Origin of the sequence: Buttiauxella sp. BIGb0471, assembly GCF_024807715.1 — a bacterium.
Lineage (GTDB): Bacteria > Pseudomonadota > Gammaproteobacteria > Enterobacterales > Enterobacteriaceae > Buttiauxella > Buttiauxella agrestis.
Genome location: NZ_JANUEU010000002.1, coordinates 403,701 through 459,738, shown reverse-complemented (window position 1 = coordinate 459,738; position 56,038 = coordinate 403,701). Strand labels below are relative to the sequence as shown.

Sequence of the window (56,038 nt, the reverse complement as noted above, 5' to 3'; positions counted from 1 at the left end):
CAGACAACCAATGTGGGGTGCCTGGGAGGCGATAAATACGTAATCCAACAGTGTCGGGTGGTTCGCAACAATCAAACATCCGCGATCGTTTGTGAGCTGTTCGAAACCCTCAAAACGGTAATCGAATACGCCAAGCCCGCGTCCGATGCGTAAAAATAACCGGAAACTGGCAGCAATGCTACGACGCGCAATCTCGCGGCGTTTGGGTTTATCGCGCACACACAGCAACAGAAAATTAAACCAGACGAGCGTAAGTAGCAGACCACCGCTACCAAATAGCACGAATAACCAGCCGGTCATCAGCACGCGCCAGTACCATTTAATGCGCAGCCACATTAATGACGACTCCAGCGCCAGTCCATACGCTCACCCGGAAGAGTGAATGCAGCCTTTTTACTCAGCCAGCCATGCAAAAACGCCAGACCCTGCGGCAAATTTTGTGGTTCGCTCATTCGACATGGTGTCGCTTCACAGCAAATTTGCGTGCCTGCTTCCAGTAACAACGCGACGGAGAACGGGATATTTACCGCTTCTCCGGCAAGGTGCGGGTGGTAAAATTCGGGTATAAGTCCGTCAAAATCCACCAGCAATACCCGTTTGTAACCCGCATGATGCAGAGCAGCCACTTCGACTAATGCTTGCGCAAAGCTGTCGTATCCCGCAGAAACCGAAGAGGAAACCAGTGCCTGGCGGGCTGCAATGGTGGTATTACCCACCGCTGAGTTATGAACTGACATGGCAAAATCTGTGGGCGACAGGCTTTCACCTTCGGCAAGAGCCGTCAAAATTCGAAAGTTGCGTTCCAGTTCACCATGGCGACTGGAGAAAACCAGGGCATCAACCTGATGGCGAGACAGTATTGCCAGCGCACAATCCACCGCAAGGCGGCTGCCCGAAGCCAGGCGACGCGCGGTCATCATCGGTAAATGGCGACATTTAGCCACCGGCGCGTCCGATGCGATGACCGCCGGGCCGTTGCTCCACGCCTGCCACTGTTCGTTTTCAGATAAACCAGGGGCACTAGCCTGCCAGTCGACAATATTAAACGCTAACTTCATGCTCAGTACCATTTCCCGTCTTCGACGACCAGCCAGATATATCCCGCGCGAAGCATCAAGACAACGATAAGAATCTTAATTTATAAAGATTTTTCTCAAGGCGCTTATATTTCGAGCTTTATTAATTAACAAGCGGCGGGAATAGTAACAAAAATAGCCATAAAATAAATACTGCTAAGATAAATCTAAAGGCCCATAGCTTCCGGGCCTTTAGTTTTAACGATAGGTAACTTCCAGAATAGCCAATTTTCGTGCGGAATCGAGATAGCGAATGTTGGTAGAAACCGGGGTATCCGCGCCCACAGAGAAATCATTGAGTTTATTAAATGCAACAGTTTGCACGACTGGCTTTCCATTTTGCGAACAAGAGAACTGAACAGATTGTTCCTGCGGCGATAAACGACATCCATCTTCGACTATTGAGCCCTGAAAGTGAATCACACCGCCGTCTGCGTGTGCGTTAAATAACGGGAATGCAAATATGGCTAATGGCAAGAGCATTGAACGTCTAAGGCTTGATGTTTTCACACTATGGACTCCTCAACTAAGTGGTATGAGGGTTATCGGCAAAAAACTGGCGAACTACAGATAAAACCTGGTTCAAATAAGAAATAAATGCCACATATGCGCAACAATAATTTAACTTAAGGGAGGAAAAGTTAAACATGCCCCGGCGGGGCCCATTGTTTTTCCAGATGAATATCTTTTCCGTCGGTCACTGTCACCGTGATGGTGACGTTGTCTCCAGGCGAAATATTGAGACTCAAACGGGATAATTTGGCGGGTTCGTTGGCTTTGATAAAGACCTGGCTGCTTTGGCTACTGTTACTTTGTCCGGCGGTACCCGAACGTTGTGCCGTGAGCTTGAATTGGCACTGACAGTCCTGAGTTAATGTCGCGACGGGTACAATGGTATAGATATTTCCCTGCTGCTGAGTGTCAAAACTCAGCTGATTACCGAGGGCCGCAAGCAATAATAAAGTGTGCATTTATATTCCCCTCCCATATAAAAAAACAGGGCATAAGCCCTGTTTTTATATAGTGCAAAATCTCAATTAATGCTGTTGAAGATTTGCACCGTTGCGGTAGCCAACCTGGGTCAACTCAATGGAAGAGCCAGCGGCTGTTTGGTTAACAGTTGCACCGTTTCTTGAACCATATTGGCTAACATCAATGGTTGAGCCTTTAGCTTCCCATTGATCAATTGTTGCGTTGTTATTAGAACCTTTTTGCAGCAGGTCAATAGAGGCGTTATCAGCACCCTGGCCAACATCAGCACCGTTGCCTACACCATATTGTTTAATATCTACAGTAGATTTTTTCGCATCAGCTTGCAGCGCAGTTACGTTGTTATTTGCACCGTGTTGGTACACTTTCATTTCTGATTCTGGGCCATTGTTATTACCACCACCGTGACCTGGATTCCAAGGGAATTGAAGGCCTGATGCCATTGCACTGCTTGAAACCACCACTACTGCGATTGCTGCGATTTTGAAAAAGTTCATGGTGAAACCCCCATTGTATTGAGAATGTTAGTCTAAATAGTCATGTATTAGCGTTGAATTACGCGTACCGCCATTTGAGACTGTTTCTGTACAACAACTGCTGATTTTTGCGTGCCCTGTTGAATAATGCTTGCCCTATTAGCAGTACCTTTCTGAATAATAAGTGCGGCATTACCCGACGATTGTTGCTGAATATCCGCGTCATTGCCGTAGCCTGTTTGCGCAATATAAGCAACGTTGTAACTCCCTGATTGATCGACGTTCGCGCGGTTTCCAGCACCTGTCTGATTTACCACCGCTAACTGCCGGGTTCCATTTTGGTCAACATGTGAATTATTATTGTTCCCATATTGACCGACTATTGCTGCCTGATTGAATGAACTTTTGCTTAATTCATTTCTAGCAAAGTTATATTCCGATTTTGCGAGGTCAGGATTATTCGCAAATACATAACCAGGCGCACCCAGCAATGCTAACATCATAAATAACGATCTGTTTTTCATGTTGTCACCCTGAGTCTGGATGCAGCCATTGAAATACTTCTTCCAATTTAAACTGCTGCCTACTTGTTAACGCTAACGATGAAAGGTTATTGCTGCGTTACGGAAATGAGTATGTCTGTCGAAACATTTAAAATACCTCACCCGCACGTTGTATTTTGATATTTCCACTCATTACAAAGCATGAGATAAATAAAAAACACCAAACACAACAAAGGCTTCCTGAAAGATAATTTTCATTAGCCTGCAACCATTTAAAATACCCTCTCTAATCAAGCCTGACTTTGCCGCCTGGCTGAGTTTCCAGAGTCAACCCTGGCAATTTTTAGCTGCCTCTGTCACGAAGATGAGTTTTCTTAAGATAGTGTTCAACGGAGAGTGTAACCTTCACTATTTACATATGTTAAGTTTCAACATGCAGATAATAAAAATCAATTATTTGATATAAATCAACATATTACAATCATTTGTATGATTTTTAAAACTGTGCAATTTATAATATGTGTACAACTTTAGTATTAAAACTAAATAGTAAAAACATTCAGTTGCAACATTTTAATATCTACAGTTACATTCTGTAACAGCTTTAACACTTGCTTTAAGATTAGTAACCGCTAGATTGAAATCAGCAGTAACATTTTGTTTAACACAATAAGTCAGGGCGCAACTTAGCGTTATTTGACAGTGTTACATTAATTTCAAACACAGCAGTGCAGCACCTATCAGTACTTCTGGTGGATTAACTTTCTGTTAATCCAGCTGATTGATGCGCAAACTCGGATGGAGTTTCATCATGTTTAATGAAGTCCATACAATGAATAGTCAGGCGTTAAATGCTCAAACTTTATTGTTGATCACTAAACCCTCGCTACAGGCGACTGCGTTATTACAGCATCTAAAGTCTTCACTCTCTATTAATGGGAAACTTCATAACATTCAACGCTCTCTTGAAGATGTCGTCGGTAATGTTGTGGTGCTTTTCGATATGGTTGAAGCCGATAAAAAGCTGATTAACTATTGGCAGGATAACTTAGGTCGCAAACATAACAGCATTAAGTTGTTGTTATTAAACACCCCTGAAGAGTATCAATTCCGTGACATAGAAAACTGGCCGCATATTAATGGTGTGTTTTATATGTCTGAGGAAGAACCGCGTGTGGTAGAAGGAATTCGTGGTGTGATGGCCGGAGAGTGCTACTTCTCGCAAAAGTTAGCAAGCTACCTTATTAATCACTCAGGGAATTATCGTTTCAATAATGTCGAGTCCTCTCTATTGACTCACCGTGAAAAGGAAATACTTAATAAATTGCGTATTGGCGCTTCGAATATTGAAATCGCTCAGTCGTTATTTATAAGTGAAAACACGGTAAAAACTCATCTCTATAATCTTTTCAAGAAAATATCTGTAAAAAACCGCACTCAGGCGGTTTCCTGGGCAAACGACAACCTCAGGCGATAAGGCGATGAAATTATCTGCTGCTTTACTGCTGGCGTCAGCTTTACTCTGCGCCTCCGGGGGCGTTCGCGCCGTGGAAGTTGAAATCCCCGGATTGTTAACGGATCACACCGTTTCTTCCGTGGGCCATGACTTTTATCGAGCCTTCAGTGACAGGTGGGAAAGCAGTTTTACCGGGAATTTAACTATAAATGAGCGACCCAGTGCCCGTTGGGGAAGCTGGATTACCATTACAGTCGATCAGGACGTTATTTTTCAGTCCTTTTTATTCCCCTCAAAACGTGATTTTGACCGCAACGTCACTATCGCACTGGTTCAAACCGAAGAAGCGATTAATCGCCGGCAAATTGACAAGACATTGTTGAGCACCGGCGATTTAACCACCGACGAATTTTAGGAGGCTGCCATGCGTATCACTCATGCAGTTTTGTCTTTACTGCTAATATCGCCCCTGTCGTGGGCGGGAAGTATGACGTTCCAATTTACGAACCCAAATTTTGGCGGGAACCCTAATAACGGGTCGTTTTTACTTAATTCTGCACAAGCACAAAACTCTTACAAAGACCCCAGTTTCGATGACAACTTTGGTATTGAAACTCCGTCTGCACTGGATAACTTTACTCAGGCCATTCAGTCACAGTTATTGGGCGGTTTGCTTAGCAATATTAATACGGGCAAACCAGGGCGCATGGTAACCAATGATTTTATCGTTGATATCGCCAACTCTGATGGGCAGCTGCAATTAAACGTGACTGACCGTAAAACAGGGAAGACATCAACTATTCAGGTTGCTGGCTTACAGAACTCATCTACTGATTTCTAGTGGCTCTTAAATAATGAAAAAGTATTTAAGGATAAACATCATGCAGCGTTTACTTCTCATCGTAGCGGTGTGTTTATTAAGTGGTTGTTTGACAGCGCCACCAAAAGAAGCTGCGAAACCTACACTTATGCCTCGGGCGCAAAGTTATCGTGATTTAACCCATTTGCCGGAATCAAAAGGGAAACTGTTTGTCTCGGTTTATAATATTCAGGATGAAACCGGGCAATTTAAACCTTATCCAGCAAGTAACTTCTCAACTGCTGTTCCACAGAGTGCGACTTCAATGCTGGTAACAGCGCTGAAAGATTCACGCTGGTTTGTTCCATTGGAGCGTCAGGGCCTGCAAAACCTGTTAAACGAACGTAAGATCATTCGTGCAGCACAGGAAAATGGCACGGTTGCCGAGAATAACCGCAGACCTCTTGATTCTCTTATTGCCGCAAACGTGATGGTTGAAGGTTCAATTATTGGGTATGAAAGTAACGTGAAATCTGGTGGTGTGGGCGCACGCTATTTTGGTATCGGCGGCGAAACACAATATCAGCTGGATCAAATTGCAGTTAACTTGCGTGTTGTTAACGTCAGTACCGGTGAAGTCTTGTCGTCGGTAAACACCAGTAAAACGATTTTGTCTTATGAAGTTCAGGCCGGGGTATTCCGCTTCGTAGATTACCAACGGTTGCTGGAAGGTGAAATCGGCTATACGACTAACGAACCTGTGATGATGTGTCTGATGTCGGCCATTGAAACAGGCGTTATTTATCTGGTGAATGATGGTATTAATCGCGGCTTGTGGGATCTACAAAATCCGCAAGACATTAATAATCCGATACTCGCTAAATACCGAGAAATGTCGGTCCCTCCTGAATCCTGATATTCAGCAGATAGAAAAAAACCAGCCGCGGCTGGTTTTTTTATTTATGCGTCTAACTCTATTCGGCAATAACTTGAGATTCAGGTTTGGCTTTTCGCGCTGCCAGCCAAAGGCCGCTGTTCTTCATGGCAAACCCAAAGACCAGTCCAAGCAGCAATGAAGGCACCACAATTCGCCATTCGCCCTGGTTTGCAAAGGTGGCGCAAGCCCCGATAAACGTTCCTGGCACAAACGATAGCAACATATGTTTTGCCTGCACGCACATCAGAAACGCCACCACACCTGTGACCATGTATCCCAGAATTTCCAGATGCGGAGCCAGCGCGCTACCGTGAATAATCACCTGCGCCCAAAGAACACCGCTGCATAAAGTGCATGCAGAAATGAAAAGCCCTTTGAGACCACCCTGAGGACACGCGAAATACGCGGTACAACCGAGGAAACCTGCCCAACTGAGTAGACCGAGACTCACCGCAACCCAACCCCAGAGGCCTGAGAGAATACCGGTGGTCAATGCCAGAGAAATAAGTATGTTCATAGCGGCGTATCATAGCAGAGCCTTATGGTTCGACCACGATCTACCGCACATTTTTTGTAGATCCCACTGATACGTTGCAGTCTAAATGCGACTTAAATCACATATAGCTACTCTTCGTTTTCTTCTTCTAACTCATCACGCATCGCCTGAATAGCTTCACGGCTCAGCAGGGCCAGGGTGCGATAGAACGGGGTTGTAGAGTGAGCTTCAACTTTGCCCAGGAACGTCCCCGCCCATGGCAACAGGTAATCGTCAAATAAGCGAACCTGCGCTTCAAACTCATCTTCTTGTGACTGATCTTCCAGCCACGAAGCCGCTAACAATAAGGTGCCAAAATGATCGGCTGGGGTGTCGGCCAGCGGCATACCGCGCTGTTTGAGGAACTCACGCACTTCACCTTCGTTGCTGCCCGCTTCCCATGCTGAACGGTACGGCGGCACGCTGCACTCTTCGCCAACAAACAGCGCATTATAATCAGCAGCCAATAGTTGAGGATCGCAGCTTTGTTGCAGGCGAGCCAGCAACTCGTCTTGCTCCAGCGGCCAGTGCTCAGCCAGTTTGCCATCGCGGATCATCGTCAGCAGCGGAACCAACAGAGGATCCTGAGGCTGGCGGTAATACAGTGATCCTAAAATGCGACAAATAATTGAAAACTCATTCATGCTAACGGTCCATTTAGTAGAAATTCAGTCAGTGATAATCACAGTGTGGCGAATTCGTCGATAGGTTCCATACCGCGGGATTCAAGAAACCCGAGCATACGGCGAACGGAAACATTCAGTATACGATCTTCCGGGAACTCAACTTCTGCCAAAATTTTGCGGCATTCATCGAAATCCCCAAGCGTAAAGGCGGTATGAGAGTCAGAACCCAACGATAGCCAGCCCCCGGCGTCTCGCACTGCGGCGGCAATGGCCCGGCAGTTAGGGCCACTGCCCTTGCGCGAATGTGTAAATGAGGAGTTATTCAGCTCCAGCGCCACGTTGTATTTGGCTGCCGCCTGCGCAATGGCTTCGATATCAACCGGGAATTTTGGATTGCCCGGATGGCTGATAATGTGGACATTCCCACTCGCCATCGCTGCAATCATGGCTTCGGTGTGCGTGGCACTATCTTGTGGCGGGAAAACAGGCTCATGAAAACCGGCGATAATCAGGTCGAGTGAGTCCAGCATCGGGCCGGTGCAGTCGATGTCCCCGGCGGTATTTTTAATGTTGGCTTCAATGCCACGCAAGATGCCTACGCCATCGACCACTCTTGGCCAGATGCGCATATTCACAAAATGCCAGTAATGCGGTGCATCAGCCATATCCGGGCCGTGGTCGGTAATCGCAAACAGTTTGATGCCTTTGCTTTTAGCAATCGCGATGTAGTCATGAAGGGTGCTATAGGCATGGGTGCTGGCGACGGTGTGCATGTGCAGGTCAACGGGATACATGGCTCTCTCCTTTTATCTCTTTCCCGCAAGGATAGCAGTTATCGCCGTTGTTTTTTAGCCCGGACCAGGCCGGGCATTGGTTTAGTAGCCGTTGTCCAAAGAAACCTGTCCGCTCGGAGATTCCTTGTTTTCAATTTGGCGAATCGTTTTCGCGATATACGTCATCGCTTCTTCAGGACGCGTAACCGCCGCAAGGTGCGGGGTAATCGCAATGCGAGGATGTTTCCACAACAGACTGTTATGAGGAAGTGGCTCTTTGGCAAACACATCGAGCATCGCACCTTTTACTTTACCGCTATCAAGCGCCGCCAGCAGATCGTCTTCAACCAAATGCACGCCACGCGCAAGGTTCATCACGTAAGAATTGTCAGCAAGTTTATTAAGCAACTCGCTGTTGATGATGCCCACGGTTTGCGGTGTGTTTGGTAACAGGTTAATCAGCACGCGAGTGCCGGAGAGGAATTGACCCAGTTGTTCTGCGCCCGCGTAACTTGTGATACCCAGATAATCTTTTTTACTGCGGCTCCAGCAGCGCACCGGGAAGCCCCAGGCAGCAAGGCTTTCGGCGACTTTTCCACCCAAAACCCCCGCACCGAGCACACCAATGGTGAAATCTTCGCGGCGATAATCTTCCAGCGGCTCCCATTTCGCCTGCTGTTTTAATGCCTGGTAATCGTCAAAGCGGCGGAACCAGTGCAACGCCTGGCTGACGGCATATTCCTGCATTTGAAGCGCCATACCGGTATCTTCAAGGCGAAATAGCGGTACACCTTTTGGCAGCATCTCAGGGTGCTTCTGGAGTTGACTCAGAATGGAGTCCACACCCGCCCCCAACGCAAATACGCCTTTCAGTGTCGAACGGCCGCTGAGCATTTCCACCGGGGGATGCCAGACCAGCGCATAATCCGCAGGCTGGTTATCGCCAGGCAACCACTGGCGAACCGTTGCTTCTGGAAGTTTTTGATGTAGGCCTTCAATCCACTGTTGAGCATTAAAGGTCGGATGGTGAAAAATAATATCCATGCTTTCTCCGTTATTTCTTAGACTTATCAGCAAGTACTTAACAATACATAAGATGAATGTAATAAAAAACCATCACGTTCTGGCGCTTTAAGAAACAAGTTGTTTGAAGTTTGGCTAAACGCACCAGAATAACTAAAAAGTGGATTGACGCCGACAATTGTTTTCCCTACATTAGCGCCCGTTCCAGCAGTCAAGGAACAACAAAACGGTGAGGTGTCCGAGTGGCTGAAGGAGCACGCCTGGAAAGTGTGTATACGGCAACGTATCGAGGGTTCGAACCCCTCTCTCACCGCCATATTTAAAGAGAAAGTCTGAATTCACGTTCAGACTTTTTTTTCGCCCGTAACCCGTAGAGAGACGGGTGAGAACCCTCGACCCGAGGTTTGACAAATGCTTTAGCATTTGGACGTCAGGGGCGTTCACGACCATGACGCCCGCAGGGCAAGCGCAGCGCAGTCAGCCCCTCTCTCACCGCCATATTTAAAGAGAAAGTCTGAATTCACGTTCAGACTTTTTTTTGCCTTAAATCTGGCATCGTTCATAGCTTGACCAAACGGTACGCAAACAGAAGATTAAACTTGACCGAATGCGGTTCAATCCCTATAGTAGCGCCCCGTTGCCCCCTGAAGTTGGCAACAAAAACAATACGGTGAGGTGTCCGAGTGGCTGAAGGAGCACGCCTGGAAAGTGTGTATACGGCAACGTATCGAGGGTTCGAACCCCTCTCTCACCGCCATATTTAAAGAGAAAGTCTGAACTCACGTTCAGACTTTTTTTTCGTCTGTAATTTGTGTACTTCTTGTCGAATGACGCTGCGCTTATCCGACCTACTCGGTTCCAGACTGTTTTGTAGGGTGGATAAGCGATAGCGTCATCCACCATTTGTACCCACGATCTGCAAAAAAAACCCGAACCTAAGTTCGGGCATGTCAGATTTATTCTGGCTTACGTTTGCTAAATCGCTCTCGTATCACCACAAAGAAGACCGGCACAAAGAAGATGGCGAGTAAGGTTGCCGAGAGCATCCCGCCCATTACACCGGTTCCCACTGCGTTCTGCGCGCCACTGCCTGCCCCACTGCTTAAAACCAGCGGCATGACACCCAGAATAAATGCCAGTGAAGTCATCAGTATTGGACGCAAACGCATACGCACCGCATCGAGCGTGGCTTCAATCAAGCCTTTGCCTTCTTTCTCCATCAGATCTTTGGCAAATTCGACGATCAGTATCGCGTTTTTAGCCGATAAGCCGATGGTCGTCAGCAGCCCCACCTGGAAGTAAACGTCATTGTTCATTCCACGCATCGCCGCCGCTAATAGCGCTCCCACCACACCGAGCGGCACCACCAGCATGACCGAGAACGGTATCGACCAGCTTTCATAAAGCGCTGCCAGACACAAGAACACCACAACTAAAGAGATAGCGTACAGTGCAGGCGCCTGGTTCCCGGAAAGCCGTTCCTGATAGGACATTCCCGTCCAGTCGTAACCAATCCCGGACGGCAGTTTCGACGCCAGCTGTTCCATCAGCACCATCGCCTCACCGGTACTTTTCCCCGGCGCCGCTTCGCCCAACAGTTCCATAGAAGGCAAACCGTTATAGCGTTCAAGACGTGGCGAACCGTACATCCAGTGTGACGATGAAAATGCTGAAAGCGGTGCCATTTGCCCGTTGCTACCGCGAACGAACAGATTATCAATATCCTGCGGCAGCATGCGGAAACGCGCATCCGCCTGGACATACACTTTCTTCACGCGGCCGTGGTCGATAAAGTCGTTCACGTAAGTGCCGCCCAATGCGCTGGCAATCGTCTGGTTGATATCAGCAAGGCTAATGCCAAGAGATTGCGCTTTTTCCTGGTCGATTTCGAGCTTGTACTGCGGCGTGTCTTCCAGACCATTCGGGCGCACACGCGTCAACATATCTGGGTGTTTTGCCACCATCCCCATCAGTTGATTACGTGCGAGAGTCAATTGTTGATGCCCCAGGTTTGCCTGGTCGATCAATTCAAAGTCGAAGCCAGTAGCCGTCCCTAACTCGATAATCGCCGGTAAGTTAAACGGGAATATCAGCCCATCGCGAATTTTACCGAAAGCTTTAGTTGCTCGCTCAACAATGACACCGACGCCATTCTCCTTGCCTGCGCGCTCTTCCCACGGTTTCAAGCTAATAAAGGCAATCCCGGAGTTTTGCCCCTGCCCGCTATAACTAAAGCCGTTAACCGTAAATACCGATTCGACATTCGCTTTTTCAGTGTTGAGATAGTAATGCGATATCTCGTCGAGCACTTTTTGCGTCCGTTCCTGCGTCGCCCCCGCAGGCAATTGCACCATGGTCATAAACACACCCTGATCTTCTTCGGGCAGGAATGAGGTCGGTAAACGCAAAAATAGCACCGCCATTCCGACCACAATGATCAGATACAGCAGCAAGTAACGCCCGGTACTACGCAAAATATTGCTGACACTATCTGTATAGTGATGCGCGCTTTGGTTGAATTTTTTGTTAAACCAGCCAAAGAAACCCGTTTTTTCATGCGCCTGCGGATCGACAGGTTTTAGCAACGTCGCGCACAGCGCGGGAGTCAGGATCAACGCCACCAGCACCGAGAGCGCCATCGCCGAAACGATGGTTATCGAGAATTGGCGGTAAATGGCCCCTGTCGAGCCGCCAAAGAAAGCCATCGGTATAAATACCGCCGAGAGCACCATGGCGATACCCACTAAGGCTCCCTGAATTTGGCCCATTGATTTTTTGGTGGCTTCTTTTGGCGAGAGATGGTCTTCGGCCATCACACGTTCAACGTTTTCCACCACCACAATCGCATCATCAACCAGCAGGCCTATCGCCAGCACCATGCCAAACATGGTTAATGTGTTGATCGAATAGCCAAACGCAGAAAGTACGGCAAAGGTTCCAAGCAAAACCACCGGCACCGCAATAGTCGGGATCAGCGTCGCACGGAAATTCTGCAAGAACAGGTACATCACCAGGAACACCAGGATGATGGCCTCAAACAGCGTTTTCACCACTTCATGAATCGATATTTTGACAAACGGCGTGGTGTCGTATGGGTAAACCACCTTCATTCCCTGCGGGAAATAAGGTTGCAGTGAAGCCAATTTTGCCTTGATACCTGCTGCGGTATCCAGCGCGTTTGCGCCAGTGGCAAGCTTAATCCCCAGACCTGCTGCGGCCTGACCATTAATTTTCGCCACCGTATTGTAGTTTTCCCCTCCTAACTCAATACGCGCCACGTCGCTTAAATGCACCACGGAGCCATCTGGGTTCACTTTCAGCGTCACTTTGCCAAATTCTGCGGGGTCGCGTAAACGCGTCTGGGCAATGATCGAAGCGTTAAGCTGCTGGTTTTTAACCGCTGGCGTACCGCCGAGTTGGCCAGCAGCGACCTGGTCGTTCTGCATTTTTAGCTGCGTAATGACATCGCCCGGATTAAGTTGATACTTGTTCAACGCATCCGCATTCAACCATATACGCATGGCGTACTGCGCACCGAACAGTTGAACATCCCCCACGCCGTTGGTACGGCTAATGGAATCTTTAATATTTGATGCCACGTAATCGGAAATATCATCCTGCGTCAGCGCCGGGTTATCGGAGATGAATCCGGCAACCAGTAAGAAACTACTGGAGGATTTTTCAACGCTAATCCCCTGCTGCTGCACCTCTTGCGGTAATAGCGGCATCGCTAGTTGCAGTTTGTTCTGCACCTGAACCTGTGCAATATCCGGGCTGGTGCCTGATTTAAAGGTCAAAGTGATGGTCACGCCGCCGGCGGAATCACTGGTGGAAGACATATACATCAGGTTATCGATGCCGTTCATGTTCTGTTCGATAACCTGCGTCACGGTGTCCTGAACCGTCTGCGCATCAGCACCAGGATACGTTGCCGTCACTGCGACGGCAGGAGGTGCAATAGTCGGATACTGTGCGACAGGAAGTTGCAGGATTGCCAGCGCACCGGCAATCATCAGGATGATCGCCAACACCCAGGCAAAGATAGGTCTTTCAATAAAGAACTTAGCCATTATCCAGGATACCTTAGCGGGTTTGAGCGGCAGCGCTATCCGGCACTATCTGTACAGCAACCCCAGGACGAACGCGCTGAAGCCCGCTGACAATCACTTTGTCACCCGGTTTAACGCCTTTCGTCACCAGCCATTTATCGCCAATCGCCTGCGGTGCAGTCACTTCACGGACTTCGGCTTTGTTGTTTTGATCAACCACCATCACCGTTGCATCTCCACGTGGGTTACGCGTCACACCTTGCTGCGGCACTAAAATCGCTTCAGGTTGAATGCCCTCGTCAATTTTCGCGCGCACATACATCCCCGGCAGCAACTGGTGCTGCGGGTTGGGGAACACGGCACGCAAAGTGATAGAACCGGTTGTCTGATCGACCGTCACATCAGAAAACTCCAGCTCACCGTTTAATGCGTAAGGCTGGCCATCTTCCATCATCAGTTGCACTGCGGTTTTGCCATTCGCCTTTTTCAGACTTCCCTGCTCAACCGACTGTTTGAGTTGCATAAAATCATTGCTGGATTGGGTGACATCGACGTAAATCGGGTCGAGCTGTTGCACCGTTGCCATTGATGAAGTCTGGCCGTTAGTCACTAACGCCCCTTCGGTGACATTCGATTTACCGATGCGCCCGTCGATTGGCGAACTGACTTTGGTGTAGGCCAAATTAATGCGCGCATTTTCCACTTCAGCTTTTGCCGCAGTGACTTCTGCATCGGCCTGCTGGGCATTCGCAACGGCCTGGTCGTATTCTTGTTTGCTGATGTAATTTGTCCCGAGCAGCGGTACGTAACGTTTCACCGTTAAATGCGCGATATTCGCAGCCGCTTTAGCTTTAGCCAGCGCGCCTTGCGCACTGTTCCATGCGGCCTGATAAGGTGCCGGGTCAATTTGATAGAGCGAACTTCCCGCTTGAATATCGCTGCCTTCAACAAAATTGCGCTTCAGAATAATACCGCTGACCTGTGGGCGAACTTCTGCCACACGGAAGGCATCGGTGCGTCCTGGAAGTTCAGTCGTCACCGCTAACGGCGCGGCTGTAACGGTATACACATTGACCTGAGGCGCAGGCAATGCTGCCTTTTCGTCGCCTTTATCATTACAACCCGTTAATACACCCGCCGCTAACAACAGCACGGAAGGCAGCAGGATGAACTCACCATATTTCTTCATTACTATTCCTTAAAGCTTGATTCTTAAAGTAAAGATTTGTCGCCGTCAGACGCATTCCACCGGCGGCGAATTCCTGTTATTTCGATTTTCCAAAACGGCGGCTGATGACCACAAAGAACACCGGAACAAAAAAGACCGCCAGGAGCGTGGCGGAAACCATCCCGCCCATCACGCCCGTACCCACGGCATTTTGCGCGCCACTCCCCGCTCCGCTGCTGATGACTAACGGCATTACGCCGAGAATAAAGGCCAGGGACGTCATCAGAATCGGACGCAAACGCATGCGCACCGCATCGAGCGTTGCCTCGATTAATCCTTTGTCTTCTTTGTCCATCAGGTCTTTGGCGAACTCGACAATCAAAATGGCGTTTTTGGCCGACAGGCCAATGGTGGTCAGGAGTCCAACCTGGAAATAAACGTCGTTATTTAATCCGCGCAATGTGGCGGCAAGCAGCGCTCCGATGACGCCAAGCGGCACCACCAGCATGACCGAGAAAGGAATGGACCAGCTTTCATAAAGGGCCGCCAGACATAAGAAAACGACCAGCAAAGAGATGGCGTAAAGGGCTGGGGCCTGGTTGCCGGATAAACGCTCCTGATAAGACATGCCTGTCCAGTCGAAACCAATTCCGCTCGGCAATTTCGTCGCCAGATCTTCCATTAGCAACATGGCTTCACCGGTACTTTTACCCGGCGTCGCTTCACCGAGGATTTCCATGGACGGCAGGCCGTTATAACGCTCCAGGCGCGGGGAACCGTAAATCCAACGAGCACTGGCAAAGGATGAAAACGGCACCATTTGCCCGCTACTGCCGCGCACATACCAACTGTTAATATCCTGCGGCAACATGCGGCTGGACGCCCGGCCCTGCAGATAGACTTTTTTCACTCGTCCGTGGTCAATGAAGTCGTTGACGTAGGTGCTACCCAGGCCGGTAGCAATAGTCTGGTTAATATCAGAAATGCTCACGCCCAGTGACTGCGCTTTTTCCTGATCCACTTCCAGCTTGAATTGCGGTGTGTCTTCGAGGCCGTTCGGACGCACCCGCACCAGCATATCCGGGCGTTTTGAAATCATCCCCAGTAACTGATTTCTCGCCTTTGTCAGGGCATTGTGCCCAAGGCTCGCCTGGTCGATTAACTCAAAATCAAAGCCCGTTGCCGTGCCCAGCTCGGTAATGGCAGGCAGGTTGAACGCGAAGACCATGCCATCGTGAATTTTGCTAAACGCGCGGGTGGCACGCCCTACAATCGCGGTCACTTCATTCTCTTTCCCCGGACGCTTGTCCCAGTCTTTCAGACGCACAAACGCCAGGCCGTTATTCTGGCCCTTGCCGCTAAAGCTAAAGCCGTTAACGGTAAACACGGATTCGACGTTTGCCGATTCATGGGTCAGATAGTAATCGGTAATCTGGTCCATGATTTTTTCAGTTCTGGCCTGAGTCGCTCCCGCAGGGAGCGTGACCATCGTCAGGAACACGCCCTGATCTTCTTCCGGTAAAAATGAGGTGGGTAAATGAAGGAATAGCGCCACCATTCCGCCCACAATCAGCACATAAAGCACCATATAACGGCCAGTGCGACGCAGAATTTGCTTCACGCTGTCGGTGTAATGTTGGGTACTTTGTTCAAAACGCGCGTTAAACCAGCCGAACAGCCCGATGGTTTTCCCGTGGCTGCCTTTGGCCACCGGTTTGAGCAAGGTCGCGCAAAGTGCAGGCGTCAGAATCAGCGCAACCAGCACCGAAAGCGCCATCGCAGAAACGATAGTTATCGAGAACTGGCGGTAGATTACGCCGGTAGAACCGCCAAAAAATGCCATCGGAATAAACACCGCCGACAGCACCATCGCAATCCCGACTAATGCCCCCTGAATTTGACCCATTGATTTTTGCGTGGCTTCTTTCGGCGACAACCCCTCTTCCACCATCACGCGCTCAACGTTTTCCACCACCACAATGGCATCGTCCACCAGCAAGCCTATCGCCAGCACCATGCCGAACATCGTGAGCGTGTTGATGGAATAGCCGAAGGCGGCGAGGATCGAGAAAGTGCCCAGTAACACTACCGGTACGGCAATCGTCGGAATTAACGTAGCGCGGAAGTTCTGTAAAAACAGATACATCACCAGGAAAACCAGCACGATGGCCTCAAGCAAGGTTTTGAAGACTTCGCGAATAGAGATTTTGACAAACGGCGTGGTGTCGTAGGTATAAACCACGGTCAATCCGTGTGGGAAATAGGGTTCGAGTTTGGCCATCTGAGCCTGCACCGCTTTGGCGGTATCCAGCGCATTCGCACCGGTGGCTAATTTAATCCCCAGGCCAGCAGCGGGTTTACCGTTGTAGCGCGCAATAACGTTGTAGTTTTCACCGCCCAATTCGATTCGCCCGACATCGCGCAATTCGACTTTCGCACCGTCTGGTTTCACTTTTAGCTGGATGTGACCAAACTGCTCGGGGTCACGCAAGCGCGTCTGGGCAATAATAGATGCATTGAGTTGCTGGCCAGGAATGGCTGGAGTACCGCCAAGTTGCCCGGCGGCGACCTGCGCGTTCTGGGTTTTAATCTGGTTAATGACATCAAGCGTTGTGAGCTGATATTTGTTCAGTTGGATCGGATCAAGCCAGATACGCATTGAATACTGTGCACCAAAAAGCTGCACATCACCTACGCCAGCCGTCCGGCTGATAGGATCTTTGATATTCGAGGAAATATAGTCGGCAATATCCTCCTGGCTCATGCTGCCATCTTGCGAGATAAACCCGGCGACCATCAGGAAACTGCTGGAGGATTTCTTAACACTGATCCCCTGCTGCTGGACTTCCTGCGGCAATAAAGGCATCGCGAGCTGAAGTTTATTTTGCACCTGAACCTGAGCAATATCCGGATCGGTGCCGGATTTAAAGGTCAGCGTGACCGTCACACTACCTGAGGCATCGCTTGTAGAGGACATGTACATCAAGTTATCAAGGCCATTCATATTTTGCTCGATAACCTGCGTCACCGTATCCTGGACGGTACTGGCATCCGCACCGGGATAGGTTGCGTTAATAGCTACCGCTGGCGGGGCTATTGTTGGGTACTGCGCCACTGGCAAATTGATGATGGACAGAACCCCCGCCAACATCAAAATGATGGCCAGCACCCAGGCAAATATGGGGCGCTCGATAAAAAACTTCGCCATGGAGAAATTTCCCTGTTAAAGGTCTAGCTCTGTAAAGGATATAAGGATATAGAGAAGAGGAGCTTAACAGAGGCTTTATCGATTAATGATTCATGCTTGTATGTATAATCTTATATTCCAGGACTGGACATCAAAAAATTTAAAGCACACAATAATTCTCGGTTTTATTAATTGAACCAAGAATAGAAAAATAATATTTAAACCTGTTAATTCTTGTAACTAATATCCATAAAGAGTTAATTACCTATGGCCCGAAAAACAAAAGCCGATGCGTTAAAAACGCGTCAGCATCTTATTGATGTCGCAATCACACTATTTGCTAAAAATGGCGTCTCCACGACCACCCTTGCCGACATCGCTGATGCAGCGGGCATGACCCGCGGTGCGATTTACTGGCACTTTGACAGCAAGGTTTCACTGTTTAATGAAATCTGGAATATTCAGTCGTGTATCACTTTGGAAATAAGGCGAAAACTCAAAATCCAGAACCCGGATAATGATTTAAAACTATTGCGTGAAATCATAATCGAGACATTAAAATTCATTTCGACAGATCGCCGACAACATGAACTTCTACAAATTCTTTACCATACGTGCGAATTCAATGGGGAAATGTATTCTGAGAGGGAAATAAGAGAGCGTTACTGGTTTAATCGGGAAAGAATGAAAAAATTATTGCGCAATTGTATTTCAAAAGGGCAAATCCCTGTTAATACCAATGTCGAATTGACGATAACCATTATTCACGGTTACCTGAGTGGGATAGTCAAAAACTGGCTGATGCAGCCAGAAAATCTCAATCTTTACGAGCAGGCTCCTGAAGTGGTGGATAATCTTATTTTGATGCTGAAAAAATCCGCGTAAGGGTGATGAATGTCGGATGGCGCTTCTGTACGACCAACTTTTTAGGTTTTGTAGGGTGGATAAGCCGCAGGCGTCATCCACCCTACAAATATTACAAATCTTTGAACGTTCCCAGGCGATATCCACGCTCTGCAATCGCGTATTTAAGCGAAGGCGAGGTCAGCACATCCAGTTCCGCCAGACGCGGGTAACAGTACTTGCTGGCGAGTATCGTGTTATCAATAAATGACGGGTGACACATAATCTCGAGTGACTGCTCGCCGCGCGCTGTTGACCTTTCCAGGGTTTCGAGGAAAAGCGCTTCGGAAATGGCATCGCCATAAAAGCCGCTATCGAAACCTTCGGCTGTCTTCACACCAACACATTCAAGCTCAGCTGGTAACGCGGCATCGTAGTCGAAACGAATCGCCACGCCCTTCTCTTTGGCAAACGCTTCAACGATAGGGTAAATCTGCGGGATCATATGCACGTGGTGATGGCTGTCGAGATGGGTTGGCATACGGCCAAACAACTCGATAAATCTCGCAAACTGGCATTCCAGCTCATGCTCAATTTCTGCCAGCACCAGGGAGCCTTCTTCGGCGCGCTGCCAAATCCATTTACCCAGTTCACCCTTATCATCCACCAGACCTGGCATAGCAGATAAAGGCCGACCCAGCGTCAACACAAAGTGCATGCCAATCGCCAAACCTGGATGTTTCGCGCTCAGCGCCACCGCATGCTCAATACCTGAGGCGTTAACCATAGCGGTGGTCGAAGTCACAACCCCGTGGGTAAATGCGTCAATAATCCCGTAATTCTGTGCCTTACATAGCCCAAAATCATCCGCGTTAACAATTAATAGCTTGTCCATTGTCGCCTCGCGAGGTGCCTTCCCTTTGCAGGGAAGGCTTCCGGTTATTTAAGTGCAGCAATCGCCTGCGCGAAGTTTGGCAGATTCGCTTCGTGTGCCAGCAGCAAGTCGCGAGCAATTTTTTCTGCATCTTTATCAGAATGAATCAGCGGGCTTAAGTTGAGCGCCAGCAGAACATCGTTAAAGTTACCGCTCAGAGCCGCTTCACTTGCCGCAACTTCAAAGCCTTTGATGGTGTAAATCAGGCCCAGCACTTTTTCGTCAAAATGGGTAATGCGCGGAGTTGGCGTTGCACCATCGCGACCGATTGTACAGGTCATTTCAACCGCCCAGTCTGCCGGAATATTATCTACATGACCATGATGCGGCACGTTAACGTAATGCTCGCTTTGCTTGTCGTTATAGATATCGCTGATGACTTCGCAAGCTGCGTCAGAGTAGTAAGCACCGCCACGCAGTTCCAGCTCTTTTGGTTTCACGTTCAAAGCAGGATCTTTGTAAAGCTCGAACAGTTGTTTCTCAACTTTCTGAACAACCGTTGCACGGGCGCCACCTTTATAGAACTCACCCATTTCAATAGCCAGCATCTCTTTTTGCTTGAAGTAGTAGAGCAAGTAAGAGCACGGCAGCAAACGCAGGGAACGGATCAGGCCTTCACTGAACGGCAAGTCAAAGATGTTTTTGACCGAACCCGCAGTCAGCGTGCCGGATGCAACGCCATCAAGCAGCTCGTCGAAACGAGAGGTTCCGTTAACGATGACATCTTTGATGAACACCATGTGGTTCAGGCCGAACAGGTCGATATTCAGTTCATCAGTCGGGGCAAGTTTCAGCACATCTTTAATGAACATTTTCATGCCCACAGGGATGTTACAAACGCCAATGAACTTCTTGAAATCTGTGTGGCGATAAACCGCCTCGGTGACCATACCGGCCGGGTTGGTGAAGTTGATAACCCATGCGTCTGGGCAGATTTCTTTCACATCATTAATGATGTCGAAAATCACCGGAATAGTACGCAGGCCTTTGAATAAGCCGCCAGCACCGTTAGTTTCCTGGCCCAAATAGCCGTAACTTAACGGGATACGTTCATCAAGTTCACGAGCTTTCAACTGCCCGACACGCAATTGCGTGGTAACGAAATCGGCATCAACCAGTGCTTCGCGACGATCGAGGGTTTTATACAGTGCAATCGGCACAGCCGCGCGTTCAATCATGCGTAAGCAAAGATCAAAGATAATATCTTGCTTCTCTTTTCCAGCTTCAACATCAACCAGCCATAATTCAGTGATCGGCAACTCTTCGTAACGTTTAATAAAACCTTCGAGTAATTCAGGTGTATAGCTGCTACCACCACCGATTGTGACGACTTTCAATTTTTTACTCATGAGGACTCCGGTACAAGTTTATTGCACTGTAAATTAAGACAGCGATATAGATGTATTATTGAGGATTATATTTAACCCTCACTAATACATTTACAGAATATTTAATAACTCACTTAATGCTGTATAACTGCTTCCGATAATGCTGCGGTGTAAAAGAAGTTAACTTCTTAAAGTTTTTAATAAACATACTGGCACTGCTGTAACCAGACTCGAAAGCAATATCGGTAACAGAATAGTTCGTGATCTCCAGTTGTTTCTTGGCAAAATCAATTCTTATCTCATTGATAATTTGCATCGGTGTTTTGCTGTAATGGCGTTGCGTGGCGCGCGTTAAATACTCTTGCGACTTACCGGATAGCTCCACCATATTCACTAAGGCTTTATCACCAAACATCGACTTGCCATGCATCTGCTCGACGGTGTTTTTAAGCCAGACAGGAATATCTCCGCCTGATTCTGATTCTTTATGATGGCGCAGACGATTCACAATATAAAACGTCACCATCTCAAGAAATTCACTAAATTCCCCCTGACGGAAATTTAATGACGCCGTCACAGATTCGATATATGTCAGAAATTCATTCTTAATCTGATAAACCTGTGAAGCAATAAAACAAGCCGGAAATAACGGTAAATAATGCTGTTCAAAGAAAGCCTTGCTGATACCGACATTCAGGATTCTGGTCGCACCAAAATCATAAAAACTTTGATGGTAAGAACCGAGCGGGATGAAAACAAAACTCCCTCTTTCCAGCAGCACACGTTTACCGTTGATTTCCTGGTAATAACGTCCTGTTAGCACCACCGTGAATTCGTAATAATCATGCTGGTGCAACCCGGAGACACTTTCGACTTTGTTGTGGATGAACATGTGGAAATGTTGACCATCAAAAAGTTGACTCTCGCGAGCGGTATTGATTTCCATACTGATTACCGGTGGCTGCATAGGGACTCCAACTTATTTTATTTTTTCGTGAAGCTCAATAAGTTCTGTCACCAGCTCGCGCGCCAGCATAGAAGTCATCAGATGGTCTTGCGCATGGACCAGCACCAGGCTGACTTTGGTTTTGCCTTCGCCCTGGTCACCTTCAATCAGTTTGGTTTGCACAAGGTGTGCTTCATTCAGTGCTTCGCGCGACTGGGCCATCAACTCCCAGGCTTTTTCAAAATCGCCAGTTTTAGCGATTTTCAGTGCGCCGTATGCAAGGCTGCGAGCCTGACCTGAGTTGATGATTAAACCCATAACCACTTCTTCAAGATCGTTAGTATCGACTTCGTTATCGACTACGTTTTCTAAATCAAACATCAAATTCTCTCCCGGTATATTTAAAGTGGTTGGGGACAGGGGGCCATCCCCAACCAAAACTACTACCCTTCATACTTCAAGCCGCATGTGCGTTGGCTTTCTCGTTCACCCCAGTCACTTACTTAAGTAAGCTCCTGGGGATTCACTGCGTTGCCGCCTTCCTGCAACTCGAATTATTGTGGGTACAGAACTTAAATTAGAATTTCAGTGCGTTAGCAATATCTTCTTCGCTTTCTTCTTCTTCGATGACAGCCTGTGCTTTGTTAGACAGGATAACGAACGGGATGTAGACACATGTCGCGACACCCAGGTTGAACAGTGCAACTAACAGAGCTGCGATACTGCCATTACTGTTAAAGAAGGCGCCCAGGCCGGTCGGCATAGTCCACGGAGCCAGGTTTGTGACCGGTGGAATAATCCCCAGAGAGTAAGCCGCAAGCGTGATGGCTGCCAGAATCGGCTGAACCAGTACGAACGGGATAAACATAACCGGGTTCATGATGATTGGCAGACCGAACAGGATAGGTTCGTTAATCTGGAAGATGCCTGAAGGCAGTGCCAGTTTCGCCACCTGACGGTGATCTGCACGACGTGAAACCATGAAGATTGCGATAATCAAGCCAAGCGTCGCACCAGAACCACCCAACAGGATGTAGGAGTCGAGCATTGGTTTCGCCCAGAAGTGGAACTGTTTACCCGCATCAAGTGCCGCTTGTACAGAGCCGTACTGGTTGTAGATTGCAATGTTTTCCAGCGCCCACGGAGTCATGATGCCGTTGTCCAGCGCGGTCAGCGCCAGTGAACCATGCACACCGAAGAACCACAGCAGGGAGTTGAAGATAACGTACGCCCAACCCACTACCGCACCCATCGACGCCAGCGGCGTAGAAATGGAATCCATAATGATCTGGTGGAAGTTGCTACCGTGATTCGCCAGCAGCCAGGAAATAATCCCGAAAATAGACAGGATAAGGAAACCTGGAATTAATGCAGAGAAGGAACGCGAAACCGAAGTCGGTACGCTATCTGGCAAAGTAATAACCCAGTTGCGGCGGATAACAAAAGTAAATAATTCCGCGACGACCAGACCAATAACAATACCGGAAATAATATTCTGACCGCCTAACCAGTTAGCGCCGACAGCATATGCTTCGCCAACACTATATGGAGTAACAGTCATAAATGCCGCTACGGATAATAAACCGGCTGCCAGTGGGTCAACTTTGCGTTCTTCAGCAAGTGCCATACCAATGAAAAAAGGAGCCATTAGCGACATAATACCTAACGTACCGTTATATACGTTGCCGCCAATGGCTTTTAACCCATTAAGGGTTTCAATGGTCGAGGGGTCTAAACGAATACCTAAAGAATAGAAAAATGAACCTGCGCCAAAACTCAGAAATACGTTATTAATTAATACAAACATGGCACCGGCAAGTGTCAATGGCATTAATTTGATGAAACCATTTTTAATTGCGTTGACGTGCGGTTGCTTCCCAATTTTCACTGCGAAAGGAAGCAATATCTTTTCAAGTGAATCAATGACTTTACTCATTTGTAATTTCCTTTATTGCCGCAAGAGTCTTGCGGCCAGGTTGTGTAAGGTCGTTCTTTGACGGAAAAATAAAACAAAATAAAAAGTTAGTTGCTTGCTGCTGCTTTCTTGATCGATGCGACGGCTGCTTTCAGCACGCCTAACCCATCAATTTTGCCGTACATTGCCGAATCAATAACTTCTACCGGCTTGCCGGGTAATACTTTTTGAATTTCTGGCAGCATGTAAGCGATTTGCGGTCCAAGTAATACCAGATCCGCATCTTTGCCCTTTTCAGCAGCCAGCGTTTCAGGCCAGGCTTCGATAATCACCGGTACTTCATACTTCTCTGCCTGCGCCTTCATTTTTGATACCAGTAATGAGGTGGACATTCCGGCAGAACAAAATAGGTAGATACGTCTTTTAGTCGTCATAATAAATTCCTCACGTTGCAACAGCCTGCATGTCGGATATCAGCACAACCCACGCCTGCAAAAGGGACTGATTGGAAAGTTCTGATTGTTTCTGGTTGAAAGAAGTATACGGCAACAATCTGGCGGGGAATAATAACGCAGGACTTGAAATTGTCTCTCCTTGACCATCCGTTTTGATACCCTTCACATTTTGGGTAAATAATTCGCGCAAAGAAAAAAGCCCAAACAGTGTTTGGGCTTTACAATTCAATGACACCAGAAATCAGTCGTAGGCATTCAACGTGCGCTGGCAAAGGGCTGAGCGTACACAATCTTGCTTGCCAAAACGAATCACACCCACCATTTCATCTTCTTCAAAACGTTGCAGAGCATCGCTCAGACCGGACTGAACACCCCGTGGCAAATCACATTGTGTGATATCGCCATTGACGATCACCGTCACGTTTTCCCCAAGGCGCGTTAAAAACATTTTCATTTGCGCTGCGGTGACGTTCTGCGCCTCATCAAGAATAACCACCGCATTTTCGAAGGTACGTCCGCGCATATAGGCGAACGGCGCAATCTCTACTTTGCCGATTTCGGGACGCAGACAATACTGCATGAAAGACGACCCTAAACGTCGCACCAGGATGTCATACACCGGGCGGAAATAAGGGGCGAATTTTTCCGAAATATCCCCGGGCAAGAAGCCGAGATCTTCGTCAGCTTGCAGGACCGGGCGGGTAACAATTATCCTGTCGACATCCTTATGTATCAGGGCCTCAGCGGCTTTCGCCGCACTGATATATGTCTTGCCGCAACCGGCTTCGCCCGTGGCAAAGATCAGCTGCTTTTTCTCGATGGCATTAAGATAGTGCTGTTGAGCCTCATTTCGCGCCGCTATTGGTGAATTATCACGGCAATCCCTGGCCATGCCGATAGATTCAACGCCGCTCATCTGCACAAGCGATGTGACCGATTCCTCTTCGCGTTGCTTGTGGCTACGCGAATCCCGTCTCAGCACACGTTTTGCTTCACGACGAGCTTTGATCACTGCTTTCTGTCTTCCCATGGATGGCACCTTACAGTTGGTTTCATTTCCCGCGTCACGACATTGGGCGCGATTATGTTCACTAACGGATGAGGTTTGGCTTCCTTTTAAGCCAGGAACTGCCGGTTGAGAGGATGCACCAGTTAGACGAGTTACGCCGCTTAGCGCATCGTTAATACATTGAGTTGTTAAAGGATTAGGTTTTTTAGCGGTGAAGATAGCGAAGCCGGAGGAGACACCTCCGCGCTGGATAGTGCGGGTAAGAAGTTTGTTCAATCGTCCGGTACAGGACCCTACCATTCGCGATCTCCAATGTGATTTAAATTCACAGCCGGGAACTACCGCTCGTGCTTTAAGTACATCAAATTTTATCTTAAATGCAACACTTATTTTACTTTAATTCAACATTCGCGTTCCGTCACGCGCTCACCCTGTTTATGACATAAAAATATTACACTTTTATATCAAAGGGCTAGCCATAGAGAAATTGAATGAATACCTGGCAGGCAAATTGTTAGCAAATGAAAAATTAGCAGGGGAAGGATTGCCCTCACCCCAGCCCTCTCCCCCAGGAGAGGGAGAAACCGGGCAGTCCCCTCTCCCCCATGAGAGAGAGAAAACCGGACAGTCCCTTCTCCCTCAGGGAGAAGGTTAGGATGAGGGTGGTTACCAAACGACAGATCAGGCCTCAATCAGCCCCTGCCCTAAATAGTGCTGCTTATCCCGAGCGCCTGGCATCACGAAGAAATACCCGCCGCCGATGGGCTTCACATACTCCTCCAGCGCCTCGCCGTTTAACCGTTGCTGCACCGCCAGAAAACCTTTCTCAAGATCATGCTGGAAGCAGACAAACAACAGCCCCATATCCAGTTGCCCGGATTTGGAAACCCCCAGCGAATAGCTATAGCCCCGGCGCATCATCAGATTGGATTGCGTCTCTTTGGTGCGCGGGTTCGCCAGGCGAATATGAGCATCCAGCGCAATCACATTACCGTCAGGATCGGCTGCATAATCCGGCTCGTCGTGCTCATTCTTCATGCCAAGCGGCGCGCCAGAGTGTTTATCGCGGCCAAAAATAGTCTGTTGCTCTTTGAGTGGTGTCCGATCCCAGGACTCAACATGGAACTGGATAATGCGCACGGCCTGATAGCTGCCACCCACTGTCCATGCGGGTTCTTGTTGATTTTCCGTCACCCAAACTACTTCATCCATCAGCGGTTTATCTTCGCTGTTTGGGTTCGCCGTACCGTCTTTAAAGCCCAACAGGTTGATAGGCGTCTCTTTGCCGCGCGAACGCGCCGCGTGGTTAGAGATAAACCCTTCCCGCTTCCAGCGCACGCTAAGCAAATCTGGCGTGTGTTTGATGATGTCACGCAACGCATGAATCACCGTGTCGGCGGTATTGGCACAAATCTGGAGCAGCAAATCACCGTGGCACAGGCTGGCATCCAGCGAGTCGTTAGAGAAGCGTTCCATTTTTTGCAGTTTTGCAGGCTTTTGCCCCTGCAAACCGAAGCGCTCGTCAAACAATGAAGTGCCTGTGGCCAACGTAATCGTCAGGTTATCAGGGTAAATTTCCGCCCCCAGAATCCCGGAGTCCATCGGTGGCATGCGCGGATTGGGCGTATCCGGTGCCGGGCCTCCGGTGGTGAGGAAGTCAAACCGCGCCGTCAGCAATTTGAATAAGCGCTCAAGATCGGCTTTATCACTAGCTAACACATCAAACGCCACCAGCATCATGGCCGCTTGTTGAGGTGTTAACACGCCCGCCTGATGAACACCGTAAAACGGCTGTTTTTCCATGCGAGCGTCTGGCGGCAAAGTGCCTGGCGAGGTTTCTTGTTTTGCCGCGTGCGCCACCGGGCAACCGCCCGCAACGGCGAGGGCGCCACCGAACGCGCCCAAACCTTTCAGCAACCGACGGCGAGCCGGAATATGCCCGCCGTTTTTGTTTTTATCTTCCATAAAACGTTATCCCGAAACCTAGTCCAGACCCAGAACGCCGCGCAGTTGAGACAGGTCTTCCGCCAGCGCCGTTACCGGCCCTTTCAGAGCATTACGATCGGCATCAGTCAGTTTGTCGTAAGTCTCGAAGCCATCTTTGGTGCGATATTTTGCCAGAATGGTGTCCACTTTCTTGAAGTTGGCATCCACTTTCGCCAGCAACGGCGCGTTATCTTTGGTCAGCAACGGACGCAGAAGATTAACGATTTTCTGTGCACCATCGACGTTTGCCTGGAAGTCCCACAGGTCGGTGTGGCTGTAACGGTCTTCTTCACCGCTGATTTTGCTCGCCGCAACTTCTTCAATCAGGCCTGCCGCGCCGCCCACTACTTTACTCGGTGGGAATGCGAGTTCAGAGATGCGCGTCTGCAAATCCAGCACGTCGGTATTCAGTTGCTCGGCATATTTTTCCATGCCTTTGGTGGTGTTATCCGCAAACAGCGCTTTTTCAAGACGGTGGAAACCGGTGAATTTTGGATCGTTAGCTTTCTGCTCGTAATCATCTTCACGGGCGTCAATGCTGCCGTCGAGGTCAGAGAACAGTTCCGCAATCGGCTCAATACGCTCGTAGTACTGGCGCGTTGGGGCATACAAGGATTTGGCTTTTTCGACATCGCCCGCTTTTACTGCGTCAGTAAACGCTTTGGTGCCTTTCACTAGCTCGGCAACTTGTGCGGTGACATACGCTTTGTATTCGGTGATCGGGCCAGCCAGTGCCATCAGATCGTTCTTCGGTGCTGTCTGCTCCCCTGCCGCTTTAACAATAAGTTTGCCTTTCGGGTTGCTTAACAAGCCGCAGGTCATATCGTATTCGCCCGCTTGCAGGTTTGCGGTCATTTTCTGCGAGAAACCAGGGGCGATATTTTCGCGCTCTTCAACCACCATCACACCTTTAAGAATTTCCCACTCCAGTGCTTTCTGGCTGTTGTTTTGAATGATGAACTGGGTTTTCCCGGCATTAACCGTAATGTTCATCGGTTCGCACTGTTTATCGGTGACAGTCACTTTTACCTGAGGAACATCAGCGGCTTGTGCCGCGAAAGCAGAAGAAGCGAACGCGAACAGCGCTGCGTGCAAAGCCTTACGACGAAAATGTGTAGTCATGGCCAATCCCTTTCAAAAATTAGTATGTTGTAACTAACGAACGTTATTTGTTGCCTGAGTGTTCATGCGCGGAGGAATGCAGAACAGCACCAGCGCCGGAATCAGGTAAATAAAGTACATCGCCACTTCGCTAACTGTCGGCGTCTCCTGGTAACCAAAAATACCTTCGAGCAGCGTTCCGGTCAGGGAATGCGTTGAAAGAACATTACTGAGATCAAATGCAATATCCTGGAAGTGGTTCCAGAGCCCCGCTTCGTGGAACGCACGAACCGCTCCCGCCGCAAGCCCTGCTGCCACCAGCAAAATAAACAGGCTGGTCCATTTAAAGAACACAGCCAGATTCAGGCGAATACCGCCCCAGTAAAGCAAGAAACCAAGCACGATAGCGGTGCCCAAACCGAGCATTGCGCCAAGCGGCGGCATGATGCCGACATCCTGCTGGAACGCTGCCAGCAAGAAGAATACGGACTCGAGGCCTTCACGCGCGACGGCGAAGAACACCATTAAAATCAGCGCCCAGCCGTGGTTGCCTTTGCTGTGCAGTGCCTCGTCAACTTTCTGTTCTAGCTGCCCCTTTACGTTGCGCGACACTTTGCGCATCCAGAACACCATCCAGGTCAAAATGAAGACAGCGATAACCGCCACGATGCCTTCGAACAGCTCCTGTTCTTTTTGCGGAAATTCACCAGTGGTTTCATTAATGAAAATACCCAGGCCCAGGCAGAGCGCGGCTGCCGCCACAACGCCAATCCACATCACACCAATCCACTGGCCGCGTTGTGTACGCTTGAGGTAGCTCGCAATTAAGCTAACAATCAGCGCGGCCTCCAGGCCTTCGCGTAACATTATGAGAAACGGAACAAACATTCCTGACACCCCAACTGTGAACTCAGGTCAAAAGACGTAAAGAAAAGTAAAAGAAGAACGATTGTGATTATCATTACGGCAAAAATAAACACAAGAAGAGAATTTGGTTATTTATGTACACTTGTAAAAAAGGCCGCTGAATGCGGCCTTTGAGAGAATATGCAGTCCCTGAATTTTACTCAGGCTGTAACTTTGATGGTGGCGCGGTGTGGTAAATCTCATCCGCTTGTTCAAAGCGTTTTTGCATGGTGGCACTTGGTGCTTTACCCATCAGGCTAACAACCACAATGCCGATGCTGCCGAAGACGAAACCTGGGATGATTTCGTACAGACCCAACCAACCGAACTGTTTCCAGACGATGACCGTCACAGCACCGATGATCATCCCCGCCAGTGCGCCGTTGCGCGTCATGCGTGACCACATTACCGAGAGCAGCACAACCGGACCGAACGCGGCACCAAAGCCTGCCCATGCATAACTCACCAGGCCCAGCACACGGTTTTCAGGGTTTGCCGCCAGCGCGATTGCGATCAGCGCCACCACCAACACCATGAAGCGCCCTACCCACACCAACTCTTTTTGCCCGGCGTCTTTGCGGAAGAAGGCTTTGTACAGGTCCTCAGTGATTGCACTTGAACACACCAGTAACTGGCAGCTCAGAGTGGACATTACCGCCGCCAGAATGGCCGACAGCAAGATACCGGCAATCCACGGGTTGAATAGCAACTGAGCCAGTTCAATGAACACACGCTCGCCATTCTGGTTCACCGCACCCGCAAGCGCCGGGTTGTTATTGAAGTAAGCGATACCGAAGAAGCCCACAGCACACGCGCCCGCCAGGCACAAAACCATCCACGTCATACTGATACGACGCGCTTTAACGATGGTGTGATGCGAGTCTGCCGCCATGAAACGCGCCAGAATATGCGGCTGACCAAAGTAGCCCAACCCCCAGCCCATCAGCGAGATAATCGCCACGAAGTTCAGGCCCTTGAGCATATCGACATTTTCGATACTTTTTTGCTTGATAACCGCCAGGGAATCGTCAAACCCGCCGACGGCAATCACTACCATGACTGGAGTCAGGATCAGCGCGAAAATCATCAGGCTTGCTTGTACTGTGTCAGTCCAGCTCACCGCCAGGAACCCGCCAACGAAGGTATAAATGATAGTGGCTGCAGCACCCGCCCACAGTGCGGTTTCGTAGCTCATGCCAAAGGTGCTTTCGAACAGACGCGCCCCCGCCACGATGCCAGACGCACAATAAATGGTGAAGAACAGCAAAATCACCAACGCCGAAATAATACGCAGGATGCGACTCTTATCTTCAAAACGCCCGGTGAAATAATCCGGCAGCGTCAGCGCATTGTTGTTCACTTCAGTGTGAACACGCAGACGGCCCGCAACCAGTTTCCAGTTGATGTAAGCGCCCACAGTCAGGCCGATGGCAATCCAGCTTTCCGAAATACCGGAAAGGAAGATCGCGCCCGGCAGGCCCATCAGCAACCAGCCGCTCATGTCGGATGCGCCTGCTGATAACGCGGTGACGACGCTTCCCAGGCTGCGACCGCCCAGAATGTAGTCATCAAAGTTTTTGGTTGAACGCCAGGCGATAAACCCTATCAATATCATGCCGAAGATGTAGATAAAGAAAGTCACCAGCATTGGTGTACTCATAGTCATGCAAGTTCTCCAGATTTTTGCCATGCCGGAACGCAGCACAGGTTTTTATTAATTTCATCTCGCAAGCGTTTTAACACGTTATTCACAATAAATTCACCGTACAAAAAATAGCTTTTTCCTGGAGGTTGCACTCGCTCACGCTTTTCACGGTTGCACCCTCTTAAACTGTTAACTGTGTCGGTAAATTCACCCTGTCTGCGAATAATTAGCCCGCTCGCTTTCTTAGGCCAAATTTAACAATTCAATCTATTTCCCAGCTTGCTATCCAGCTCACATTTAACAAGGTTGCACAAAGTTGCAACATGATAGATATTGCCGGGTAACTTTTATCAATCCCCCCATTCAATTCCCTTCCTTCGGCTTGAAGGACAACGGGTATAAAGGAGTGACAGGCATGGGCAGCACTACCATGGGTGTTAAGCTCGACGAATCGACTCGCGAGCGCATTAAAGAAGCCGCTTCACGCATTGACCGCACACCGCACTGGCTAATTAAACAGGCGATTTTTAACTATCTTGAACGCCTGGAAAACAACGACGAATTGCCAGAACTCCCGGCTCTGCTGGCGGGTGCTGCCAACGAAAGTGAAGAAGCCGTACCGCACGTTGAAGAAACGCACCAGCCGTTCCTTGATTTCGCTGAGCAAATTCTTCCGCAGTCGGTCACGCGCGCCGCGATTACCGCCGCCTGGCGCCGCCCGGAAACCGACGCGGTGCCCATGATCCTCGAGCAAGCTCGCCTCTCCCCGGTCATCGCCGAACAAACCCACAAACTGGCTTATCAGCTCGCCGATAAATTGCGTAATCAGAAGAGCGCAACAGGCCGGGCGGGCATGGTACAGGGTTTATTGCAGGAATTTTCACTTTCTTCGCAAGAGGGTGTGGCATTAATGTGTCTCGCCGAAGCTTTATTGCGCATTCCGGACAAAGCGACGCGTGATGCGTTAATTCGCGACAAAATCAGCAGCGGCAACTGGCACTCACATATTGGCCGTAGCCCGTCTCTGTTTGTGAACGCGGCGACCTGGGGCTTGTTGTTTACTGGCCGCCTGGTTTCCACCCACAACGAAGCCAGTTTGTCGCACTCGCTGAACCGTATTATCAGCAAGAGTGGCGAGCCGTTAATCCGCAAAGGCGTGGATATGGCAATGCGCCTGATGGGCGAGCAGTTTGTGACCGGCGAAACCATCGCCGAGGCGCTCGCCAACGCCCGCAAACTGGAAGAAAAAGGTTTCCGCTACTCCTACGATATGCTGGGTGAAGCGGCACTGACCGCCGCCGACGCGCAGGCGTACATGGTTTCTTATCAGCAGGCAATTCACGCGATTGGTAAAGCCTCTAACGGGCGCGGTATTTACGAAGGCCCAGGGATTTCCATTAAACTTTCTGCGCTGCACCCGCGTTATAGCCGCGCGCAGTACGACCGCGTGATGGAAGAGTTATATCCGCGCCTGAAATCTTTGACGCTGCTGGCACGCCAGTACGACGTGGGCATCAACATTGACGCCGAAGAAGCCGATCGCCTGGAGATCTCCCTCGATCTGCTGGAAAAACTGTGCTTTGAGCCAGAACTGGCGGGCTGGAACGGTATTGGCTTCGTGATTCAGGCGTACCAAAAACGCTGCCCGTTCGTGATTGATTACCTGGTTGACCTCGCCTCCCGCAGTCGTCGCCGCCTGATGATTCGCCTGGTGAAAGGTGCATATTGGGACAGTGAAATCAAACGTGCGCAAATGGACGGCCTGGAAGGCTACCCGGTTTACACACGCAAGGTATACACCGATATCTCATATCTGGCCTGCGCCAAAAAACTGCTGGCCGTACCGAACCTGATTTACCCGCAGTTTGCGACCCACAACGCCCACACGCTGGCGGCCATTTACAACCTCGCCGGGCAAAACTACTACCCTGGCCAGTACGAATTCCAGTGCCTGCACGGCATGGGCGAGCCGCTTTATGATCAAGTGGTAGGCAAAATTGCCGACGGTAAACTGAACCGCCCTTGCCGCATTTATGCCCCGGTCGGCACCCACGAAACGCTGCTGGCGTACCTGGTGCGCCGCCTGCTGGAAAACGGCGCGAACACCTCGTTTGTTAACCGTATCGCCGATAACACGCTACCGCTCGACGAATTAGTCGCTGACCCTGTCACCGCCATCGAAGGCATTGCAGGAAAAGAAGGTCAACTCGGCCTGCCGCACCCAAAAATCCCCTTACCAAAAGAGCTATACGGCAGCGGTCGTACCAACTCAGGTGGGCTGGATCTGGCGAACGAACACCGCCTGGCCTCGCTCTCTTCTGCCCTGCTGAACAGTGCGGCACAAAAATGGCAGGCGCTGCCGATTCTGGAAAACCCTGTTGTACCAGGCGATATGGTTGCGGTGAAGAACCCGGCGGAACCCACCGATATCGTGGGCTTTACCCGTGAAGCCACGCCTGCGGAAGTCTCGCAAGCGCTGGAAAGTGCCGTGAACAACGCGCCAATCTGGTTCGCCACGCCACCACAAGAACGCGCCGCGATTCTTGAGCGTGCTGCGGTAATCATGGAAGGCCAGATGCAGCAGTTGATTGGCATTCTGGTGCGCGAAGCCGGTAAAACCTTCAGCAATGCGATTGCCGAAGTGCGTGAAGCGGTCGATTTCCTGCATTACTACGCAGGCCAGGTACGCGATGATTTCGATAACGAAACCCATCGCCCACTCGGCCCGGTAGTGTGTATCAGCCCGTGGAACTTCCCTCTGGCTATCTTTAGTGGCCAAATTGCCGCCGCCCTTGCTGCGGGTAACAGCGTGCTGGCAAAACCGGCCGAACAAACTCCGCTGATTGCCGCGCAGGGTATCGCTATTTTGCTCGAAGCCGGTGTGCCTGCGGGCGTGCTGCAACTGCTGCCTGGCCGGGGTGAAACCGTCGGCGCGCAGTTGACCGGTGATGCCCGCGTGCGTGGCGTGATGTTTACCGGTTCCACCGAGGTCGCCACTTTACTGCAACGCAATATCGCTGACCGTCTTGACGCACAAGGCCGCCCGACTCCGCTGATTGCCGAAACGGGTGGTCTGAACGCGATGATCGTCGATTCTTCCGCGCTCACCGAACAAGTAGTAGTTGATGTGCTGGCCTCCGCCTTTGATAGCGCGGGCCAGCGTTGTTCTGCCCTGCGCGTCCTGTGTATTCAGGAAGATGTCGCCGAGCACACGCTGCAAATGCTGCGCGGCGCAATGGCGGAATGCCGCATGGGCAACCCAGGCCGCCTGACCACCGACATCGGCCCGGTGATCGACAGCGAGGCCAAAGAGAATATCGAGAAACACATCCAGACGCTGCGTGGTAAAGGCCGCAAAGTATTCCAGGCCGCGCGTGAAAACAGCGTGGATGCAAAAGAGTGGCAGAGTGGCACTTTTGTCGCACCGACGCTGATTGAGCTGGAAAGCTTCGATGAGATGCAAAAAGAGGTGTTTGGCCCGGTGCTGCATGTGGTGCGCTACAACCGCAACAACCTGGAATCATTGATTAACCAAATCAATGCCGCAGGTTATGGTCTGACGCTGGGTGTACATACCCGTATCGACGAAACCATCGCGCAAGTGACCGGTTCAGCCCATGTCGGCAATATGTACGTGAACCGCAATATGGTTGGTGCAGTCGTCGGCGTGCAGCCGTTTGGCGGAGAAGGTTTATCCGGTACGGGTCCGAAAGCCGGTGGCCCGCTGTATCTGTATCGCCTGCTGGCTAACCGCCCGGATAGCGCGCTGCAAACCACCTTTAGCCGTCAGGATGCGGAGCTGCCTGTTGATACCACGCTGAAAGCCCGCCTCCAGGAAGCCCACCAGACGCTGACGCAGTGGTCAGTGAAAAAAGGCGAATTACCTGCAATTTGCGAACGTTTCGCACAGCTGGCACAAAGCGGCACTTTACGCCAACTACCGGGGCCAACGGGCGAGCGCAATACCTACGCGTTAATGCCGCGTGAACGCGTGTTATGTATCGCCGATAACGAGCAAGACGCGCTGGTGCAACTGGCGGCAGTCACTAGTGTTGGCAGCCGTGCGTTGTGGGCTGACGATAAGCTGCATCGTGAACTGGCAAAATCGCTGCCGACACTGGTACAAAAACACATCGACTTTGCAAAAGAAGATGCGCTGTTAAGCCAGTCGTTTGATGCAGTGATTTACCACGGTGATTCCGACCAGCTACGTTTGCTGTGCGAGAAAGTGGCAGCACGCGACGGTGCGATTGTTTCGGTGCAGGGCTTTGCTCGCGGTGAAACCAACCTGTTGCTGGAGCGTTTGTACGTTGAGCGTTCGCTAAGTGTGAACACCGCAGCCGCAGGCGGCAACGCCAGTTTGATGACAATCGGCTAAGTTTTCACTACGCTAAAAAGGCTCCTTTTTGGGAGCCTTTTTTATTCGAGGAATGATGATGAAACGCATTTGTTTACTTATTTCTTGCCTGTTATTAAGCGCCAATGTGCTGGCCGACAGTTGCGATAACGAGACATCGCAGGCTGGCCTGAATGAGTGTTACGGCAAAGAGTATAAAAAGCAGGATGATTTGCTCAATCAGACTTATCAGAAGGCAATGAAGCTCGCCACGGATACCCAGAAAACGCAGCTCAAAGCGGCGCAAAATGCGTGGATTGCTTTTCGCGATGCCGATTGTGCATTCTTAACCTCTGGCGCTGACGGCGCATCCGTCGCCCCAATGGTGCACGCACAATGTATGACAGACAAAACCCGTGAGCGCACGGAGCTGCTGAAAAGCACGCTCAATTGCGAAGAAGGCGACGTAAGCTGTGTTTTCCATCCAGGCTCGAATTAACGCACCCGAATACCTTCAATAATCATCCGCTGCACGTTTTCTACCGTGCGGCGGAAAAATGCCTCGTCCTGAAGATTGCTGCCCGCCACCGCTTCAACCTGGCTTGCGAAGTCAGCGTAGTGTTGAGTGGTTGCCCACAGCATGAAAATCAAATGGTGCGGGTCAACCGCCGCCAGTTTTCCGCTCTCGACCCAACCGGCAATAATGGCCGATTTTTCGTCCACCAGCGTTTTTAAATCCCCGGTTAATTCTTCTTTCAGCAACGGCGCGCCTTGCAGCATTTCGAGGCAGAACAAGCGCGAGGCCTGCGGGTAATCACGTGAAACTTCCAGTTTCAGACGGATGTATTCGCCTATCGCCACCAGCGGCTGTAAATCTTCACGAAAAGCACGCAACGGCGCCAGCCAGATATCCAGAATTTGTTTGAGCACCGCGACGTAGAGCGCTTCTTTGGAAGGGTAATAATAGAGAAGATTGGTTTTCGACACTTCGGCACGCTCAGCGACCTGCTCGATGCTGGTGCCGTGAATGCCAAACTGGGAGAAAAACTCCAGTCCCGCAGCCAGAATTGCCTGCTTTTTCGCTGCGACCGCACGCACACGCCGTCCGGTTTCTTTGGTTGCTGCGCCACCTTGTGCCATGCCATTTCTCTTTATTCGGTTTTGCCCAACAGCATAGCAAAAGCGCCTGGCGACAACGATCTGTTTGCGCCCCTTTGCACCCTGAACGCGCACTGACGCGTGTTTTTTGTGCACTCATTTTGACCAAACAGTCTGATTTTAACACATCAAAAATAGAAACTAATTCTCAACATTATGATAACAAAACAGTTTTCCAACCTGGCATCCGGCTTGCAAAGACTCAACTGAAAGCAACCATTTCCAGAGAGGCTTGTGATGAAAATTGGCGTATTCGTTCCTATCGGCAACAACGGCTGGTTAATTTCTACTAACGCGCCGCAATACATGCCCACGTTTGAGCTGAACAAAGCGATTGTGCAAAAAGCCGAATATTACGATTTCGACTTTGCCCTCTCGATGATCAAACTGCGTGGCTTTGGCGGCAAAACCGAATTTTGGGATCATAACCTCGAATCGTTCAGCCTGATGGCAGGGCTTGCGGCGGTGACGTCCAAAATTCAGATTTACGCGACGGCGGCCACGCTCACATTGCCGCCTGCTATCGTGGCGCGAATGGCGTCGACCATTGATTCCATCGCACCGGGGCGCTTTGGGGTAAATCTGGTGACCGGCTGGCAGAAACCGGAATACGAGCAAATGGGCATCTGGCCGGGCGATGAATATTTCGCTCGTCGCTACGACTACCTTTCTGAATACGCCACGGTGCTGCGCGATTTGTGGGGAACCGGGCAAAGTGATTTAAAAGGTGAGTTTTTCACCATGAACGATTGCCGCTTAAGCCCGCGCCCCTCTCAGCCTGTGAAAATGATTTGCGCCGGGCAGAGCGATGCGGGCATGGCATTTTCTGCCGAATATGCCGATTACAACTTCTGCTTTGGCAAAGGTGTGAATACGCCAACCGCCTTCGCTCCCACTGCCGCGCGCATGGTTGAAGCGGCGCAAATAACCGGGCGCGATGTCGGTTCCTACGTGCTGTTTATGATTATCGCCGATGAATCCGACGAAGCCGCCCGCGCCAAATGGGAGCACTACAAAGCGGGTGCCGATGAAGAAGCGCTGGCCTGGTTGACCGAACAAAGTCAAAAAGACACGCGTTCCGGTTCCGATACCAACGTGCGCCAGATGGCTGACCCCACTTCAGCGGTCAATATCAACATGGGCACTTTAGTCGGCTCTTACGCCACCGTCGCCCGTCTGCTGGATGAAGTCGCCACCGTTCCCGGTGCCGAAGGCGTACTGCTCACCTTTGATGATTTCCTCGCAGGCATTGAAGCTTTCGGCGAAAAAATCCAACCGTTGATGCAGTCGCGTTCGCATCTTTCCCCTTCTGCTCGCGAGGTGGCGTGATGAAAAAAATCACTCTTGATGCTCGCCCGGAAGCCCTCACCTTTGCCGCTGAGCAAACGGCGCTGATCGTCGTCGATATGCAAAATGCTTATGCAAGCCAGGGCGGTTATCTGGACCTTGCGGGCTTTGATGTTTCGGCAACCAAACCGGTTATCGAAAACATTAAAACAGCGGTGGCCGCCGCTCGGGAAGCAGGCATGTTGATTGTCTGGTTCCAGAACGGTTGGGACAGCGATTATGTCGAAGCTGGCGGGCCAGGTTCGCCGAATTTCCACAAGTCCAACGCTCTCAAAACCATGCGCAAGCAGCCGGAATTACAGGGAAAACTGCTGGCAAAAGGCAGCTGGGATTACCAACTGGTAGACGAACTGGTGCCGCAGCCAGGCGATATCGTGCTGCCCAAACCTCGTTACAGTGGTTTCTTTAACACGCCGTTGGATAGCATTTTGCGATCGCGGGGCATTCGCCACCTGGTGTTTACCGGTATCGCCACCAACGTTTGCGTGGAATCAACACTGCGCGATGGCTTTTTCCTCGAATATTTTGGCGTGGTTTTAGCCGATGCCACGCATCAGGCTGGGCCTGCGTTTGCGCAGCAAGCCGCACTTTTCAATATTGAAACGTTCTTTGGTTGGGTGAGCGACGTCGGCACGTTTTGCCAGGCGTTACAGCCGCAATCCCTTGCCCGAATCGCCTGAACAGGAGAATGCCGATGCCGAAATCTGTGATTATGCCTCCGGGAACCACAACCCCTATCGCGCCATTTGTACCGGGCACGCTGGCCGATGGTGTGGTGTATGTCTCCGGCACGTTGCCGTTCGATAAGCAAAACAATGTGGTGTATGTCGGAGACGCCAAAGCCCAGACGCGCCATGTGCTGGAAACCATAAAATCGGTGATTGAAACCGCAGGCGGCACCATGGATGACGTGACGTTTAACTCGATTTTCATCACCGACTGGAGCAACTACGCCGCCATCAACGAAGTGTACGCCGAGTTTTTCCCCGGCGAAAAACCGGCCCGCTTCTGCATTCAATGCGGGCTGGTAAAACCCGACGCGTTGGTTGAGATCGCCAGCGTCGCGCATATCGGGAAATAGCTTATGCAAATTGAGCTGACTCCAGCGCCCTTCACCGACGCCCCCGTTCTGCTCTTGATTGCGGGGCTTGGAGGAACTGGCAATTACTGGCTGCCACAACGAGCGACACTGAGCGAACATTACCAACTGGTGGTGTACGACCAGCGCGGGACGGGCGTGAACCGCGAGCCGCTGCCCACTGATTACTCGCTTGCCGATATGGCCTATGAAATCCACAACGCCTTGTTGCAACAGGGCATTACGCATTACAGCGTGCTCGGGCATGCACTCGGCGGGCTGGTCGCCCTGCAACTGGCGCTGGACTACCCGGCGTCTATTGATCGCATTGCGATAATCAATGGCTGGTTGCAGCTCAATGCCCATACGCGGCGCTGTTTTGCGGTGCGTGAAACGCTGCTGCGCGAGAGTGGCCCTGCCGCCTATTTGCAGGCTCAACCGCTTTTTCTCTACCCGGCAGACTGGATGGCGGCGAATCAGCCGCGCCTCGAAGCAGAAGAAGCGATGCACAATGCGCACTTTCAGGGAGCTGAAAATCTGACTTGCCGCCTGAATGCGCTGAAGGCAGCTGACTTCCACGACACAGCTGCACATATTCACCAACCGGTGCTGCTGATTTGCTCCCGCGACGATCTGCTGGTGCCGTGGAATTGTTCTGTGGAATTACATGAAGCGTTGGCTGAAAGCACGCTTGAGATGATGCCGTGGGGTGGACACGCCTGCAACGTCACTGACGCGAACAATTTTAATCAACGGTTTCTCAGCGCAATGAGCGCTTTGCAGCAAGTCGAACCCTCTTTTCAGAAGGAAAATGTATGAGTCATGCCCTCTCAAGCGAGGCACTGGAAACGCTGTTTACCGGCGCTCGAACCCACAGCGCGTGGCTGGATAAACCGGTGAGTGATGCCCAGCTTGCCGAGATTTATAACCTGATGCGACTTGGCCCAACCTCCGCCAACTGTTCGCCTGCACGCTTTTTATTTGTCCGCAGCCCGGAGGCAAAAGCACGCCTGAAACCCGCGCTGTCATCGGGAAATATCGACAAAACCATGAGCGCGCCCGTGACCGCCATCGTGGCCTGGGATCCGGTTTTCTTTGAACAATTGCCGACGTTATTCCCCTACGCCGACGCCCGCGCCTGGTTTACCTCAAGCCCGGAGCTGGCAGAAGAAACGGCATTTCGCAACAGCTCCATGCAGGCCGCCTATCTGATTGCGGCCTGTCGGGCGCTCGGTTTCGACACCGGGCCGATGTCCGGTTTTGACCGTAAAAAAGTCGATGCGGAGTTTTTCAGCGCCAACGGCTGGAAAAGTAATTTGCTGATAAACATCGGTTATGGCGACCCGGCAAAAGCCCATACGCGTCTGCCACGTCTAGCGTTTGAAGCCGCCTGCCGCGTGGCTTAAGGAGCAAAGATGATTGAGAAACAAATCTTCCGCGATGCGATGTCGTGCCTGGGGGCGGCGGTGAATATCGTCACCACCGACGGTCCTGCCGGACGCGCGGGCTTTACCGCATCAGCGGTGTGCAGCGTCACAGACGACCCGCCAACCCTGCTGGTTTGCCTGAATCGTAGCGCGTCGGTGTGGCCGATTTTTAGCCGCAACGAGGCGCTGTGCGTCAACACTCTGGCCGCCGGACACGAAGCGTTATCCAATCTGTTTGGCGGAAAAACCGCCATGACCGAGCGCTTTTCCGCCGCGCGCTGGCGAAACGGCGCGACAGGTTGTCCGCAACTTGAAGGGGCCATTGTCTCTTTTGATTGCCGTATCAGCCAGGTCGTCAGTGTGGGCACGCATGACATTTTATTCTGTGAATTAGTGGATCTTGAACGTAATGACGAGTCCCACGGTCTGGTGTGGTTTGACCGTGGCTATCACCAACTGATGCGGCCTGCCTGTTAGCCGAAACGTGTTCCCTTGGAGATGAATATGGCGAATTCCTGGTTTCCACAATGGCGTAAAAAAACTGCGATAACGGAAGGCGGAGTCATCGCCCCGGATGAAACGCTGCCGCTCGGTCAAACGCTGGTGATGGGCGTGCAGCATGCGGTGGCAATGTTTGGCGCAACGGTACTGATGCCGCTTTTGATGGGGCTTGATCCTAATTTGTCGATATTAATGTCGGGGGTTGGGACGCTGCTATTCTTCCTGGTTACCGGAGGGCGCGTACCGAGTTACTTAGGCTCGAGTGCCGCGTTTGTCGGCGTGGTGATTGCAGTGACCGGCTTTAACGGGCAAGGCTTAAACCCGCATTTAAGCGTGGCGCTCGGCGGAATTATCGCCTGTGGCCTGGTGTATACGCTGATTGGGTTTGTGGTGATGAAGGCCGGAACGCGCTGGATTGAACGGCTGATGCCTCCCGTCGTGACCGGTGCAGTGGTGATGGCCATCGGCCTGAATCTGGCACCCATTGCGGTGCGGGGCGTTTCCGCCAGCAGCTTCGATAGCTGGATGGCGGTCATGACGGTGATGTGTATCGGGCTGGTGGCGGTGTTTACCCGAGGCATGATCCAACGGTTGTTAATTCTGATTGGCCTCATCCTCGCCTGCGCCATTTACGCGGTACTGGCAAATGGTTTTGGTTTCGGTAAACCGGTGGATTTTGCGCTGATCGGTGCTGCGGCATGGTTCGGTATTCCGCAAATGACTTCCCCGACGTTTAACGTGCAGGCGATGATGCTGATAGCGCCCGTGGCGGTGATTCTGGTGGCAGAAAACCTCGGACATTTAAAAGCCGTTGCCGGAATGACGGGTAAAAATATGGACCCGTACATCGGCAAAGCGTTTGTCGGGGATGGCCTGGCAACCATGCTTTCAGGCTCGGTCGGTGGCAGCGGCGTGACGACCTACGCGGAGAATATCGGTGTGATGGCGGTGACAAAAGTCTATTCAACACTGGTGTTTGTCGCCGCCTCCGGCATCGCCATGTTATTAGGTTTTTCACCAAAATTTGGCGCGCTTATCCATACTATTCCGGGGCCAGTGATTGGCGGCGCATCTATTGTGGTGTTTGGCTTGATAGCCGTAGCAGGCGCACGGATCTGGGTGCAGCACAATGTTGATTTAAGCCAGAACAGCAACCTGATTATGGTGGCGGTAACGCTGGTATTGGGGGCGGGTGATTTCGCCTTAACGATCGGTGGTTTCACGCTCGGCGGGATTGGGACGGCTACTTTTGGCGCGATTATACTGAACGCTATTTTGAGCCGCCGCCCGGTGGTTATTGCCGACGGCGCAGTCGTTCCATAAGTCGGATGACGCTTCGCTTATCCGACCTACAGTTAGTCGTTGTAGGTCGGGCTAGCGTAGCGCCCCCCCGACAAAAAAGACATATCCGGTCTCTACAAAGCTGAGAGTGATTCCTGCTTCTTTTTGCGTTTGAGTTTTAGCTCGCTGACCAACACACCCAGCACAATCAATGCCCCGCCCAGTAGCGCCAAAACGGGTAATCGTTCTCCGGCAATACGTCCGAATATACCTGCCCAAACCGGTTCGCCGGTGTAAATCACCGTCGCTCGCGTCGGGGAAACGCTGCGTTGCGCCCAGTTCATCGTCACTTGAATAATGGCGCTGAAAATCCCAAGACCTAACGCAATAGCCAGCAAATCAGGGGTAAATGCAGGAACACTTTCGCCAGCCGGAATCATGGTGGCAAACGCAACAATCGAGGCGGTTGCAAGCTGCACAATCGTGACGCGCTTAATATCCACTTTGCCCGCCCAGGCGCTGATAAGAATGATTTCTGCGGCAATCGCCAGGGCGCTAATCAGCGTGATAATTTCACCCGCGCCAAGCGTTAACGAGGTGCCGTCCGGCCCGGCAAGAAAAATCAGGCCGATAAACGCAAGTGCTACGCCAATCCACGACATCACACCCGGCATTCTGCCCAGACAAATCCATTGCAGAACGGGCACCAGCGGCACGTACATCGCGGTAATAAATGCGGATTTGCTGCTGGGAATGGTCTGTAAACCCCAGGTTTGCATGCTGTAACCTATCGCAATCGACACCCCGATAAACACACCAGCTTTGATCTCAAGCCAGGTCAGGCCGCGCAGTGTTTTTAGCGACAGCAAACCAACCGCCAGCGCGGCGGTGGCAAAGCGTAATCCGACGAAAAAGAATGGCCCGCTCATCGTCATCGCATATGACACGGCAAGGAATGTCCCACCCCAAAACATGGTGATGAGGATCAGGATGGCTTCCTGGGGTTTAATGGCAAATTGGTAACGGCGCAGTAGGGCTGACATGGAAATACCGAAGCGGAATAAGCAAGCCGGATAGTGTGCTGTGCGACGGGGACCCGTGCAATGGGACAGACAAAATAAAACCGCCGGCTTTCACCGGCGGTTGGGGTTAACCAGGCTGCGTACGATTACTTACTGCTACCTTTGCCGTGGCTATTTTTGCCCCCTTTCTGGCCTGCTTCTGAGGCACGTTGCGGGTCATTTTTGAAGTTCCCGCCACTATGCTGGCCACCTTTGCGACCTGCTTCTGATGCTCTTTCACGGTCTTCAGCGAAATTACCTGACCCACCACGATGGTTTGCCATTTCTAACCTCCAGATTGGATTGCGAAATAGTTAAGAGATCATATTGCATTCGGTCAAAGAGTATTCTTTCACCGCGCGAACAAAACATAACAAAACATAAGTAACGTCGCGTGGAACTAAGCTTAGTGCAGACAGAGTAATTGACCAGTTAATCGTAATATCTTGCAACATGTAATCGCCAGAATGGGTGATTTTTTCGCCGCTTAATCCATAAGACTTTCTTATTTTTAGTGAAATAGTCACCTCAGGAAAATGTGACGTAATGCGACATTTCTCCTCAAATGCCTGCAAGATTGTGAAGGATCAAGGAATCGGCACTCAAGGTTGCAGTCTGAGCCACAGCACTTATCTTTAAAGTACGGCAGCAAACGCTGCGACACAGGTAAGGAGTGAAGCGAAATGGCTAAAGTTCTGGTGCTTTATTATTCAATGTACGGACACATCGAAACCATGGCACACGCTGTGGCAGAAGGTGCACAGAAGGTTGATGGCGTAGAGGTGACGGTGAAACGTGTCCCGGAAACCATGCCCGCCGAAGCATTCCTGAAAGCCGGTGGTAAGACGCAAAACGCCCCGCAAGCCACACCACAAGAGCTTGCCGATTACGACGCAATTATTTTTGGCACTCCAACCCGCTTTGGCAATATGTCCGGGCAGATGCGCACCTTCCTCGATCAAACGGGTGGCTTATGGGCATCAGGCGCTTTACACGGCAAGCTTGCCAGCGTGTTTAGTTCAACCGGCACTGGCGGCGGCCAGGAACATACCATCTCTTCAACCTGGACCACACTTGCCCACCACGGCATGGTGATTGTCCCTATCGGTTACGCGGCACAAGAATTGTTTGATGTCTCACAGGTTCGTGGTGGGACGCCTTACGGTGCAACAACGATTGCCGGAGCAGACGGTTCACGCCAGCCAAGCCAGGAAGAGCTTTCTATTGCCCGCTTCCAGGGTGAACACGTGGCAGGTCTGGCAGTCAAACTTCATGGTTAAATGACGTTCTGGAGGAGAGCATGCAGAATCAACAATCAAAAGTTCATCATGTTGGTGAATGGGCGAGTTTGAGAAACACTTCTCCTGAAATAGCAGAGGCTATTTTTGAAGTGGCAAAATACGACGAAAAATTAGCTGAGAAAATTTGGGAAGATGGCAACGACGAAGTCTTAACGTTGGCATTTGAAAAGACGGATAAAGATTCGCTATTTTGGGGCGAGCAAACCATCGAGCGGAAAAACGTTTAACCTGATTTCCCCCGCTCACGGCGGGGGATCCCCTTTCTTTTACTTCGCCTGACTCACCGATTGCGCTAATACTTCGGTGAATTTATCCCACGGGCAAAAACCATTCGCATCGGTCGGACAACCGTTAAGCTGGAGCGTCACACGCTGCGGAGGTTGTTGCAGGCTTAATACATCCGCCTTACGCAACTGCTCGGTGCTTTGATAGACGTACTCCACCTTCATCAATTCACGATTGTTATCCGCATCATGCCAACGCTGGAACATGATTTTCCCACCAATTGGCGTACGTTCATATTGTTCAGGTAATTGATAAGGTTTGAAATCCAGTGCCGTCAGCAGCGATGCAATGTTGGAGTCATGCCCAACCAGCAACGTGATTTTTGGCCCTTTATTATCATTGCCCGCCAACGCTTTCTGAATGTATTTGATCAGCGGTGCGGCGACATTTCGCGCCACTTGTGGCGAGGTAAACAGCGTGTCCTGATAACTATTTTTCAGCTGGGATAATACCTTCCACTGCTGGTCGGTTTTGATTTTCCCCCAGGCGACGTTATCGACCGGGAAGCCTTCGTAATATTGCAGCGTAAACGCATCCACCAGCGAGTTACCGACTTTGAGTGGGCCACTCACGCCAGGTTCTTCTGTGGCATTGGCGCTAAATTTGTCTTTCTGCGCGGTCAGGTCACACACCTGTTTTTCTTTGCAACCTGGCGAATCTTTGAATGCGACAATTTGCTCCAGCAGTTGGTAGCTGTCGTCCAGTTTGAAGTGCTCGCGCTGGGTTTCCATCGCCTTCAGAGCGGCTTGCTTAAACTCAGGCGAATCATTGGTGATGACCGGGTTGAAGGTTGGGTCCATGGTGCCCATTTTTTCCTGATGATGGACAGGCACATCACATCCAGGAAACGCCCCGGTGATAAAGAACTGCGCCGTAGCGACGGTACGTTGCAAGCTGTTAGCGTAGGCGTACACGCTTTGTGGCATTGGGCATTCACCACTTTTGACCAGCCCTTGTTCGGCAAGCCATTCACGTAAGTAATGGCCCATATACACTTCCAGCACGCCGCCTTTAGTGGTGAGCTGGCCACCCGGCACATCCCATTCAGGCCAGGACTGCGCCGTGGATTGTTCCAGTACGCTGCCATTGTTAGCCAGCGGGGCGCGCAGGTTATGGCGACTCATCAGCAACACTTGTTCAAGTTTGTAACCCTGTGGCGCGGTTTCGGCGTGCGCCAGTGCAGGTGCGAAGTAAGCCATAGCCAATAATGCCGCAATCGTTTTTTTATTCATCCCTTCATCCTCAAGATGTTATGGCACGAATGAAGTGCCGCATTCAGTTTGGCAGAAAAAACGGCTGTCGCCTTTTGACCCTGTCGCAAAAACAGTCGGTGAACGAAAGCGATTCCATCTATGTTTAATGGGGAAATCCCCATCTACTTTGACCAACGAGGCAATACCATGACGACGTCCCCTTCTGTTGCGGTCATTACCGGTGCTTCTTCGGGTATTGGCGCGGTTTATGCTGAACGCTTTGCCGTTCGCGGATACGATTTGTTGCTGGTTGCACGTAGGGAAGAACGCCTGCAAGAACTGGCTAACAAACTTCAGGCGCTGCATGGAATAAACGTCGAGATATTGCCCGCGGACCTTGCGGATGAAAGAGGAATTCAGGCGGTGGAAGAGGCAATACGACGCACCGACCACATAGAAGTGTTGGTGAATAACGCCGGAACTGCCCATATTGCGCCTTTTGTTGATGGCAGCGTTGAGTTGCATCTGGCGGATCTGATGTTGAATATCACCGCGCTGACCCGCCTGAGCCTTGCCGCCCTGACCCGCTTTAAGGCACAAAACAGCGGCACGATTATTAACATCGCGTCAGTGGTTTCACTTAATGCAACGGCCGGAAGTGCGGTATATAGCGGCACAAAGGGCTATGTGCTGAATTTCACCCGTGGTTTGCAAGAAGAAGTGGCAGGCAGCAACGTGCGAATTCAGGCGGTGCTACCGGCGATAACGGCCACGGAAATATGGGGCGTGTCGGGAGTGTCCATGGATATATTGCCGCCTGAGGCAATTATGACCAGTGAAAATATGGTGGATGCAGCCCTTGCCGGATTGGAAAACGGCGAAGCGGTGACCATCCCGGCGTTGCATGACCTGGCGAAATGGGAGGCTTATGAATCGGCCCGGTTGGCAATCTATCATGCCTGCCTGACTGGCGTGCCAGCACCGCGTTATAAGCAATAGCAATAACGAAAAAGCCCCAGCTTATTTCTAAGCTAGGGCTTGAATGTTGGTGGAAGCGTAGAGATTCGAACTCTAGAACCCTTTCGGATCGCCGGTTTTCAAGACCGGTGCCTTCAACCACTCGGCCACGCTTCCAACGAGGCGAACTATAAACATCTCCGAACTTCCTGTAAAGCCTGACTTTGTTCGTTCGCCTTAAAAATAACCAAAATCGTGTTATTTAATTGAAACATCAAAAAGTTAAAACGAAAAAGCCCCAGCTTATTTCTAAGCTAGGGCTTGAATGTTGGTGGAAGCGTAGAGATTCGAACTCTAGAACCCTTTCGGATCGCCGGTTTTCAAGACCGGTGCCTTCAACCACTCGGCCACGCTTCCAACGAGGCGAACTATAAACATCCCCATACTTCCTGTAAAGCATGATTTTGTTCGTTCGCCTGATAAATCACCAAACTCGCACCGTTTGAGTGAAACGCCAACAACTTGAGCAATTTAACATCAGAATTCGTTGCAAGTTTTGCAGCCTGCAACGAACCAACTATCAATGTTTTTTGATGTACATATCTTTGGTGTAGTAGAAACCAAGATTGTTTGGCGCGTATCCGCCGACATAAGGTTTCACTAACTGGACCAATACATAGTGATAAACCGGAATGGCTGGCACATCTTCCGCCAGTTTATCTTCGGCTTGTTGGTAGAACTTACCGCGCTGTTCCACATTGTCTGCTTTGGCTGCATTTTTTAGTGCGTCATCAAAAGCGGCATTGCTGTACTTCGAGGTATTTTCGCTATCGCCAGTGCGGAAGTTATTCAGGAATGTCGCCGCATCGTCGTAATCAGCAATCCACGCATAACGCACCACGTCAAATGTCCCGCTGTGCATAGTATCAAGCATGGTTTTCCATTCCTGGTTTTGCAGCTTCGCTTCTACTCCCAGGTTTTTGCTCCACATTGAACTGGCGGCAATGGCAATGCGTTGATGCGATTCAGAAGTGTTGTACAACAGATTGAATTTCAACGGATGGGTGGCATTAAACCCCGCTTCTTCCAGAAGCTTTTTCGCTTCCGCTACACGCTTCTCATGGCTCCAACTGGCGTAATCAGGTGATTTGAGTTCGACACCACCAATATCTTTCTGGCTGATGACCCAGGCCGGGATTTGCCCCTGCCCCAGCACTTTTTCAGCGATGATGTCTTTATCCAGTGCCATGTTCAGCGCACGCCGCACACGCGGGTCGTTAAATGGCGCTTTAGTGGTATTAAATTGGTAGTAGTAGGTCGCCAGTTTAGGTGTCACATGCACCTGATCGGGTATAGATTTCTTCAGTGAAGCGTACAGCGTTTGCGGCACAGTCAAAACAATATCGATTTCACCGGCTTTATAGCGATTGATGTCTGAGGTTTCAGAAGCAATGGGCAAATAAGTCACTTTGTTAATAACGGTGTGGCTATCGTCCCAATAGTTTTTATTACGCACCCCGATAACTTTTTCGTTTACTACCCAGTCAGAAAGTGTGTATGGCCCACTACTGACAAAATTAGCCGGCTGCGTCCATTTGTCGCCAAACTTCTCAACAACGGCTTTATCAACCACCACCAGCGAGGTGTGTGCGAGCATTGCGAGGAAGGCGGCAGTAGGTTGAGTCAGCGTAACTTGCAGCGTGGTTGCATCTAACGCTTTCACACCTAACGTATCAGGGGATTTTTTACCCTCTGCAATATCTGCCGCGTTTTCCACATGCATATTGCCGAGATAGCTCGCATAAGGTGATCCTATTTTGGGATCAACCAGACGCTGCCAACTCCAGACCACATCTTCAGCAGTGATCGGCTCACCGTTGGACCATTTAATGCCAGGGCGAAGATGAAAAACCCATTCCGTGCTGCTTTTTTGTTCCCACTTGTCGGCCAGTCTTGGCTCGATGGAACCATCGTTGCGTACCTCTACCAGCCCTTCAAAAAAATCACTGATAATTGCCGACTCCACACTACTTTCTACTTTATGAGGATCAAGTGAAGCCGGTTCACTGCCATTGTTGCGTACTAGTTCCTGTTTCGCAGCCAGTTCGGTTCCTGCTGGCACATTCGCCGCCCAGGCACCTGAAATTGCACTAGCCAGTCCAATTGCGATAAACGATTTCATAAATGTGATGTGGTTATTTGTTTTCATAACACGCCTTATTTGAGTTATTAACGACGGTACGGTTAACACTCTTAGCAGCCGAAATAGATAAAGCAATAAATTTCAGTCACATATAAGTGAGTTTTATGACGGAGGTCTGGTCTGTGAAATAATGCCCGGCAAGGTAAAGATGGGTAAAAGGACTTTATTGCAATAAAGGAGGCCATTACTCTCAGTCACTATAACCACTGCTATAAGAGAGAGTTTCTGAATGGATCGCATAATTACTTCCTCGCGTGACCGTTCGTCACTGCTGAGTACCCACAAGGTACTGCGTAATACCTATTTCCTGCTCAGCCTGACGCTGGCGTTTTCTGCGATTACCGCAACCGCCAGCACCGTGCTGATGCTGCCATCTCCAGGTTTGATTCTGACGCTTGTCGGCATGTATGGCCTGATGTTTTTAACCTACCGTCTGGCAGATAAGCCGACCGGTATTCTGGCTGCATTCGCCTTTACTGGCTTCCTGGGGTATATCCTTGGGCCAATGCTGAACGCCTATATTTCCGCTGGCATGGGCGATGTCATTGGCATGGCGCTGGGCGGCACCGCACTAGTGTTCTTCAGTTGCTCTGCTTATGTGCTGACCACCAAAAAAGACATGTCCTTCCTCGGCGGTATGCTGATGGCAGGCGTGGTGGTGGTGCTTATCGGTATGGTGGCAAACATCTTCCTGCAATTGCCTGCTCTGCATCTGGCAATCAGCGCGGTGTTTATTCTGATTTCATCCGGTGCGATTTTGTTTGAAACCAGCAATATCATCCGTGGTGGCGAAACCAACTACATTCGCGCAACGGTGAGCCTGTACGTTTCTCTGTACAATATCTTCATCAGCCTGTTGAGCATTCTGGGCTTCGCAAGCCGCGATTAATCTCATAAAGCATCTCACACCAAAGCCTCGCATCTGCGGGGCTTTGTTTTTTCTGGCCCGGTAAATTTGCTACACTGCGCCCAGTTTGTCTGGAGCAAAGAATAATTATGTTGATGTTTGAAGGCCGTGAGATAGAAACCGATGCCGATGGTTATCTTAAAAATAGCCAGGAGTGGAGCGAACCGCTGGCAGAAGCGATAGCCGCTAACGAAGGCATTACCCTTGCCGTAGAACACTGGGAAGTGGTGAGATTCGTGCGTGAGTTTTACCTGGAATTTAATACTTCCCCGGCGATTCGGATGCTGGTTAAAGCCATGGCAAACAAATTCGGAGAAGAAAAAGGCAATAGCCGTTATCTGTATCGATTGTTTCCAAAAGGGCCGGCTAAGCAGGCAACAAAAATTGCTGGCCTGCCAAAACCGGTGAAATGCATTTAGTAGCGAATACTAAAGTCTGTCCATTGGCGGTCGGGTTGGTGTGGTTCTGTCAGCACTTTATCCACCCTGGCACTGCGCGGCCCCCCAGCTTTTAGCCATGCGATGAGCGCCTCAACCTGTTGCGCTTCACCGCAGGCCAATACCTCAACGCTACCGTCATCCATATTGCGGGCATAACCGGTTAACCCCAGTTTTAACCCCTCGCGCTGGGTGCTGTAACGAAAACCGACTCCCTGAACCAGGCCGTGGACCCAGGCAAGTGTGCATACTGTGGCCATAACTTCCTCCGTTTCGGGTTCTTGCGTTGCATTTAGCCGGTGTAAGCCGGAAAATGACGCCCAATTATTAGCAAGAAAGCATAGCAAATTATGAGTGTACGTTTAGTGTTAACCAAAGGGCGCGAAAAATCGTTATTGCGCCGTCATCCGTGGGTGTTTTCTGGTGCCGTTGCACGCATGGAAGGCAAAGCCAACCTTGGTGAAACGATTGATGTCGTCGATAGCCAGGGCAAATGGTTAGCCCGCGCCGCTTATTCCCCATCGTCGCAAATTCGTGCTCGCGTCTGGACATTTGATGCCAACGAAAGCATTGATATTGAATTCTTCATTCGTCGTTTAAAGCAGGCGCAACTTTGGCGCGAATGGCTCGCCGCGCGTGACGGGCTGGACAGCTATCGTCTGATTGCAGGCGAGTCCGATGGAATGCCTGGCGTCACTATCGATCGTTTCGGCAATTTTTTAGTGCTGCAATTGCTTTCAGCCGGTGCGGAATATCAACGCCCGGCGCTAGTTGCCGCATTACAAAACCTCTACCCAGAATGCGCGATTTACGACCGTTCTGACGTAGCGGTGCGTAAGAAAGAAGGCATGGAATTAACGCAAGGCCCGGTCAGCGGTGAACTGCCGCCGGATTTGCTGCCAATCGAAGAGCACGGCATGAAGTTACTGGTCGATATCAAAGGCGGCCACAAAACCGGCTATTACCTTGACCAGCGTGACAGCCGTTTTGCCACTCGCCAGTATGTGAAAGATAAGCGTGTGCTGAACTGCTTCTCTTATACAGGTGGTTTTGCGGTTTCTGCTTTGATGGGCGGATGTAGCCAGGTTGTCAGCGTGGACACCTCTCAGGATGCGCTGGATGTTGCGAAGCAAAACGTTGAGCTGAACAAACTCGATTTGAGCAAAGCTGAGTTCTTGCGTGATGATGTATTTAAACTGCTGCGCAAGTATCGCGACCAGGGTGAGAAGTTCGACGTCATCGTGATGGACCCACCGAAGTTTGTCGAAAACAAGAGCCAATTGATGGGCGCTTGCCGCGGCTACAAAGATATCAATATGCTGGCAATTCAGCTGTTGAATCCGGGTGGCATTCTGATGACTTTCTCTTGTTCTGGACTGATGACGACAGATTTATTCCAGAAAATCATTGCTGATGCCGCCGTTGATGCCGGGCGTGATGTACAATTTATAGAGCAGTTCCGCCAGGCCGCCGATCACCCAGTGATCGCGACCTACCCGGAAGGGCTGTATTTGAAAGGGTTTGCCTGTCGCGTCATGTAACTTGAAAAATGGAATGTTGCCCGCACATTAAAGGCAGGTAATGTTTCTCAGGAGGTGACTATGATTGCCAGCAAATTCGGCATTGGCCAGCAAGTACGACATTCTTTGCTGGGTTATCTGGGGGTGGTGGTCGATATCGACCCGGAATATTCTCTGGATGAACCTGCGGAAGATGATCTGGCCGACAACGATGTCCTCCGTAGTGCCCCCTGGTATCATGTAGTGATGGAAGATGATGATGGCCAGGCGGTGCATACCTATCTTGCTGAAGCCCAGTTAAGTGGGGAGTCACAAGACGAGCATCCCGAACAACCGTCGATGGATGAATTGGCGGCTTCGATACGGCAGCAACTTCAGGCACCTCGCCTACGTAATTAGCAAAAACCCCGCGCTGCGGGGTTTTTTATTGTTGAATTATTTAGCCAGACCCAATCTCGGAATTTCTATCGCCGGGCATTTATCCATGACCACGTTCAGCCCTGCATCTTGCGCCAGTACGGCGGCTTGTTCATTGATGACGCCCAATTGCATCCACAACGTTTTTGCGCCAATGGCAATCGCTTCTCTCGCCACTTCCCACGCAGCTTCAGAATTGCGGAACACATCCACCATATCGATTTTTTTAGGAATTTCAGCCAGCGTGCCATAGCCCTGCTGGCCTAAAAGCGTTTTACCCGCCACTTTCGGCGACACAGGAATCACTTCATAACCCTGGTCGAGCAAATACGCCATCACTCGATAGCTTGGTCTGTCGGGCTTATCACTGGCTCCCACCAGCGCAATTGTTCGGGTGCTTTTTAGAATAGTTTCGATATCTGCCTGTTTCATCACACTCTCCGCTGGGACTCAGTAATCAAAAGTGTATGCCATCCATTCCTGTCTCACCATCTTTCCCATACAGACGTAGTAGAGCAAATCCTGGAAATATGTCTATATGTTAATGAGCGGGGGATGTGAAAAATTTTGATACATTCAGCTACGGATAGCCCAATTTACTTGAGGCAGGAGTCATTGATGAGAACCTGGTTCTTCATAGCGATATGTTGTTTGCTTATTTTACCGCCTGAAGCGTGGTCAACAACGTTACGTCTGTCTACGGATATCGATTTGCTGGTGCTTGATGGGAAAAAAGTTTCCAGTTCTTTACTGCGAGGCGCGGATAGTCTTGAGCTGGATAATGGCCCACACCAGCTGGTGTTTCGGGTAGAAAAAAATATTCGTACCAGCACGCGTGAACAGCGTCTTTATATTTCCCCACCGTTGGTGGTGAGCTTCGATACCAAAGAAGTAAGCCAGGTTAATTTTAATCTGCCCCGTTTAGAGAATGATAAAGAAAGTGATGAGTTCGACCACGCTCCGCATCTGCAATTATTGGATGGTGATGCCGCCGTGATCCCCTTGAAAATTGATATTTTGCCGGTCAAAGCCACATCTCAGGGAATTGATTACGAGCGAGATACTCAGTTTTACAACAAGGCGGGAAAAACGGCGTCGATAAAAGGTTTCGCTACAATGATGGCGGATGATAGCGAGTTGCTCTCGAAATCATCCGAGCTTGATACCCCTCCCCGGCAGTCAGAAACATTAACGGAGCAACGCCTTCGATATTGGTTTTTGCAAGCCGACAAACCGACTCGTGAGCGTTTCTTACAATGGGTAAAAGATAACCCAACGCAATAATTGCTTTGCCAATCCTGCATTTTTGACACCCTTCTCTTGCAGCATCAATCGCTTCCAGTAAGCTGTAGGCAATATAAATCAATCAGGATTAAGCAATGGAATTAACGACCCGCACGCTGGCGGAACAAAAACATATTGCGCTGGTTGCGCACGATCACTGCAAAGACGCGCTGCTGAAATGGGTTGAGCGCCATAAAGCCACTCTCACCAATCATGTGTTGTACGCCACCGGCACCACGGGAAATCTGATTCAGCGCGGCAGCGGCCTGGATGTCAACGCCATGCTTAGCGGCCCGATGGGCGGCGATCAGCAAGTTGGGGCACTGATCTCTGAAGGGAAAATTGATGTGCTGATTTTCTTCTGGGATCCGCTTAACGCCGTTCCACATGACCCGGATGTTAAAGCGTTACTGCGCCTGGCGACAGTGTGGAACATCCCGGTTGCGACCAATTTATCGACCGCTGATTTTATTATTCAATCGCCAGGCTTTGACCAGTCAGTTGAAATTTTAATCCCGGATTACCCACGCTATCTGGCAGAACGACTGAAATAATTACGGTCGATTGGCTGCGGGCACGCCAAGCTGTTTGAGAATATCGACAAAACTGGACGGTTCCTGTTTGTTGAATAACAGCCAGACACGATGACGGGCCCGCGTCATCGCCACGTACAACAACCGCCGCTCTTCCGCATCAGGATAGTCTTCAGGTTGCGGCAACAACGCCTCTTCCATGACAGATTCGCGTGCCACGGCCGGGAAACCATCTTTCCCCTGCTGCAATCCCAGAACCACAACATAGTCTGCTTGCTGCCCTTTGCTGGCATGAATCGTCATAAAATCGACGGCAAGTTTAGGCCAACGCGTTGCGGCTTTTTCGAGGATAGCTGGGCGTAGATGATGGTAACGCGCCAGCACCAGAATGCGTTCTTGCGGTTTCACATATCCGCTCATTTTATCGAGCAGAGCTTCAAGCTGGTCGTCTGCCAATAACGTGACGGCTTTTTTATCACCTTTTGACAGGCTGTTCAGCGGCTTAGCAAGTTGATGCGGATTCTGCTGCACAAAACGATTAGCAATCTCGCCGATGCGATCATTGAAGCGGTACGTCGTATCCAGCGCACATTGATCTGCATCGCCAAAGTTTTGAGCGAATGCGGTTGTCAGCGACATTTCTGCACCGCTGAAACGATAAATTGCCTGCCAGTCATCGCCCACCGCGTACAGCGAAGTATGCGAGTTTTGTTTTCTCAGCGCCGCCAGCAATGCTGCGCGTTGAGGCGAAATATCCTGAAATTCATCAACTAAAATATGCTTCCACGGACTGATAAATCGCCCTTTTTCCAGCACATTAATGGCCTGATGAATCAGCCCTGAGAAATCGACGGCCTCTTCGGCTTTCAGTGCCGTCTTCCAGGTTTTTAATAACGGGGCCATCAGCTTGACGCGTTTAGCGAAGAGATCTCGAATGTCTTCCGGCGCAGAAGCAATCATGTCAGCCTGCGAACCACCGTGCATTCGCATTAGGCCAAGCCAACGGTCTAAACGGCTCGCCAGACGTTTCGCCAGGCGCTCGTCTTTCCAGTATTCGCCTTCCGGCACGTCCCATTGCAACTCGTCTCGCAACCATTCACGCCAGCCTTTCGCCTGTGCTTTTTTCTCACGGCATTGCTGCTGCCAGCATTCAATCAGTAATTGGTGGCGCGCGTTGGTATCGGATTCGAGATCGCTGACGCGCGGCACTTTTTTGCTGCCCTGCTGGATTATATGCAACGCCAGAGCATGGAAGGTACGGGCTGAAATCGCGTCGGTATGAAGGCGTTCAGCGATACGCTCGTCCATCTCCTGAGCGGCTTTGCGACCAAAAGCCAATAACAAGATTTGATCTTCGCTGGCCTCGCCACGTTGCAGTAACCAACCCGCACGAGCCACCAGCACCGAAGTTTTGCCACTCCCGGCTCCCGCTAACACCAAAAGTGAGTCTTCGCCGTTGACTACGGCGCGTGCCTGAGAATGATTGAGCGGTGAGCTTTCGATTTTCTGGAAAAAATCAGCATGCTTTTCAAGCATATGATTGGTATACGCGGTATTACGCTGATGGCGACGAGTCTCACCTTGTTCAAGCCAGGCTTTGCAATGCATCCATAATTCGCGGCAATTATCGAAATCCTCCAGCCTTGCCTGCGGGAGTGGCAATGCAGAAAAAGCGACGCGTACATTTTGCTGCAATGCCTGCATATCGCTGCGTTTGAACCATTTTTCCTGCTGGATGCGGCGCGTAATCTCGGCATACTGCTGTTGAAGCACCTGCGCCGCAACTTCACTCATCTCGACACTCCAGCTCTGCCATAACTGATCAAGATGATGATAAAAGCGCTGGGTTTCATTCCATTCTGTACCATGCAAACGCACCACTTTGTCATCCGGCAGCACAAATTCCAGCTCGCCCCAGACCAGACCGCGCTTGCAATTGATAGCAATTAACTGATTGAATGGAATAAGGTATTCGTGACGTTCACCTTTCACCTCTACACCCGCAGCCAGTAATTTCACACGATTGTATGGGTGCTGTGCTAAATGTTTGCCAAGAGAGGTCGCTTTTAATTCCATTACGCTTTGCCTGATCCAGAATGGTGATTGTGGTTAAGTTTACCCGGCGAAGGAATGACGCTCCAGAGTA

At 50.4% G+C, this 56,038-nt stretch carries 55 protein-coding genes and 4 tRNA genes (1 of these 59 running past the window's edge); 25 read left to right on the top strand and 34 right to left on the bottom strand.

Features of this window, described 5'->3' with window-relative positions:
• From M2371_RS08660 to csgB, 6 genes are all read right to left on the bottom strand, one after another.
• On the bottom strand, nt 1-336 hold the 5' portion of the coding sequence (locus M2371_RS08660) for a 1-acyl-sn-glycerol-3-phosphate acyltransferase (RefSeq protein ID WP_259267467.1). It extends 435 nt beyond the left edge of the window; 336 of the gene's 771 nt are visible here — the first part of the coding sequence; it begins with the start codon at nt 334-336; its stop codon lies off the left edge, out of view.
• Complete coding sequence (locus M2371_RS08655; RefSeq protein ID WP_259267466.1) at nt 336-1,058, bottom strand: beta-ketoacyl synthase chain length factor; 723 nt, start codon at nt 1,056-1,058, stop codon at nt 336-338. Before M2371_RS08655 ends, M2371_RS08660 begins: the two co-directional genes overlap by 1 nt.
• A gap of 216 nt (nt 1,059-1,274) precedes the next feature.
• Nucleotides 1,275-1,586: a hypothetical protein gene (locus M2371_RS08650; RefSeq protein ID WP_232062477.1), complete on the bottom strand. Its 312-nt coding sequence runs from the start codon at nt 1,584-1,586 to the stop codon at nt 1,275-1,277.
• A 131-nt stretch (nt 1,587-1,717) separates the two neighbouring features.
• A complete protein-coding gene (gene csgC / locus M2371_RS08645; protein WP_172894920.1) occupies nt 1,718-2,047 on the bottom strand; it encodes a curli assembly chaperone CsgC in 330 nt (109 codons plus the stop codon).
• A gap of 66 nt (nt 2,048-2,113) precedes the next feature.
• Nucleotides 2,114-2,563 carry a curli major subunit CsgA gene (csgA, locus tag M2371_RS08640; RefSeq protein ID WP_172894922.1) on the bottom strand — a complete coding sequence of 150 codons (450 nt, stop codon included), beginning with the start codon at nt 2,561-2,563 and terminating at the stop codon, nt 2,114-2,116.
• Nucleotides 2,564-2,610: 47 nt separating this feature from the next.
• Nucleotides 2,611-3,066, bottom strand: a complete 456-nt coding sequence (csgB, locus tag M2371_RS08635) for a curli minor subunit CsgB (RefSeq protein WP_034494432.1) — start codon at nt 3,064-3,066, stop codon at nt 2,611-2,613.
• A gap of 790 nt (nt 3,067-3,856) precedes the next feature.
• Here csgB and csgD point away from each other — a divergent pair.
• The 4 genes from csgD to csgG are packed head-to-tail and all read left to right on the top strand — an operon-like array spanning nt 3,857 to nt 6,216.
• Nucleotides 3,857-4,522 carry a biofilm master transcriptional regulator CsgD gene (gene csgD, locus M2371_RS08630; protein ID WP_034494430.1) on the top strand — a complete coding sequence of 222 codons (666 nt, stop codon included), beginning with the start codon at nt 3,857-3,859 and terminating at the stop codon, nt 4,520-4,522.
• A gap of 4 nt (nt 4,523-4,526) precedes the next feature.
• Nucleotides 4,527-4,916 carry a curli production assembly/transport protein CsgE gene (gene csgE, locus M2371_RS08625; protein WP_034494428.1) on the top strand — a complete coding sequence of 130 codons (390 nt, stop codon included), beginning with the start codon at nt 4,527-4,529 and terminating at the stop codon, nt 4,914-4,916.
• Nucleotides 4,917-4,925: 9 nt separating this feature from the next.
• On the top strand, nt 4,926-5,342 hold the full coding sequence (csgF, locus tag M2371_RS08620; RefSeq protein WP_034494426.1) for a curli production assembly/transport protein CsgF: 417 nt from the start codon (nt 4,926-4,928) through the stop codon (nt 5,340-5,342).
• A gap of 40 nt (nt 5,343-5,382) precedes the next feature.
• Nucleotides 5,383-6,216, top strand: coding sequence for a curli production assembly/transport protein CsgG (csgG, locus tag M2371_RS08615; protein WP_034494424.1), 834 nt, complete (start codon nt 5,383-5,385; stop codon nt 6,214-6,216).
• A gap of 58 nt (nt 6,217-6,274) precedes the next feature.
• Here the strand turns inward: csgG and M2371_RS08610 are convergent, their stop codons facing one another.
• From M2371_RS08610 to ghrA, 4 genes are all read right to left on the bottom strand, one after another.
• Complete coding sequence (locus M2371_RS08610; RefSeq protein WP_034494422.1) at nt 6,275-6,754, bottom strand: DUF1097 domain-containing protein; 480 nt, start codon at nt 6,752-6,754, stop codon at nt 6,275-6,277.
• Between the two features lie 107 nt (nt 6,755-6,861).
• Nucleotides 6,862-7,416, bottom strand: coding sequence for a molecular chaperone (locus M2371_RS08605; RefSeq protein ID WP_034494420.1), 555 nt, complete (start codon nt 7,414-7,416; stop codon nt 6,862-6,864).
• Between the two features lie 38 nt (nt 7,417-7,454).
• Nucleotides 7,455-8,192 carry a phosphatase gene (locus tag M2371_RS08600; RefSeq protein ID WP_172894923.1) on the bottom strand — a complete coding sequence of 246 codons (738 nt, stop codon included), beginning with the start codon at nt 8,190-8,192 and terminating at the stop codon, nt 7,455-7,457.
• A gap of 81 nt (nt 8,193-8,273) precedes the next feature.
• Nucleotides 8,274-9,215: a glyoxylate/hydroxypyruvate reductase GhrA gene (gene ghrA / locus M2371_RS08595; protein WP_259267465.1), complete on the bottom strand. Its 942-nt coding sequence runs from the start codon at nt 9,213-9,215 to the stop codon at nt 8,274-8,276.
• A gap of 207 nt (nt 9,216-9,422) precedes the next feature.
• Between ghrA and M2371_RS08590 the strand changes: the two genes are divergently transcribed.
• Together M2371_RS08590 and M2371_RS08585 are read left to right on the top strand one after the other, a co-directional pair.
• Nucleotides 9,423-9,510, top strand: a tRNA-Ser gene (locus M2371_RS08590).
• Between the two features lie 353 nt (nt 9,511-9,863).
• Nucleotides 9,864-9,951: transfer RNA gene (locus M2371_RS08585), tRNA-Ser, on the top strand.
• A gap of 199 nt (nt 9,952-10,150) precedes the next feature.
• On the opposite strand, the gene M2371_RS08580 is transcribed toward M2371_RS08585, so the two are convergent.
• The 3 genes from M2371_RS08580 to M2371_RS08570 all read right to left on the bottom strand — a co-directional run bounded on the left by M2371_RS08580 (nt 10,151) and on the right by M2371_RS08570 (nt 17,619).
• Nucleotides 10,151-13,264, bottom strand: coding sequence for an efflux RND transporter permease subunit (locus M2371_RS08580; protein ID WP_259267464.1), 3,114 nt, complete (start codon nt 13,262-13,264; stop codon nt 10,151-10,153).
• A gap of 13 nt (nt 13,265-13,277) precedes the next feature.
• Entirely contained in the window at nt 13,278-14,432 is a 1,155-nt protein-coding gene (locus M2371_RS08575) for an efflux RND transporter periplasmic adaptor subunit (protein WP_259267463.1), read from the bottom strand.
• 76 nt (nt 14,433-14,508) lie between these two features.
• Nucleotides 14,509-17,619, bottom strand: a complete 3,111-nt coding sequence (locus tag M2371_RS08570; protein WP_259267462.1) for an efflux RND transporter permease subunit — start codon at nt 17,617-17,619, stop codon at nt 14,509-14,511.
• 246 nt (nt 17,620-17,865) lie between these two features.
• Between M2371_RS08570 and M2371_RS08565 the strand changes: the two genes are divergently transcribed.
• Entirely contained in the window at nt 17,866-18,483 is a 618-nt protein-coding gene (locus tag M2371_RS08565; protein ID WP_172894932.1) for a TetR family transcriptional regulator, read from the top strand.
• Nucleotides 18,484-18,574: 91 nt separating this feature from the next.
• On the opposite strand, the gene chbG is transcribed toward M2371_RS08565, so the two are convergent.
• The 11 genes from chbG to putP all read right to left on the bottom strand — a co-directional run bounded on the left by chbG (nt 18,575) and on the right by putP (nt 30,687).
• Complete coding sequence (chbG, locus tag M2371_RS08560) at nt 18,575-19,336, bottom strand: chitin disaccharide deacetylase (protein ID WP_259267461.1); 762 nt, start codon at nt 19,334-19,336, stop codon at nt 18,575-18,577.
• Between the two features lie 44 nt (nt 19,337-19,380).
• Nucleotides 19,381-20,724, bottom strand: a complete 1,344-nt coding sequence (locus M2371_RS08555; protein WP_034494411.1) for a 6-phospho-beta-glucosidase — start codon at nt 20,722-20,724, stop codon at nt 19,381-19,383.
• Nucleotides 20,725-20,833: 109 nt separating this feature from the next.
• On the bottom strand, nt 20,834-21,670 hold the full coding sequence (gene chbR / locus M2371_RS08550; protein ID WP_034494409.1) for a transcriptional regulator ChbR: 837 nt from the start codon (nt 21,668-21,670) through the stop codon (nt 20,834-20,836).
• A gap of 12 nt (nt 21,671-21,682) precedes the next feature.
• Nucleotides 21,683-22,030 carry a PTS N,N'-diacetylchitobiose transporter subunit IIA gene (chbA, locus tag M2371_RS08545; RefSeq protein WP_034494408.1) on the bottom strand — a complete coding sequence of 116 codons (348 nt, stop codon included), beginning with the start codon at nt 22,028-22,030 and terminating at the stop codon, nt 21,683-21,685.
• A gap of 196 nt (nt 22,031-22,226) precedes the next feature.
• A complete protein-coding gene (chbC, locus tag M2371_RS08540) occupies nt 22,227-23,585 on the bottom strand; it encodes a PTS N,N'-diacetylchitobiose transporter subunit IIC (RefSeq protein WP_172894936.1) in 1,359 nt (452 codons plus the stop codon).
• Nucleotides 23,586-23,671: 86 nt separating this feature from the next.
• Nucleotides 23,672-23,998: a PTS sugar transporter subunit IIB gene (locus M2371_RS08535; RefSeq protein ID WP_172894937.1), complete on the bottom strand. Its 327-nt coding sequence runs from the start codon at nt 23,996-23,998 to the stop codon at nt 23,672-23,674.
• A 262-nt stretch (nt 23,999-24,260) separates the two neighbouring features.
• A complete protein-coding gene (gene phoH, locus M2371_RS08530) occupies nt 24,261-25,049 on the bottom strand; it encodes a phosphate starvation-inducible protein PhoH (RefSeq protein WP_034494406.1) in 789 nt (262 codons plus the stop codon).
• Between the two features lie 660 nt (nt 25,050-25,709).
• The gene (efeB, locus tag M2371_RS08525) at nt 25,710-26,993 is read right to left on the bottom strand and encodes an iron uptake transporter deferrochelatase/peroxidase subunit (RefSeq protein ID WP_259267460.1); all 1,284 of its coding nucleotides are present in this window, start codon (nt 26,991-26,993) and stop codon (nt 25,710-25,712) included.
• Nucleotides 26,994-27,011: 18 nt separating this feature from the next.
• The gene (gene efeO, locus M2371_RS08520; RefSeq protein WP_172894940.1) at nt 27,012-28,136 is read right to left on the bottom strand and encodes an iron uptake system protein EfeO; all 1,125 of its coding nucleotides are present in this window, start codon (nt 28,134-28,136) and stop codon (nt 27,012-27,014) included.
• Nucleotides 28,137-28,169: 33 nt separating this feature from the next.
• On the bottom strand, nt 28,170-29,003 hold the full coding sequence (gene efeU, locus M2371_RS08515) for an iron uptake transporter permease EfeU (protein ID WP_034494401.1): 834 nt from the start codon (nt 29,001-29,003) through the stop codon (nt 28,170-28,172).
• 175 nt (nt 29,004-29,178) lie between these two features.
• A complete protein-coding gene (gene putP, locus M2371_RS08510; protein WP_259267459.1) occupies nt 29,179-30,687 on the bottom strand; it encodes a sodium/proline symporter PutP in 1,509 nt (502 codons plus the stop codon).
• 394 nt (nt 30,688-31,081) lie between these two features.
• On the opposite strand from putP, the gene putA reads away from it, so the two are divergent.
• Nucleotides 31,082-35,044, top strand: a complete 3,963-nt coding sequence (gene putA, locus M2371_RS08505) for a trifunctional transcriptional regulator/proline dehydrogenase/L-glutamate gamma-semialdehyde dehydrogenase (RefSeq protein WP_259267458.1) — start codon at nt 31,082-31,084, stop codon at nt 35,042-35,044.
• Nucleotides 35,045-35,102: 58 nt separating this feature from the next.
• Nucleotides 35,103-35,501 carry a lysozyme inhibitor LprI family protein gene (locus M2371_RS08500; protein WP_259267457.1) on the top strand — a complete coding sequence of 133 codons (399 nt, stop codon included), beginning with the start codon at nt 35,103-35,105 and terminating at the stop codon, nt 35,499-35,501.
• Here M2371_RS08500 and rutR read toward each other — a convergent pair.
• Entirely contained in the window at nt 35,498-36,142 is a 645-nt protein-coding gene (gene rutR, locus M2371_RS08495) for an HTH-type transcriptional regulator RutR (RefSeq protein WP_034494395.1), read from the bottom strand. The genes M2371_RS08500 and rutR overlap by 4 nt on opposite strands.
• A 255-nt stretch (nt 36,143-36,397) precedes the next feature.
• Here rutR and rutA point away from each other — a divergent pair, with 255 nt between their 5' ends.
• From rutA to rutG, 7 genes are read left to right on the top strand one after another with little or no spacing between them, the layout of a single operon-like run.
• Complete coding sequence (gene rutA / locus M2371_RS08490) at nt 36,398-37,489, top strand: pyrimidine utilization protein A (RefSeq protein ID WP_259267456.1); 1,092 nt, start codon at nt 36,398-36,400, stop codon at nt 37,487-37,489.
• Nucleotides 37,489-38,187, top strand: a complete 699-nt coding sequence (gene rutB, locus M2371_RS08485; RefSeq protein WP_259267455.1) for a pyrimidine utilization protein B — start codon at nt 37,489-37,491, stop codon at nt 38,185-38,187. Before rutA ends, rutB begins: the two co-directional genes overlap by 1 nt.
• A 14-nt stretch (nt 38,188-38,201) precedes the next feature.
• Nucleotides 38,202-38,588: a pyrimidine utilization protein C gene (gene rutC, locus M2371_RS08480; protein ID WP_259267454.1), complete on the top strand. Its 387-nt coding sequence runs from the start codon at nt 38,202-38,204 to the stop codon at nt 38,586-38,588.
• A gap of 3 nt (nt 38,589-38,591) precedes the next feature.
• Complete coding sequence (gene rutD / locus M2371_RS08475) at nt 38,592-39,404, top strand: pyrimidine utilization protein D (RefSeq protein WP_259267453.1); 813 nt, start codon at nt 38,592-38,594, stop codon at nt 39,402-39,404.
• On the top strand, nt 39,401-39,991 hold the full coding sequence (locus tag M2371_RS08470; protein WP_259267452.1) for a malonic semialdehyde reductase: 591 nt from the start codon (nt 39,401-39,403) through the stop codon (nt 39,989-39,991). The genes rutD and M2371_RS08470 overlap by 4 nt, the downstream gene beginning before the upstream one ends.
• A 9-nt stretch (nt 39,992-40,000) precedes the next feature.
• Complete coding sequence (gene rutF, locus M2371_RS08465; protein ID WP_259267451.1) at nt 40,001-40,489, top strand: NADH-dependent FMN reductase RutF; 489 nt, start codon at nt 40,001-40,003, stop codon at nt 40,487-40,489.
• Nucleotides 40,490-40,516: 27 nt separating this feature from the next.
• Nucleotides 40,517-41,836 carry a pyrimidine utilization transport protein G gene (rutG, locus tag M2371_RS08460; protein WP_259267450.1) on the top strand — a complete coding sequence of 440 codons (1,320 nt, stop codon included), beginning with the start codon at nt 40,517-40,519 and terminating at the stop codon, nt 41,834-41,836.
• A 92-nt stretch (nt 41,837-41,928) separates the two neighbouring features.
• Here rutG and M2371_RS08455 read toward each other — a convergent pair whose 3' ends face one another.
• Entirely contained in the window at nt 41,929-42,837 is a 909-nt protein-coding gene (locus M2371_RS08455) for a DMT family transporter (RefSeq protein ID WP_172894955.1), read from the bottom strand.
• A 125-nt stretch (nt 42,838-42,962) separates the two neighbouring features.
• Nucleotides 42,963-43,139: a general stress protein gene (locus M2371_RS08450; protein ID WP_034456279.1), complete on the bottom strand. Its 177-nt coding sequence runs from the start codon at nt 43,137-43,139 to the stop codon at nt 42,963-42,965.
• A 399-nt stretch (nt 43,140-43,538) separates the two neighbouring features.
• Here M2371_RS08450 and wrbA point away from each other — a divergent pair, with 399 nt between their 5' ends.
• The gene (gene wrbA / locus M2371_RS08445; RefSeq protein WP_172894956.1) at nt 43,539-44,135 is read left to right on the top strand and encodes an NAD(P)H:quinone oxidoreductase; all 597 of its coding nucleotides are present in this window, start codon (nt 43,539-43,541) and stop codon (nt 44,133-44,135) included.
• Between the two features lie 20 nt (nt 44,136-44,155).
• Entirely contained in the window at nt 44,156-44,383 is a 228-nt protein-coding gene (locus M2371_RS08440; RefSeq protein WP_034494378.1) for a YccJ family protein, read from the top strand.
• A 39-nt stretch (nt 44,384-44,422) separates the two neighbouring features.
• Here the strand turns inward: M2371_RS08440 and agp are convergent, their stop codons facing one another.
• Complete coding sequence (gene agp, locus M2371_RS08435; RefSeq protein WP_259267449.1) at nt 44,423-45,673, bottom strand: bifunctional glucose-1-phosphatase/inositol phosphatase; 1,251 nt, start codon at nt 45,671-45,673, stop codon at nt 44,423-44,425.
• A 168-nt stretch (nt 45,674-45,841) separates the two neighbouring features.
• Here agp and M2371_RS08430 point away from each other — a divergent pair, with 168 nt between their 5' ends.
• Nucleotides 45,842-46,633 (top strand): SDR family oxidoreductase, encoded by a 792-nt coding sequence (locus tag M2371_RS08430; protein WP_259267448.1) that lies wholly within the window; start codon nt 45,842-45,844, stop codon nt 46,631-46,633.
• 47 nt (nt 46,634-46,680) lie between these two features.
• On the opposite strand, the gene M2371_RS08425 is transcribed toward M2371_RS08430, so the two are convergent.
• From M2371_RS08425 to M2371_RS08415, 3 genes are all read right to left on the bottom strand, one after another.
• A tRNA-Ser gene (locus tag M2371_RS08425) sits at nt 46,681-46,768 on the bottom strand.
• Between the two features lie 152 nt (nt 46,769-46,920).
• Nucleotides 46,921-47,008, bottom strand: a tRNA-Ser gene (locus tag M2371_RS08420).
• 163 nt (nt 47,009-47,171) lie between these two features.
• Nucleotides 47,172-48,773 (bottom strand): ABC transporter substrate-binding protein, encoded by a 1,602-nt coding sequence (locus M2371_RS08415; RefSeq protein ID WP_259267706.1) that lies wholly within the window; start codon nt 48,771-48,773, stop codon nt 47,172-47,174.
• A gap of 250 nt (nt 48,774-49,023) precedes the next feature.
• On the opposite strand from M2371_RS08415, the gene yccA reads away from it, so the two are divergent.
• Nucleotides 49,024-49,683 (top strand): FtsH protease modulator YccA, encoded by a 660-nt coding sequence (gene yccA, locus M2371_RS08410; RefSeq protein ID WP_172894962.1) that lies wholly within the window; start codon nt 49,024-49,026, stop codon nt 49,681-49,683.
• Between the two features lie 107 nt (nt 49,684-49,790).
• The gene (gene tusE / locus M2371_RS08405) at nt 49,791-50,120 is read left to right on the top strand and encodes a sulfurtransferase TusE (RefSeq protein ID WP_064517637.1); all 330 of its coding nucleotides are present in this window, start codon (nt 49,791-49,793) and stop codon (nt 50,118-50,120) included.
• On the opposite strand, the gene yccX is transcribed toward tusE, so the two are convergent.
• Entirely contained in the window at nt 50,117-50,398 is a 282-nt protein-coding gene (gene yccX / locus M2371_RS08400) for an acylphosphatase (protein WP_034494369.1), read from the bottom strand. The genes tusE and yccX overlap by 4 nt on opposite strands.
• A gap of 90 nt (nt 50,399-50,488) precedes the next feature.
• Here yccX and rlmI point away from each other — a divergent pair, with 90 nt between their 5' ends.
• Together rlmI and hspQ are read left to right on the top strand one after the other, a co-directional pair.
• On the top strand, nt 50,489-51,679 hold the full coding sequence (rlmI, locus tag M2371_RS08395; RefSeq protein WP_115629735.1) for a 23S rRNA (cytosine(1962)-C(5))-methyltransferase RlmI: 1,191 nt from the start codon (nt 50,489-50,491) through the stop codon (nt 51,677-51,679).
• Between the two features lie 60 nt (nt 51,680-51,739).
• A complete protein-coding gene (gene hspQ, locus M2371_RS08390) occupies nt 51,740-52,057 on the top strand; it encodes a heat shock protein HspQ (RefSeq protein ID WP_034494367.1) in 318 nt (105 codons plus the stop codon).
• Between the two features lie 36 nt (nt 52,058-52,093).
• Here the strand turns inward: hspQ and M2371_RS08385 are convergent, their stop codons facing one another.
• The gene (locus tag M2371_RS08385; protein ID WP_034494366.1) at nt 52,094-52,507 is read right to left on the bottom strand and encodes a CoA-binding protein; all 414 of its coding nucleotides are present in this window, start codon (nt 52,505-52,507) and stop codon (nt 52,094-52,096) included.
• A 186-nt stretch (nt 52,508-52,693) separates the two neighbouring features.
• Between M2371_RS08385 and M2371_RS08380 the strand changes: the two genes are divergently transcribed.
• Both M2371_RS08380 and mgsA read left to right on the top strand, forming a co-directional pair.
• Nucleotides 52,694-53,359, top strand: coding sequence for a curli synthesis inhibitor (locus tag M2371_RS08380; RefSeq protein ID WP_259267447.1), 666 nt, complete (start codon nt 52,694-52,696; stop codon nt 53,357-53,359).
• Between the two features lie 95 nt (nt 53,360-53,454).
• A complete protein-coding gene (gene mgsA / locus M2371_RS08375; RefSeq protein ID WP_259267446.1) occupies nt 53,455-53,913 on the top strand; it encodes a methylglyoxal synthase in 459 nt (152 codons plus the stop codon).
• Here mgsA and helD read toward each other — a convergent pair whose 3' ends face one another.
• Nucleotides 53,914-55,968: a DNA helicase IV gene (helD, locus tag M2371_RS08370; protein ID WP_259267445.1), complete on the bottom strand. Its 2,055-nt coding sequence runs from the start codon at nt 55,966-55,968 to the stop codon at nt 53,914-53,916.
• Nucleotides 55,969-56,038 lie beyond the last annotated feature (70 nt).

What these genes read in the sequence shown, in the direction of transcription:
- M2371_RS08655 (WP_259267466.1), bottom strand. Translation starts at nt 1,058, where the DNA reads ATGAAGTTAGCGTTTAATATTGTCGACTGGCAGGCTAGTGCCCCTGGT.
- csgC (WP_172894920.1), bottom strand. Translation starts at nt 2,047, where the DNA reads ATGCACACTTTATTATTGCTTGCGGCCCTCGGTAATCAGCTGAGTTTT.
- csgA (WP_172894922.1), bottom strand. Translation starts at nt 2,563, where the DNA reads ATGAACTTTTTCAAAATCGCAGCAATCGCAGTAGTGGTGGTTTCAAGC.
- csgB (WP_034494432.1), bottom strand. Translation starts at nt 3,066, where the DNA reads ATGAAAAACAGATCGTTATTTATGATGTTAGCATTGCTGGGTGCGCCT.
- csgD (WP_034494430.1), top strand. Translation starts at nt 3,857, where the DNA reads ATGTTTAATGAAGTCCATACAATGAATAGTCAGGCGTTAAATGCTCAA.
- csgE (WP_034494428.1), top strand. Translation starts at nt 4,527, where the DNA reads ATGAAATTATCTGCTGCTTTACTGCTGGCGTCAGCTTTACTCTGCGCC.
- csgF (WP_034494426.1), top strand. Translation starts at nt 4,926, where the DNA reads ATGCGTATCACTCATGCAGTTTTGTCTTTACTGCTAATATCGCCCCTG.
- csgG (WP_034494424.1), top strand. Translation starts at nt 5,383, where the DNA reads ATGCAGCGTTTACTTCTCATCGTAGCGGTGTGTTTATTAAGTGGTTGT.
- M2371_RS08610 (WP_034494422.1), bottom strand. Translation starts at nt 6,754, where the DNA reads ATGAACATACTTATTTCTCTGGCATTGACCACCGGTATTCTCTCAGGC.
- M2371_RS08605 (WP_034494420.1), bottom strand. Translation starts at nt 7,416, where the DNA reads ATGAATGAGTTTTCAATTATTTGTCGCATTTTAGGATCACTGTATTAC.
- M2371_RS08600 (WP_172894923.1), bottom strand. Translation starts at nt 8,192, where the DNA reads ATGTATCCCGTTGACCTGCACATGCACACCGTCGCCAGCACCCATGCC.
- ghrA (WP_259267465.1), bottom strand. Translation starts at nt 9,215, where the DNA reads ATGGATATTATTTTTCACCATCCGACCTTTAATGCTCAACAGTGGATT.
- M2371_RS08580 (WP_259267464.1), bottom strand. Translation starts at nt 13,264, where the DNA reads ATGGCTAAGTTCTTTATTGAAAGACCTATCTTTGCCTGGGTGTTGGCG.
- M2371_RS08575 (WP_259267463.1), bottom strand. Translation starts at nt 14,432, where the DNA reads ATGAAGAAATATGGTGAGTTCATCCTGCTGCCTTCCGTGCTGTTGTTA.
- M2371_RS08570 (WP_259267462.1), bottom strand. Translation starts at nt 17,619, where the DNA reads ATGGCGAAGTTTTTTATCGAGCGCCCCATATTTGCCTGGGTGCTGGCC.
- M2371_RS08565 (WP_172894932.1), top strand. Translation starts at nt 17,866, where the DNA reads ATGGCCCGAAAAACAAAAGCCGATGCGTTAAAAACGCGTCAGCATCTT.
- chbG (WP_259267461.1), bottom strand. Translation starts at nt 19,336, where the DNA reads ATGGACAAGCTATTAATTGTTAACGCGGATGATTTTGGGCTATGTAAG.
- M2371_RS08555 (WP_034494411.1), bottom strand. Translation starts at nt 20,724, where the DNA reads ATGAGTAAAAAATTGAAAGTCGTCACAATCGGTGGTGGTAGCAGCTAT.
- chbR (WP_034494409.1), bottom strand. Translation starts at nt 21,670, where the DNA reads ATGCAGCCACCGGTAATCAGTATGGAAATCAATACCGCTCGCGAGAGT.
- chbA (WP_034494408.1), bottom strand. Translation starts at nt 22,030, where the DNA reads ATGTTTGATTTAGAAAACGTAGTCGATAACGAAGTCGATACTAACGAT.
- chbC (WP_172894936.1), bottom strand. Translation starts at nt 23,585, where the DNA reads ATGAGTAAAGTCATTGATTCACTTGAAAAGATATTGCTTCCTTTCGCA.
- M2371_RS08535 (WP_172894937.1), bottom strand. Translation starts at nt 23,998, where the DNA reads ATGACGACTAAAAGACGTATCTACCTATTTTGTTCTGCCGGAATGTCC.
- phoH (WP_034494406.1), bottom strand. Translation starts at nt 25,049, where the DNA reads ATGGGAAGACAGAAAGCAGTGATCAAAGCTCGTCGTGAAGCAAAACGT.
- efeB (WP_259267460.1), bottom strand. Translation starts at nt 26,993, where the DNA reads ATGGAAGATAAAAACAAAAACGGCGGGCATATTCCGGCTCGCCGTCGG.
- efeO (WP_172894940.1), bottom strand. Translation starts at nt 28,136, where the DNA reads ATGACTACACATTTTCGTCGTAAGGCTTTGCACGCAGCGCTGTTCGCG.
- efeU (WP_034494401.1), bottom strand. Translation starts at nt 29,003, where the DNA reads ATGTTTGTTCCGTTTCTCATAATGTTACGCGAAGGCCTGGAGGCCGCG.
- putP (WP_259267459.1), bottom strand. Translation starts at nt 30,687, where the DNA reads ATGACTATGAGTACACCAATGCTGGTGACTTTCTTTATCTACATCTTC.
- putA (WP_259267458.1), top strand. Translation starts at nt 31,082, where the DNA reads ATGGGCAGCACTACCATGGGTGTTAAGCTCGACGAATCGACTCGCGAG.
- M2371_RS08500 (WP_259267457.1), top strand. Translation starts at nt 35,103, where the DNA reads ATGAAACGCATTTGTTTACTTATTTCTTGCCTGTTATTAAGCGCCAAT.
- rutR (WP_034494395.1), bottom strand. Translation starts at nt 36,142, where the DNA reads ATGGCACAAGGTGGCGCAGCAACCAAAGAAACCGGACGGCGTGTGCGT.
- rutA (WP_259267456.1), top strand. Translation starts at nt 36,398, where the DNA reads ATGAAAATTGGCGTATTCGTTCCTATCGGCAACAACGGCTGGTTAATT.
- rutB (WP_259267455.1), top strand. Translation starts at nt 37,489, where the DNA reads ATGAAAAAAATCACTCTTGATGCTCGCCCGGAAGCCCTCACCTTTGCC.
- rutC (WP_259267454.1), top strand. Translation starts at nt 38,202, where the DNA reads ATGCCGAAATCTGTGATTATGCCTCCGGGAACCACAACCCCTATCGCG.
- rutD (WP_259267453.1), top strand. Translation starts at nt 38,592, where the DNA reads ATGCAAATTGAGCTGACTCCAGCGCCCTTCACCGACGCCCCCGTTCTG.
- M2371_RS08470 (WP_259267452.1), top strand. Translation starts at nt 39,401, where the DNA reads ATGAGTCATGCCCTCTCAAGCGAGGCACTGGAAACGCTGTTTACCGGC.
- rutF (WP_259267451.1), top strand. Translation starts at nt 40,001, where the DNA reads ATGATTGAGAAACAAATCTTCCGCGATGCGATGTCGTGCCTGGGGGCG.
- rutG (WP_259267450.1), top strand. Translation starts at nt 40,517, where the DNA reads ATGGCGAATTCCTGGTTTCCACAATGGCGTAAAAAAACTGCGATAACG.
- M2371_RS08455 (WP_172894955.1), bottom strand. Translation starts at nt 42,837, where the DNA reads ATGTCAGCCCTACTGCGCCGTTACCAATTTGCCATTAAACCCCAGGAA.
- M2371_RS08450 (WP_034456279.1), bottom strand. Translation starts at nt 43,139, where the DNA reads ATGGCAAACCATCGTGGTGGGTCAGGTAATTTCGCTGAAGACCGTGAA.
- wrbA (WP_172894956.1), top strand. Translation starts at nt 43,539, where the DNA reads ATGGCTAAAGTTCTGGTGCTTTATTATTCAATGTACGGACACATCGAA.
- M2371_RS08440 (WP_034494378.1), top strand. Translation starts at nt 44,156, where the DNA reads ATGCAGAATCAACAATCAAAAGTTCATCATGTTGGTGAATGGGCGAGT.
- agp (WP_259267449.1), bottom strand. Translation starts at nt 45,673, where the DNA reads ATGAATAAAAAAACGATTGCGGCATTATTGGCTATGGCTTACTTCGCA.
- M2371_RS08430 (WP_259267448.1), top strand. Translation starts at nt 45,842, where the DNA reads ATGACGACGTCCCCTTCTGTTGCGGTCATTACCGGTGCTTCTTCGGGT.
- M2371_RS08415 (WP_259267706.1), bottom strand. Translation starts at nt 48,773, where the DNA reads ATGAAATCGTTTATCGCAATTGGACTGGCTAGTGCAATTTCAGGTGCC.
- yccA (WP_172894962.1), top strand. Translation starts at nt 49,024, where the DNA reads ATGGATCGCATAATTACTTCCTCGCGTGACCGTTCGTCACTGCTGAGT.
- tusE (WP_064517637.1), top strand. Translation starts at nt 49,791, where the DNA reads ATGTTGATGTTTGAAGGCCGTGAGATAGAAACCGATGCCGATGGTTAT.
- yccX (WP_034494369.1), bottom strand. Translation starts at nt 50,398, where the DNA reads ATGGCCACAGTATGCACACTTGCCTGGGTCCACGGCCTGGTTCAGGGA.
- rlmI (WP_115629735.1), top strand. Translation starts at nt 50,489, where the DNA reads ATGAGTGTACGTTTAGTGTTAACCAAAGGGCGCGAAAAATCGTTATTG.
- hspQ (WP_034494367.1), top strand. Translation starts at nt 51,740, where the DNA reads ATGATTGCCAGCAAATTCGGCATTGGCCAGCAAGTACGACATTCTTTG.
- M2371_RS08385 (WP_034494366.1), bottom strand. Translation starts at nt 52,507, where the DNA reads ATGAAACAGGCAGATATCGAAACTATTCTAAAAAGCACCCGAACAATT.
- M2371_RS08380 (WP_259267447.1), top strand. Translation starts at nt 52,694, where the DNA reads ATGAGAACCTGGTTCTTCATAGCGATATGTTGTTTGCTTATTTTACCG.
- mgsA (WP_259267446.1), top strand. Translation starts at nt 53,455, where the DNA reads ATGGAATTAACGACCCGCACGCTGGCGGAACAAAAACATATTGCGCTG.
- helD (WP_259267445.1), bottom strand. Translation starts at nt 55,968, where the DNA reads ATGGAATTAAAAGCGACCTCTCTTGGCAAACATTTAGCACAGCACCCA.